Raw genomic sequence first — 57,671 nt, forward strand, 5'->3', positions numbered from 1 at the left:
TTAATGAGGGATTTTATTATTTTTAACTGGTTTACCGACAACTATCTCGTCACCGTTAATAATAACCCGTTATTATTAGCTGATGGACGTTTTTTAGTAGACAACAATGCAACGATAGCCCTATGGAGTATGCTGTTTTTAGCGAATCAACCACACGTGGAGGAGTTTCATTTTTTGCGCATTGCCAATTACAAACAGAATTCTTGATGATGATCATGAACCTTTTAAAATTGATAAACGGCTAATCAAAAGAATTTGTTTAAAACATATGATCAGATATAATTTCAAAAAATGTTCTGGAATATCCAAGAACCTGTCCTTTAACTAAGAACGATTACCACTTATTAACTCCGTAACCTTATGTTTCATATTGCCCTTTACCAACCTGAAATCCCTCCAAATACAGGAAACATCATTCGACTATGTGCCAACACTGGGGCAACATTGCATTTGATACATCCTCTTGGATTTTCATTACAAGAAAAAGCACTGAGACGAGCTGGCTTGGATTATCATGAATGGGCCTCTATTGCCCAATATGAAAATTGGGAACACTTTATTCAACAACACCATCAAAAGACGATCTACACCTTGAGCGCTCGAGCTACACAATGTTACTCAACGGTTCAATATACCGCCGATGACCTGTTTTTATTCGGTCCAGAATCCAGAGGATTGCCTCAAGAAATTTTACTGAAATACACGTCGCTCTCTATCCCTATGCGTGAGAACAATCGAAGTTTAAATCTCTCGAACGCTGTTGCGGTTATTTTATATGAAGCTTGGAGGCAAGTGGGTTTTCACAAATAACAGAAGATTCATTATATACTCTGTTCATTTCAAGCAGTCCTGAAGCCGTTTCGAAAGCGAGTACCGTTTAAATACAGTTACCCGCACCCGTAACTTATTTCACATTTTCATACTTGGGGAAGAAGGATAATTTTTTATCAGATTTTCCTCTCTGGTGTTGAGTTCTTGCTCTTTACAATCCACGCATTTACCACAACAACAACGGATGGTTCGAGAGGCAACTAACGGAGTTGTTCCTCCTGCCCCCATGCCTAAACAATAAGCGAAGTACCAAGGTATCGGCGTGAAACAGGAAACGAGAATCCCACCAATTAAACCGAAAGTACAACCGCATCCGATGGCTAGTCGTTCTTCCTTAGTGATGCATGACTTTTTAAGTGGAACATCCCAGGTTTTTCTTATGTCATTTTTTTGAGCTTTGACAACGTTTTTAAGTTCCGCAATTGCGTTTTCTTCCTGGCGACGCTTTTGGCGAGCAATTTCAGCTTCTTTGTGTTGTAGGTAACCTATAAATTGGGCATGTATTTGTAAGTAGGTTCCTTTATATTCTTTATCGCATATTTTAACGAAGATTTGCTTTGGATAATTTGAAACCAGCTTTTTGAAAGTTGAATTAGTCATAGCGAGATGATTGAGCGACTTAACATCAAGAAAAAAAAATATCAGGTACATTACGTCATTAGGAACCTGAGAAAAGTTTCCTGTATTTGTAGCAATTTTCTGTACTTCTTTTTTTTTAAACACAACTCCTCCAGTAAACGATTAAAAAATGGAATGTCGTACTCCATTTCCGCTGATATTATCCAATACTATCGAATATTCAAGAAGTTATTTCATATCGCTCCTATATCACTTTATTCTTTAATGAAGGCTGGGTTTATTATTCCTGAAAAAAAAACGATTGAACGCATATTCTATAAATTGAAATTAAATTCATTTTCATTGACAATAAAACCAAGGATCGGTATATTCATTATATGGATATTTAATGGATTCAAATTCAAATGAGCCGATTTTCAAACCTATTCTTACTAGTAATATGTATTTTGTTATCTTCCTGCAAAACAAAAGATAACGAGAATAGCCTGCATTTTGCCACATCAGCAGAGTATCCACCTTTTGAATATAGCGACCACGGGGAAATAAAGGGATTTGATATTGATTTGGCAAAACTAATTGCTAAAGAGCTCGGGAAAAAAGCTGTTTTTGACAACATGCAATTCAGTACTGTGCTTCCTGCAATTAGTTCTGGGCAAGATGATATTGCCATAGCTACAATCACGATTACTGATGCGAGAAAAGTCAATTTTGATTTCTCTGCGCCCTATTACTTTGAAGGAATGGCCTCGGTATATCATTCCAGTCACCCCATCACCACACCCAGCCAACTTACAGGAAAAAAAGTAGCAGTACAGCTTGGTAGTACGATGGAGATATGGCTACGGGATAATTACCCTCAGGTGGAACTCACCACATTTGATAATAATAACCAAGCGATTGAAGCATTACTTGCAAATCATGTTGATGTCGTTTTACTGGATGGTGCCCAAGGGAAAATCTATAGCAAAAAACATTCGGAACTCTCTTCTTCGCTAATTGCTAAAGCAGATTATGGATACGCATTAGCACTGAAAAAAGGTTCTCCATTGACGTCAAAGATTAATAAAGCCCTGCAAAAACTGCAAGCCAGTGGAGCAATTCAAAAACTAGAAAAAATCTGGTTCAAGGATTCATTATGAACATTAATTCAAAATCGACAGACACCATGTTCTGATTTATTTAGGAGGCTCAACATGTCCCTTTACACTCCAGTTAAAAACACGCTTGTTGAAGAAACTCATTCTCAACCGATTAGCGAAGTAACCACCAACACCTTCGTGATCAATTTACAACAAGCAATATTTGATCTTGAGGCCGGCACCTATCAAGACAAAAGATCTAACCCAGGACCATCAGAGGTAAAGAAGACATCCTCTCCCCCAAAAATCAAGCACTTTCTTACCGGAACCGAATTAAGTACCGAAGAATTAAAGCATGTCTTGGAGAAAGCAAAGGCCTTGAAGCAAACTCCCTCGTTCTACAGTCAAGCTCTGGCTCATAAAAGCCTTGCCATGATTTTTGAAAAACCTTCTTTTCGAACTCGCCTTAGTTTTGCACTGGCAATTCAAAGTATGGGAGGGATAGCCATTGAAAGTGTAAGCAATACGAGAAAGCAGGAAACCCCAGCGGATATGGCTAGAGTTCTAAATGGTTATGCAAATTTTGTTATGGTAAGAACTCACGCAGATGAAATATTACAAGAAATGGCCACTTATGCAAAAGTTCCTGTAATCAATGGCCTTTCCGCCTTACATCATCCATGTCAGATTTTAGCTGATTTATTAAGTCTATGGGAGCAATTTGGCTCTTTGGAAGGACTGACTGTTGCGTATATTGGTGATGGAAATAATATTTTGCATAGTTTGATGCTGCTGGCACCGCAATTAGGAATAACAATTAATTACTGTTGCCCTGCATCCCATCAACCTAATGCTTCAATTGTCGAACAGGCGCAGGACATGAAGCCAGATAAGATTTATCATTTTTCCAAACCTGAGGATGCGGTTAAGAATGCCCATGCAGTATACACTGACGTTTGGACTAGTATGGGTTTTGAAGATCAGGAAAATCTTGAAGCCTTCCAGGGTTTCCAGGTCAATGAATCCTTAATGTCCTATGCAAAACCAGAAGCCGTATTTATGCATTGTATGCCCATGGAACGAGGAAAAGAAGTATCCGAAACCTTGCCTGACAGTCCAGCTTCGATCATCTTCACTCAAAGTGAAAACAGAATGCATGTTCAGAAAGCGTTACTTTTATTTTTAAATCGATAAAAAATAGTTCTGGATCAGTTATGGCTAAAAACCTGCTGCAGGTGCAGCCTTTGATCCACCTGTTAACGAATTCAATCTGGTCTATCTCTTTTTGTGTTTCTAAAAAAAGAAAGACATTCATACCAACCATGATTCATTCAGCACAGTCCTTCGTTGTAAATCCTTACAGCATTTTATATAGTAATACAGAATTATCAGTGATAGGCTTAGTACTACATTTGCTCGTTTGCTTATCATGTCACCATTGAGTTTGTGCTGAAAAGCCAGATAAGCTCAAAACCAACTCACCTCAAATTGCCTTTTATTTGAAAATAGTTAAAACCAAAGCCATAAATTAATATTCGTTCAATATCCGGAGAATTTAAATGCCTGGCCCTTACAATACCCAAATCATAGTGAATGTGTTGCGCTCCTTGACACAACTTGTATCCCAACACCCAGAATTGTTAAAAACTTCTGGAGTTTTTCGAGTTGCAGGAGCAAAGGAAGAAACAGAAAAGTTACTTGAGCAACTGATTAGCGAACAATTTGATGGAGCTATTCTAAGTAACTATGTGATGAAAGAGAATAAAGTCAATAGTGAGCATCTACATAATAGTTTAGGAATGATACCCGCTGTTCTTAAAAACCGTCTCTTATTAGATTCTAAAGATAATCTCCTGATCAATTTCTCAAAAAATTTAAAGTTATTACTGGGTGTTCAACAGAAAAAAAATATTACAAAAGCAGCAAATCAATTACTTGATGAGTTCATTTGTGACCTTTTACAGTCAAAACGAATCGATCATCAGCGTGCAGGAGAAATTATTTATCATTACTGCTATTTAATGCATCAGGCTGGCACATTCCAGGAGACTAATCGTATGACGTACCATAATCTCGCCATTATTATGGCTCCCCGATTGACTCAAGATTTAGATCTCTTTCCAGCAACAGATCTTTTGGGCTTGAGCGGTTTTTTAAGTCAATTGACTCCCGTATTAGAAAATTACATCAGCGATGACAGCTGGAATAAAGATTTTAAAGAGCGTCATGCTGATAAACTGGAGCATTTAGCAACTACAAGCCATGCAATACGGGAAAAACTGGAACATATGAGAGAGTCCTCTAAAACAGTGGTACTTGTTTCTATGAAAAACTTGGTGACCCAAGCAACGAACATTAAAAACCAAATCAATTCGATTGAAAAACAGTTACAACATGATTCCCTTAAAAGAAAAGAGAAGAAAGCTTTACATAAAGAACTGGAACAGTTAAAAGAAGAGCAGACCGAACTCAACTTGAAAGTTTCTGAATTAGCCCACCAAATTCCTTCCTTAAATCGTGGCTATCAACAAATACAAGAAGAAATTGATCTCATGTCTCTTTCTGAAAATGGGGAAAAGGCAGAGAAAGATCCGTATGGGAAGCAAGAACGTAGTTCCAGTCTAGTCCAATTTGGCATTTTTGAATCAAAAGACACCTCTACTACCCCTACTTCTTTATTTCAAGAGCCTGAAGCGATACAAGCATTTAAAGTTCAAGGGAAAGTTGAAGACGATCAGCAAACTCATAATTTAAGAGGTCCCCATTAGACTCTTCGTCATCTTCTCAAGTGTTGCTTTGGGCATCGCTTGAGAGCGCTTTCTTTCGGCTGAATGCCTCTTTAAGGTGTGCAGTTAGTAATTGCTATCTCCACTGCTTTTTTGTCAAATTTTCGAGCATTTATCACCGTATACTCTCACGTAGTTATTTATTTTGATGAATAATTTAGATGCCTTTTTATTACTTAATAAATTCTTAATAAATTCTTAATAAATTTGCTTTACTATGAGTTTGCCTTCGCAGGAGGTATGTGAAGAATATTGAATTATTTATATTTTTATTTATTCTTCATAGTTGCCAAATTGGCATCTTCAAATATTATTTAACCAAAAGGAAAATCGTATATGCGTAAATTATTGGTGTCATGTTTGTTTGCTCTATTGACAATGTCGTATGCAACTCTTGCTAACAGTTATGGTGTTCATGAAGATCATCCTTATGATTTTGTCGTTACCAAAGATGTTTATAAGTTCTCAGAAGTTTATCAAATTAAATCTCCCCAAAGAGAAACCTATCCTGGGTCAATCAAAAAGAGCGCATTTCGTATCCGTACAAACTATGATTTATCCAATAAAGATGGATGGCAAGCCACCGGTATTACGCGAATCATTTCTTTAGGTTCTCTATACCCTTGGGCTAAAGAAATTGATATTTATGATACTCGTGGTGTACAAATTGGTTTTATTGATGGGAATTTAGCAACGCTTGAATCTGCAAAATTCACCATATATGACTATGATGAGTCTGGAAAAGCTACTGAAATTGGTTATGCTTATGCAAATCCCAGCTTTGACCGATTCGTCATTTTAGCATCAACGAGCAATCCTCATCCTATTGCCGAACTCAATCGCAATTTTGGTGATAAAACCTGGAGTGTTTCAGTTCATTATCCTGAAAAAATAGATGATCGCATTGTTCGTATTTTTGCCGGTTTTGTAATTGATTACGAAGATAAATTTTTAGCAGGTCCAGATGAATCAGATGATGACGAGTTCATTAATCAAGAAAGATCAGAAAACTAAGGTTGCAGTCACTATCTGAGCGAGCCGGAAAACGCTCCTCAGACCTATTGGGGCTTAGTTTAAAAATCGATAAGGATGTCGATTTTTTCATAAGAATTTTGGCAACAAATTAATTAATAATCAGTTGAAGTGAGACTTAATCGGTAGTACACAATTGGTAAAGGATGCCACTCTTTATCTCATTGTTGTTTTTTACTGTGTTTTTCTTGGTGTTTTTCATCATCTTCCTCAGACTCATCTGGTGCAGTACGTTCGTGTTTTTTAGATTGACTTGATACAGGCTCCGGCGTCTTGCTTTTACTCTGAAAAAATTCCATCCAATTAGAATAAAATCCTGGTTTTTGTGGAGAGGTTACTTTTATCCGGACACCTGGGCCCCACATCGATCCTATATAGCTATTATCAGAGAGCATTGCCAATTCATCTAAAGTAAAAGGGCTATTACCGCCCACTTCTCCATAACTTTCGGCTTTGGTAGAAAAATGTTCCATGCACCGCTCATATATCATTTCATTGGGAATATTAACCCGTGAATAATGCGTTTTATTCATTGAGGCTATTTTTTCTTTAGATCGTAAAACCATTTCATACGCAGCTTTGTAATGACTATCCAACAAATAGGTTTGGAGATGAGGTAATCCTAGTTCTTTACCAAAACAAAGCAATAGAGAATTTAAAACAAAAGGAGAACGACAACTAAAACTAAATTGTTTTGAATCTAATGGATCATTGGAAGCGTGCATGGAATCCTCTACAGAATCCAATGTCATTTCCCAAAGACTTTGACCATATTTTGTTTTTACTGAAACCAACACTTCGAGTAATTGCACAAAGTTTAGTTTTTTTCCTGTTTTAAGATTTAAATCGATAACACCTTTTTCGATTGCGTGCGCAAATGCTTCAAGCAACAATCGATGGGAATAAGAACCATGTAACAGTACACGATCAATTTGCTTATTTTCAGTAAAGAGTTGGCCGCTTGAGATAACTCGGTCCGCTATCATGCTACTGACAAAACCAATAAATTTAACCACATAACCATTTTTATTCACATCACGGGAATTCTCATGCTTCAATAATAGCGAATCCAAAATCCTTGCCTTTTTTAAAGGTTGATAGGCATCTGGAGCACCTGGAATGAAGTTGCCTCTTCCTGCAATCAAATAAGGAGGACTATAAGTTGCTTGTGATGGAAAAACTTGACTTTCTTGCATTAATTTTCCCAGTTCACCATCTAAATCTTTGAGATGATCTACCACTTTCAATGGATCATAAGCAAAACCTATTAATTGGTTGGCAATGTTTGCTATCTCCTCAGCAGACATATCTTTTAATAAAGGTTCCGGGATATTTAAATCCTCCACCTTGACCTTTGGCGGTGGGTTTTTCGGTGCTTGAATCGTAATCTTTTCTTGCTCTACCTTAAAATCTGGCTTTACCATACATTTATCAAAAAAATCTGCACTCCTATAATTAGGATCTTGAGTTAATTTTTTTACCGCTATGGTCACAGTAATACCATTTGAATTGATCTCAGGCGAATACTTCCCATCAAAAGACATCATGACCTCGCTTTGTATAATAATCATATTAAGTATAGAATATGGTCATTTAATATGCAGATGCTTTCTCTGAGAGTTAAAAAGAATTTCCACAAGAAGTACTTAAGATGATTAATAAAGAAAAATGGGAGAAATTAGCTGAGTTCATGGCGAAACTTCATATTAATGAATCCGAGCTGATTGAGAAATTTATTATTGGCAGTGGTAAAGGGGGACAGAAACTACATAAAACTGCCTCCACGGTGTATTTGAAGCATACTCCCTCAGGATTGGAGATAAAATGCCAGGATTCAAGAAGTCGTGAAGATAATCGATATTTTGCCAGAATACGGCTTTGTGAAAAATTGCATTCGATATTGAGTGATGAGAAAACAAAAAAACAGCAAAAAATTGAAAAATTAAAACGTCAAAAGAAAAGACGTTCAAGACGAGCGAAACAAAAGATTTTAGATGAAAAATCCAGACAAAGTGCAACAAAAATGCTGAGGAAAAAACCTGATTGCCATGAATAAAGTGGTTATGAAATGAGTAAAACGAAAATAGTAAAGGGACTACCATTTAATTTGATAATATTCCCCTTCTACGAGCTGGGTAGTAGGTTTTTCTATTCTCTTTGAAATTTCATGACTTTTTATTAAAAACTTCACGTTCTCGTCAAGCGCTTGATGTTTTTTTTCAAAATCTTGATATTGCCCTTGATAGCTATCAAGCAGTTCTTTAAGTTTACTGTCATAGATCTCCTTTAATACAGATAAAACTTGATCATGAGCTCGGGTATCTTCTGATTTTCCTTTAAAAAAGGCTAAGCTACTTTGTGGAACAAAATTTTTAGGAGCCTTGATTAGATTCTTTTTAATTTGTAGGTATAAATCATTCAGTTGAGTCATTGCAATTAAAGGATTCTCATCAAGCGTTTTGTCCAATTTTTTCTTAAATGTTTTAGGATGATTTAAAATAGAATTTGCATCAGCCCCCTGAAGGAAGGTGGATGCAGAGGAAATATTCGGTTGAGCCCCTGCCTTTATCAATTTGACGCATAAATGATAAAAATGTTTCGATAGAGCAATATCTAACATGGTTTTTCCATGCATATCTTCTGTATTTAAATCAACTCGTTCCTTTAAAAGATAATTACTTAACGCCATAAAGTTGATTTCAGCATCTTCCGAATATCGAAATACATCAACAAGTGCATGATGCAATGGATTTCTCCCAGCAGGATTTCTTTTATGAAGTAAAGTGGGATCTCTAGATACAATTTCGTGTATCATAGGCACAGGAGAACGACCTATGGTTGCATGCAAAATATTATTTCCATCTCTATCCTCGTAGTCAACCTTTGCTCCCATTTTCAATAATAATTGCATCGATTTAACATCCTTCAATACCATTGCATTGTAGAGAGGAGGACATTGATTATCATTGAGTTGATTCACTAATGTTTTATCGTACTTCAATAGTCTTTTTATCAGTGCTTCTCTGTTTTCTTCTTGAGTATAAAAAACATAGTGTAGCGCTGTATATCCTCGCTCATCGGCTTTACTTGTATCAGCACCTTTTTCTAATAAATAATTAACTAGTCTTATATCCCCTCTTTGAACAGCCAACATTAATGGTGTAGCCTTATCTTTAGTTATCGGAGTATTAATGTCTATTCCAGTACCCTTATTCTGCAAAAATTGTTTGACTATACTTCTACTTCCTATACTAAGAGCAATATTGAAAACTTCTTTACTTGCAAGAAGGTCATGGTTTTTTTTAATAATTTTTTTAAATGTCTCTTTATCATTCCGCACCGATACTTCATCTAAAAGCTCTTTACTGATCTCTGCCCCAGAATCTAATAGTTTCTCAAATACATCCAGTTTGTGATTCTTATAGGCTAAAAATATGGCAGAAGAACCTCTGTTATCGGTTTCATTGATCTGAATCTCATCTGTGGATGTTAAGGCAACAACCAGCTCGGGATTTCCGTACTCCGCAGCATAATGAAATGCCGTTTTTCCCTGATTGTCTTTAGCGTTTAATATAGCAAGAGCATTCTTCTGAGATAGTATAACAGTTAATATTTTCCCCATTATCTGCATATTTCCAGATTCAGCAGCATAATGAAGGGCCGTTTTGCCATCGTAATCTTGTATTGATAAATCGGCTTTATTAGCAATTAACTCATCGACCATTGCCATATTGCCCACCATCACTGCTAAATGGATAGGAGCTTTACCTACATAAATTGGAGGCGCCCCCTGCTTGATGCATTTATTTATCTGAGCTTCATCACAATCACATACCAGCTCTTTGATATCACGTGGATCGCTCAAATAAATTGCCCCTCGATGAAGGGGATATTTCTTTTTTAATGAATCAACATACTCTCGCGAATTGTCGTATAGCCTTCCAATGTCTAAAAATGAAAAATCTATATCTCGAATCTCCTGGTAAGAAGGACTATTAAGCATCGCCATAAACTTCGCCTTATCTTCCAAAGTTTCACTATATCCATATAAAGAAATACCTTTTTTATTCTGCTCAATAATCTCCATTGTATTTAGAATCGCTTCTTTAATAACGACTACTAACTGATCAGCACTATATAAATCAAAGACATTAGGTTCATAAAAGGTAGCTGGGGGCAAACCCTGTTGCATTAAAAGAATATTTAATAAATTGTTTACAAAGGTTCTTCCATTGGCATCCTTAAAAGGATGCAACACTTCATATTGCCGGATATGCTTGGCAATAACGTACAGTTTTTCATCAAGGGTTTTTGCGGCTTTAATTTCCTTGTTATAAGATTGAGTAATTGCTTCCAGAAAAACATCAACTTTTTTTCTTACTGCTAGATAAAAGTGGTTTGTGTTACTGTGACCATGCGCACTCATATCTTCATATATTTTTTTAGCAAGCTCGGGTATTTTTTCAGGGGTCAAATCTTTAAAATAATCCAAATCAAAGCTAGGACCAAATGGGCCTGGATTTCCAGGACCGAATGATGCACCACCCTCAATTAGAAAAAATAGTTGGAGAAACTCTTCTATCCCTTTAATTGAGGCACGACATGCTGGAATACCAAATGATACAGGCTCATCTGTTCTGATTTCACCTGGGCTCTTATCTTCTAACGCCTCTACTTTCCGTCCGCACTTTTTATGTATTTCTTTAATTAAATCGACACTTAATTCAAATTCCTCGCCTTCTTTATAAACTTGCAGTGCAATCGAGCACAAACTCTCTAAAGCAGCATTAATTGAACCTCGCTCTCTTGATTCATAACCATGCCAACCCTTTTCTTTTGACCAAAAGCGTCCATCAACCAATAGTCTCCATATTTGTTCAGGGGGGTAGGATTTTAGAAAAAATAATCCAGGCAAGTTTGGCATAATTTTACTCATAAAGCACAATTATTATTTATAATAATAGCCCATAGTGCTTTAAATATATTCAAAGAATTCATATTTTATGTCATAATCCCTTCCTTCATTTGTTCATTTTTCTAAAGAAAAGTTTTGAAAAATACCTAAATGTAATCTATAGACGCGGGTTGACGAGATGTTGTCATGCTAGTAACCACTATCTCCAAAGATGGTTTATTATGATTTGAGCTACCCATATTGATTAATGAAGAGTAATGCTATGAGAGATAAAATTATCACCAACAAGAAAGTTATTTTTTCATATTCAGTGGCACAAGATCGCTCTAAAAAATTGTCTCGTTTTTTATCAGAAAGATTTTATTCGGTAAATCAAAGTCATAACAGTACAATTCTTATCGGCTCAAGCTTAGCTCATCAGGATCACGATATAGAATGTGATAAGATTCTTGATAGTTCGGGCGCATCCATTACTACTGACAAGAATGGTGTTATTAACGGTGCACGCATTGCAGTCACCGACGGCTTGGGTGGAGGCGCTGGAGATCAACAAGAAGATGAGGAGATACATAGAGTATCTCTGGCAACGTGTGAAGCATTTTTGGATAGTGATGAACATATAGATACAGCTCTCGTTTCAATTGGCAAATTAACTTCTGCAAGGGATAGAACCAATAAAGAGCGTGCTCATGCATCTATGGCAGCGTTTACCTATAAATACGAGCAAGGAAAAAAATACTCTGGTGAATTTGCAAATATTGGCGATGGATTAATTATTGTTCTAGATAAGCAATTTCATATCAAACACACCCTAAATGCACGCCATGTTTATCGGGGATTTAATGCATGGTCTCCATCATCTGTACAAATGTTTGCATCACCTACTAATAAAGATCGCGCTCTAATCCACAAAAAACTTGAGTTAAATGAAGGTGATATTGTCATTTCGATGACGGATGGTATATGGGGAGAGTTGGCCTCCCATTTGACTTCTGAAACAGAACAATACCGTGATATCAATATTGCTGCCCATTCATTCGAAGCCTTATTTGACCAATTAGGTGATTCTCCATACCCTTCTTCATTCGATATAGCTCAAATCATAACCACTCACGCGATGTCCCAAAGCTTACAACGCAGACAAATCTTAGTAGAATTACTTCTTGAACTCGAAGAACAACACTTTCAAGAAAAATCGATAACAACCATCAGTGAAGTATTCGCTTACTTAGATAAAACAAGTAATCCCAAAATAGCTGATACCTTAAAAAGCATTTTGTTTAAGCAAGGTTTAAATGATGGGATAGTTTATTTTGAAAATATCGAGATTCCACTTGCTGTAGTGATGCGCGATTTAAAAAGTCGTACTGTTGGGGACTGTGCCACAATCAATGTCGTTCGAATTCCTTATCATTTAGATGAGCTCATACGATGTTTTATAAATCATCCTGAAAAACGACAAGCCTTATCGCAGCAATTTGAGACGACGATTCAATCCGAGGCAGACTTAGAAGAGGCATTTAAGCGTCTTTCTCTTGAAGTCATACAATCTGAAGTTGATTCCAGGCTTTCTGATGTGCATTTTCAACCGGCATTTAAAAAAGAAACTCTTGATAAAACCCATAGCCTCTTAACTCACTATTTTCGATTATCTAGTCTCATAGACCAGAAAATGGATTATCATAAATTGTTATCTCATTTAAATGCATACCTCACTAAAGAAACATCTCTTGAAAAAAATGATATTGAATTGTTACTATCGATGCTAGACAGCAAAATTAAACCCAAAAAAGGAATTTTTCATACATTACTTGGGGAAAATCACAACAAACTCTATAAATCATTTTATAAACAAATCGAATTACACTTTTTAAGTAATCAATCAGATAATACGCATCAATTGAATTAGTTGTAGTCTTGGTAAAGCGACTCAGTGCCTTTTAAAACTCTTCTTATCAGTAAATTAAAGTATCAATTTCGCCCAAGATGGGCCAAATACACCTTTTCGGTGCATGAGGCCTAAACAAATGCGATACATCTTATGCAACATAAGTCAGGTTAAACATGACCCCATTCGTATAGAAGTGATTTAGGGTTAGACCATCCCCCATTGTTTGATCCGGGGCACGCCCCAGACGACTTTTACCCCAATCAGCAAATTCATACCCCACTCCAACTTGCCAATTCTGATTCAATGCTTTTTGTACTCCCGCTCCCACAGTATATGTAAATGCTGTTTGGGTATGGGATGTAAAATCCGGATTTTCTATAGCCTCAAAAATTTTGGGCTCATTGTTAAATGCATGAGCGTCATTAAAACCCACACCAATACTGCCACTCACCCAAGGCATCACGATGAATCCCATATCTGCCAATAACTTTCCTTTTAATGCAATATGAGAATGCTGGATTTTATAATTGTAAGTGTAGTTGTCAAATTCGGGATCGGCATCATCCCAAATGTCCCCTGAAAGACGAGCATTAGTGGTTGCAGCAACGGCGAAGCCTAATTGTCCCAAAAGTTTAGGAGTGATTGACCGTTGCAAGCCCAAAAACACTTCAAAATCTGCAAGAGCGTTGTTGGTATCGTCAGCATCATAAGTTTTTTCAATATCAGGGGCCAAAAAAAAGGTTTGGGTCTCACCACCAGTCGGCCATACTGGACCAATACTTAATGCAGCAACGTAATTAAAGCGGGAAATAGGTTCACCCATGGTTCCCGCTACTCCACTACTACTTAAAAGGCTCGCTAATAATCCTAATAAATAAGACTGTTTTCTCATCTCAACTCCTTGTATGCTTAAACTGATTGATTCAATGCATAGTACGTTTTTATTTTTTTACGGGAACGAAACAGGTATCAACAGTTACGCCCCCTGGTATATTTGCTGGATTGTAAAGTGCAAGGTTATCCCCTATATCTGCATTGTTGTCAAAAAATTCATTCGAAGCAACACAAGAATGAGCGAGGTTCACAGCGAATGGAGTTCCTACACTACCCCCAACTAATATTGCCCCTCCTCGATTATCTTCTTCCATTGGCTTTTTCAAGGCTGTATTTCCGGTAAAAAGATTATCAAAAATTTGAGTGTTCCCAGAAAACTCCACTGCAATTGCACCACCTCCAGGTGCCATAGCGGTTACCGTAGAACTTCCGGCACTAAAAATATTGGCAACTAAGTTAAAGAAAAATAAAGGTGAAACTGCACCTGCAGGAACTCCTATAATGGCATTATCTAGAAATTTGTTATTAGAAATTTGCGCTTGTGTCTGAATTGAAGAATTAAATATGGCATTCCCATAATTTGAGGCAAAGATTCCCCCACCTTCCAACTGTGCTTTATTATCGAGAAATGTCGATCCGGTTACTGCTGTTGCAATCGAATCCAAGTAAATTGCCCCACCAACACCTCCAGTATTGTTGTTAAATTCAGAGTTCATAATCTTAGCTTGTGAACCTGGATTAGGAAGGATTCCAAAAACATTAATAGCACCTCCCCCAAATGCAGCGGCAACATTACTTGTAAACTTGGAGTTCCCAACATTTAAAAAATAAGGGGTCCCATCATTAAAAGGGATGTGAAAAAAAATAGCTCCACCCCCAAAACCTGTAAGAGTCGTTAAATTTTGCATAAAAGTGCTATCAGAGACTGATAAATTGGTATTGATCACACCAACAGCCCCCCCACTTGCATCTGGAACTGGTCCATTGAGTACGTTATTTTTGAATTGACTTGCTGAAATAATAACATCACCTGCATCTTTACTACGAATCGCGCCACCATTACGAAAAGCAATATTTTGTTCGAATTCGCTTGAAGTGATAGTATAAGCAGCGTCAATTAAATTTTCCAAAGCGCCCCCACTTCCCCCTGGAAATAAGGCACTGTTATTAACAAATCTGGATTTTTTGATATGAATTGCAGTATCCGTATCTATAGCTGCTACAGCACCCCCACCTGAAGCCAGTACGAGAAATTCTCCAGCAAGAATTTCCGATACTGTTGCATTAACGCCATCACTGATATTTTGCTCAAAAACCACATGATTGAGTTCAACTGTTGAGCCATAGCGTGCCAAAAGCCCCCCGCCCGCAGCATGCTCATAGTCTAAACTCTCAAGTATATTATGAGTTCCCAAAACTCCATTATCTGGACCGTTTGCATAGCCACCTCTAATAATGAGGCCGTCAAGCTTAACATTTTTCACTCCTGCGCCAGGAGGAACATCACTTCCGGCCATAAGCACATGCCACACTCTATCATTGCTACTAACAGGTACATAGGGTGTAAGACAGGTTGACGTCATATCCCCACATAAAATTGTAGGATGAAGTGTTGCATTTCTTTGTGCCCGTTCCGTTTCAACCCCGGAAAATCCTCCATATATTGCGGTATCACTCGGTAACTCAAAGGTTCTTAGCTTAGGGGTATTAACGCCATAAGCACCACCAATTATTCCTTGTGGAGCATATACTCGAGAAGGCTTATAAACTCCTTTCGCCAACCAAATTTCGACAGCACCTGGGTCTGCGTCAGCAGCTTCGAGTGCGGACTCTAAATTATTAAATGCATTGGCCCAGTTACTTCCATTCCCATTAGTTGCTTTATTGCCGTTAACATACAATACCGTTGCACTTCCTTTAATAATATTCAAAATCTCTGGAGCATTGGGTTGATAACACTGCAAGCGATTGCCTTGATTACAAACGACTGGACCTCCAGATATGTTGCCGGTTAAGTCACTGCCATTCACTTGCAACGTCAAGGTACATGATTGTTTAGAGCGTAATGTAAAAGGACTGTTGCAATTTCCTGTACCTGAGGTGATCTGGTTGATACCGACAATAGAATTCATGATTAAGGTATGTGTTTTTTTTGATTGATTGGTAATGGTGTATTTCACTAAAGCAGTACCTGTTGGACTCACAGTCAACTTAGGTGGAAAATTTACATCTGATGAAAAGGTCCATAAAGGGCTAACTGTCGATACTGAATTGATAGAATCAGTACCGGCAATGGCACTAAAACTTAGAATATTTAAAGATAAAATGAAAAAAAAAGGATATCTTTTCAATTAATGCTCCTTGCACCAAAAAGTTATCGATTATAATAAAAGAGTGGTTGAAATAAAGAATGGTCGGTAGTTGTTATAACACCCATGATCGTAAGACGGCTTGGAGCATCTAAGCATAAAATTATATAAATATCAATAAACTAACTTGGATACGTTTTTATAAAGTTCATTGCAAAAGTTCCTATTATTTTAAAGTAAGATGAAAATCTTCAGCCACATCACGAGGCGAAAATCCGTCTCTATATTTAAAATGTTCACAAATGTGGATGACAATAATATAGGTTCCTTGTTTGGTTTTTTTTAAAATCCATGTATGCGTTAAATCCGCGATGAGTTGTTGACTGTAAGCTGCCGGTGATTGCCAAATTCGAGCATACCAAACTCCTTTTGTACTCAAAGTAATTTGATCGTCTTGAGCTTCGCTTTTAATGAGTTCACATTCAAATTTTTGATCAAAATAGATGAGTTTGCCTATCTGGTGATCAGCAAAACCCGCAATCCCCTTAAAAACTATATCACTGCCACGCAAAGTAATAATTAAATTTTCTGGATCAACAATCGTTAAAAAATCGGAGATTGGCGCCCGTGAAGCATTTAAATGATTAAACTGTTCAACAACTTTAAACGCCTCTTTTTCATCATGTTTTGCTTTATTCATCAATTCATCACCTCTTTTGGTTTTATTGTAGAACAGTCATATAAAAAATCCATCATCTAATGAACATGAGCTGCAGAAAAACTTTTCTAGAACAAATAATGATATTGAGAAACTATAAATTTATCTTAGGCTATCTTTTTTGAGGACAGTTAAACCTGTCCTCATTTTTTATCATGAATAAGGTATTACATCTTATGTGCGATATCTAAAATCATATAAGCACCTGCTGTCGACAATGACTTGTGAACCAGTCGACAATTAAACCCTTTAAAAAAAGCACTGATGCCATGATTCTTATAGATTTGTGATGCGACCTCCCCAATGGTTTGCTTGGTTTGATTAGTACAAGCCTGTTGGTTGCTCTTAATCACATCAAGGGGTGTGGTTGCAAAAGTTACCGGTGCTGAAGCAGCGGTTGCCCAAAAAATCGTTGATAGGAACGTTTGTTTTTCACGCCTGGTTTTAATTGCATGGTAGGTCATGAATAAATAAAACCAACTTGGAAATGCTTTTGCCTGTGTTGCGCCACTTCCGACAAAAAAACCGGATAATCCTCTTTGCTGATAAATGCTCTTCATCGCTTGAATTGGAGTTACTGGTTTATTCTGACTCGCAATAGTTTTCATTTGTACTGTTTTAATATTCTCAAGCGGACTAACAACTAAGGTATCAAAAGTACTCGCAATGGAGGCTTTGACTAAACTTCCAACCACCATAGGAAATTGCAATTTATCAACCTCCTTTGGCATATGAGTAATCAGGAGAGGTCGGTATATTACTTTTCCTTGTTGACGAACAACGCAAGATAAAAAACCTGTGGAAAAATGGTTTAAATTTGCCCCCAAAAATTGTTTGGTTACTGAATAAGGACTTTGAGAAAGATTGGTTTGAATTGCAACTTTCAATCGTTCCGCTGGATGCCCTATTAACGTAGTAAATCCTGTATAACTCATACTAAAAGCATAAGCATCCCAAAGCGTCTTTTTTTCTTTTTTTTCTTGCCCCATAAAACACCCTTCTGCTAACAAAAAGGCGCAAATAATAACACATAGATCATTTTAGAGGCATTTTATTTTTCGCTTCCCAAATTTAACAGATAAATAGAAACTATTTTATCCCTTTAATTCACTCTTTGAAAAATATAAATGTGGTAAATTCGGATGACATTATTTAGTATTGTTTCCCTGTTGAAAATTAAATTTGTAAGAAACAATCTTTGTAAAAAGAAAAATACGTTTCATAAATAAGAATATTTTCAATGTTATTTCTTATTTTGAGTTTATTACTACTAAAAAAGGACATTAGAGTAAAATGAATCAATTCATAATGGCAAATACTTTATTTTTGATGTTGAATCAGGCCATTGCAGGTAATCCTATTCTTCATTCTTTAGATAAACCGTTCCCAACACAAATTTCCACACTAGGTGGCAGTGTCACGGCGACCTATACTTTTACGAATAATCTTCCCTTTGCATTTAAAAAACCATTTCAGGTGACACCAATGCTTTGCGCCTCTGCAACTCAAGAATGCACTGCTCGTGAAGCCGAATTTAAATACCAGGATCAATGCACAGGTAAAAAATTACAGCCTAAAGAAAGCTGTACCTACAGCATTACTTTAACGCCAAATAGCATTGGCAGGAAAACCGTCATGGTGGCATACGGTGGGTATGACAATAATGTGGTGCACGTTCAACCTGCATTAACAACCCTTGCTACAAGCAGTCCCGCTGGTCTTCTCGGTACCGCCAACTTTCCTTCAGCACAACCTTTGCCAAGCCAAGGATTTGCAAATACGAACTATACAGTAACCTTTACGTTTACCAATTATGATGCATCAACAGTCAGTTTTACTCAGCAAATCACTCAAAATAACAATCCAAACCACCCCAATTTCTTAATAACGAGCAACAGCTGCATTCCCTCAGGCACAACTGGAACTTTGGCAAGCGGCGGGCAATGCAGTATTACGGGTATTTTCAATGCACCAACTAATGGCTCATTTACGTTGGCAGCTCAATTAATTGGTAACCTAAGTTCCAATACGCTCAGTACATCAACCAGCATACAATCCGTTTCATTCAATCAACTCATCGGTGTTGATTATAATCCTAACCACTATACCAATAACTATCCCTTTAATTTTCATGATGTTTTTTATACTGGGACACTCAATAACCCTGCAGCAACTAATGTGTATGCAGAGCTACAACAATTGCAAAATGCAGGGTTTACCACCGTGCGATCCTATCAAACAGAGCCCTATAGTTGGATAGATATTATTAACCAAGCCAATGCTTTAGGGATGAAGGTGATTTATGAGGCGGTGATTCCGCAACTCCCTAGCGACACCAATTATCCAGGGTGTCCATTAGGTGCGCAAAATTATATTCCCTGTGCACAAGCCACATTAAATGCGGTTATTCAAGCAGTTACTCCTGCCGTGTTCAACAATACAGTCATTCTTGTCTTTGCTGGCCATGAAAACTATTGTAATGCGGGCAATACCGTTCCACCATGCACGGGAACTTCCAATGTGACTTATTTAACGACCGCGGTGTCGACTCTGCAAGCGACACTGGCCGCACAGGGAGTGACAACTCCGGTAGGTTCCGCAGTCCTTAGTGGAAGTTTAGTTACCCCGAGCCCGGCAATTTCTGCGGATATGCAAACACTGATTAACTCTTATTCGCCAACTGCTCCATTAGCCTTCGACCCATATCCATTTCAATTCGGGGTATCCCCAGCAACCGCTGCGGTATGGACGCCACCATTAAGTTCAACAGTCCAACCCACTAATTCACTCGCCTGGGATTACATCCAGGTTGTCGGTTCAACAACACCTCCTGCTTTACCGGCAGCTAATCCTCAACCATTTTACACTGCTGGTCGTGTCTTATTATCAGCAGAAACAGGCTGGGCAACAGCAGGAACTACCACGGGGTATGCATGTAATTCCCCAGGCCCATGTGCTCCGTCCGTGGCTAATGCGTCTGCCTATTTCCAAACGCTTTATCAACTCGGTACCAGTAATTTTCTACAAACATCCGGATATAATATAGGAGTTCTTGCATTTGAGGCCTATGATGAACCCGCAAAAGCAGGTCCTACAGCAGAGCAAAATTATGGTCTGTTTGACTCGGGTTGTAATCAAAAAGGCGCAGGACTGGTTCCCAACAATACGATAGTGTCCGCTACGGGATGTCAGGGATTTACTAACGGTACTCTACTCTCCATATTTGGGACTACCCCGCCGACTCAAGCCTCGTTTACGGTGCAAATTACCTATCCATCAGGACAACATCCAACAATAAATGCGACAATACCGGCTAATTCTGGCCTATCGCCCAATATCAGTTCGGTAACTCCATGGCCGCAATTCCTGGTTTATCAAGGGGCTCAAATTACAGTTTCTTCAGCGACAAGTGGACAATCGTGTACCACTACAGCCACCGCCGTTACTGCATCCCCATCTTCAATTACTTTTGGGCCAGTAACCTGTCAAAATCCTCCTCCCAGCAGTATGGGGTGTTTTGGCTTGGGTTGCCAATTATCAAATCCTTTTTAAAATAGGGATTTGAGTAGGATAAAAATTTTAAATTTTTAGATAAGAACATTTCAAAAGTGTCGGGCTAAGGCCCGATACACCCATTATGACGACACCCCGCAAATAAGCTACCAAACGGAATAATTTATTCTATTAATAGGCAGATGACTCAATTCTCGTCGTTGCTCCTTCATCATTTATTACCGAACCAGTATGAGCAAATAAATAACAATTGGGAATAAACTTGACCAATCCACACAAAATGATGTATTATTGATCCACTTGATTAATTTACAAGCATTTATAAGTGAGATAACAACATGCAAATGAAACTTTTTAAACAACAACCTATTCCTAAAACCAGTCAAGAAGCTTTTGATATATTAAGCTGCTCGTATGATCTAGATGATATTCAGAGTATTTTTTTTAATTTTAAGCAATTAGTAAGTATCAGGAAAAGTGTTTTGACTTCTCATGCTCTTCCAAACTCAACTGTACCCGATAATCAAGCATTTATCATCGATTTGGAGGCTCGCATTAATAGACTTCAAACAGCTGTGGCTGAAGGTAAACCTTATCCAACTTTATATGGCGACGTTTGTAAAGTAAAAGAAGGTCTGGGAGTAATTTTAGGATATTATCAATCTCAGATTAAAAAAGATCAACCAATTGCAAGCAGCTTCGTACGAGATGCTCAAAGTCGTTCGAGTCAAATTACAGCTTTAGCATCTGAAGTTGCAGGTGATGAGCACCCCTTCCTTAATAAAATAGATTCAAGGATGTTAACCAAATACACAATTAATTATTGTGCAACGGATATTATGCAAGATGATGTAGCAACAATTGCAGAGATTGTTCAAAAACCTTATTTAGCTGATCATAGTGATGATCCAAAATTTTCCTATATCTCGTAACATGTAATTAGTGAGAAGTATCAAAATATCTTTTTGGTACTTCTTAAACCAAGGAAGAATTTGTTTCTATCCTTAAGTCTTTCGTAACACAGCCAGGTACAAATTGAGTATGCTTAAAAAAAATTTGATATTTTTTCTTTGTTTCACACTCTTCTTTCCCTTAAAGTTTGCCAACGCGAGTCCAGAAGCAGTTAAACAAAAAATTAATCAAACAGTTACTGTTTTTATGCAGCATCACCATGTCCCTGGATTAGCATTAGCAGTACTCAAAGACGGTAAACCATTTCTTATCAAAGGATATGGCTATGCCAATATCGAAACTAAAGATCCGGTTAACACCAAGACCTTATTTGGTATCGGCTCCGTTTCCAAAGTGATCACTGCTTTTGCACTTATGACTTTAGTACAGGAAGGGAAAGTGAATCTAAATCACTCCGTCTTGGACTATGTACCCAAAGCACCACAGAAATGGCGGAATGTCACTATTCGACAATTGCTGTCGCACTCTAGCGGTATTCCCCAGCATCGTGGCCCCCATCTCCCATGGATTAAAGTTTGGAACAACCTGGCTAAAAAGCCCATGCAGTTTCAACCGGGATCGGCAATTACTTATAATAATTTTGCCTTTGCTGTATTAGGGCGAGTCATTGAAAATGTAAGCCATCAAACGTTAATCAATTACTTTTCCAATACCCTTTTTAACCCTTTGGGAATGAACGACACAGGCTTGCCTAATGCACTCTTTCCTGCAAATTTAGCAACCGGATATCGATCAGGAGCTGGCAAAATGATTCCCAGCCCGAATCAAAAACCATGGCAACAAATGGGAGGTTCAGGTGGGATCGTGTCGAACATCAGTGATATGGCAAAATGGGACAATGCGATGTCTGCAGGAAAAATATTAACCCCAGCGGCGTACCAGCAAATGTGGACACCCATTTTTTTGAACGATGGTCAACCTGCAGGTCATAAAAATTGGGCTTGGTCTTTAGGATGGCAAATTGCCTCAATTGATGGCAAACGGATTGCATTTAAAAATGGGGCGATAAGAGGATATAGTAGTTGGATAGAGCGTCATCTTGATGATAAGGTAAGTATTATCATTCTCACCAATACCAATCATGTCCCTTTGAGACGTCTTGCTAAGCGCATTTTCATTCAGGTGATGAATGGTTCAAAATAGGGTCTACCTACATCCTTGATGTCAAGGAGCGCGAGAGCAACTAAAAAGTTTTGCCTCCAAATCCATAGTGCCGATTAGGTGTTTTGATATCATTCATTTTTTTCAATTCAGTCAGTTGTTGTATTGCCTGAGTTCTTTGTAAACTGTAATCAATCGTCGTATAACGTAGATGATGTGCTGCCCCTACTTTCAATATTTGTGCGTCACAAAAATTTAAATTCTGCATAATATCACCATGAAGCGTGATTTTTTTATCTACAGAGGCACTACTCAATTGCTCTTCTGCCATTTTTCTGGTGCATTTAATGGCGCAGATAATCGAGCTGGGCAACACTTGAAAAGCGATTGCTTCATAGGCATGAAGTGGCCAACCCGCACTCAGCGTCATTGAGGACTTAAAAAAATCATTAATATTTCTTGTTTGCACCGTTTGCAGTTCATTTAAATCAACCACAATTTCTTTATTGTCAGTTGGAGTATCTTGCGTTCGTGATAAATGCACTTCTCCATCCCCCGATCCAACATATTCTATTTGGGTAAAATCTGGAAGCGCAATAGCATAGATATAAGTCTCTTCATTATCGAGCGGAAAAATAGCTGCGCTTTCAATTTTGGTGCTCATGCAAATGCATACCGCAGGATCTGCATCAACCGCTTTATCATCAATTCCTCGATCATTAATGTATCCTCGAGACTTAATTGCCTCTTTCCACCAATCCTTACCATAAGCTTTGATTCTTGGAACGAAGCCTTCTTTAAAAATGAGCTCAGGTGGTCTGCTGTCTGAACGAAAGTAAATTCGTCCCTGCACCGCAGAAGGTGCGCTTTTCTTATGCAATAGCTCAGTAAATAACATGATGATCTCTTTGCTAAAATAATTACTTTATCTTTTCATGATTTCAAAATATGTAATGTATTGCTACCCCTATATTGATAGCTGCAATATATATTTACTTATTGAATAAAAAAATCCCTTAGCTACAATAGTCTTTTTTTTCAGGCAATCATCATGGGATTTTATTTTAATACCTTTAGACAACAACAAGGCGATGCAGCTTACAACGAACAAAAATATGAAGAGGCATATAAGCATTATTCAGAAGCATTAAAAACTTTGCAATTTCATGCTGCTTCTAATGGTTCTCGACATAACGATTTTTATGATGCTTTAGTTTATGTACTTTCGGAAATAGTGCATACCAAACTGATGCTCATCCGTCGTGAGGCAGATAATTTGAACTTCGATGCTGTGGCTCATTATTGGGATGATATTCCCAGTATGGTGCATGAAATGGAATTGGTTTATAAAGAACATGTTATAGGACTATCTCAGTCCAATAGTAATAAAGATCAAGTAGTCAGGCGCGTTAATAAATTGCTTGCAACAGTTTGCGAGGAAGTAAGTGATGCGTTAGTCGATCAACTCGATGAAAAGGAGCAAACGACGCTTATTGAATCCCAAGATGCACTATCAAAAGCGGTTCAGTGGATGAATAGAGCGATTGATTTTCAGATAAAAATAGAAGGACATCCTTACCTACCCAGTAGTCTAGGCTATTTAAACTTACTTGAACGTCAATATAAAGAAACCGGAAATAGGGATAGCCTTCAAATGATGTCCGAATATATTGATAAGCAGAAACTCTTGGAGTTGACCATTGAATCAGCCCTGGAGAAACTCGAGCTACTTAGTTACGTTGTAAGAATAGCTCTTGTTAATGGCCAGAATGTCGATGCCCTGACCCACGAGTGTCAAACCCTTTATACCAAACTCGATGAGGAAGAAAAAGAAAATGACATTTTGGATGACTTGCGTGCTTTAATTCAATTAATCCCTCAAGAGGAAGAGGAAAACGAATATGATGATCAATTGAATGCCTCGGAGAATGAAGAGACAAGCATGGATCAATCACTGGTTGATTTAAGCATAGATGGATTTAACACGGGAGATTCTTTTACAGACCTCGCAAGTGATATGCTTGTTGACTCTCAGCCTCATCAGAATCAGGATACCCCTCCTTCTTTATTAACGAACCTGGGACCTTTATATCCATTCATGATGCAAAATGATTCAACAAGCCGGGTCAGAGTGACTCAACCCTATGGTCTCGTCGTACAACAGGGATTTTTTGCTCCCTCTTCATATCCCTCTCAACAATTAGGGGATGAAATGCCTTATAGTCGCGCCCTGCAATTGGCATTAAAAAAAATAGTCACTCACTCGAACCAGCCGAGATTTTTAGCGAACATAGTGTCTCTTATAGCAGATTTCTTTTGTAGATTTAGGGCTGATGGAATTCAAAAACAAAATGCGATTGTATTAGCTTTCGATCTCTATCAACACGTAATTAAAATAGATCCTGAGCATCATAGGGCTATTGAAAAATTAAAGGAGTTATCCTCCAACCACCAACCGTTGATTGGTTCATATCAGCACTTCAGTAAACCTCCAAGCCCTATACCAACATCGATCCAATTATCAGGAGCAAAAAATCGTTTTTATCAGGCAATAGAAGAATTAACCATTCAATTAGAATGTCTTTTAATGGATGATAAAGATAAAATTCAAGAAGCGATAAACAACATAATCGACTTTATCGGAGAAAAATTAACCAGTGGAGCAATAACCAGACTTCCAAGTCCGGAAATAAAAGAGCTTCTTATACAAACTTATTGGGAGGAGCTTCAAGAATCAATACCTAATTCTATGAATATGAAAAGGATTCGCTAATTATTAAAACCTTATGCTCAAAACTGGAAAACATAGAATCATTTATTATGGCTGTAAGCGATTACTCTATCTTTGCCTGCCAGTTTTGCAGCATAAAGTGCAAGATCCGCAGCCTTTATTATTTCATCAATAGAAGCACCATGTTTTAGTGCTTCTGCAACACCGATTGAAATAGTAATGTGATTCAACGGATTGCCTTTAAAGTAAATTGATATATTTTTTATCTTTTCACGAAGCTCTTCCATTTTACTCACAGCATTGTTTAAGGTAGTGTTCAACAAGACGATAACAAACTCTTCTCCACCGAAACGTACAGAAATGTCCGTTTCACGGAGACTGTCTTTTAACAACTTTCCTATGGCTTTGAGTATCTCATCGCCCGCTAAATGACTGTAAGTATCATTAAATTTCTTGAAATTATCGATATCCAACATCGCAACGCATAATGTCTTTTTTTCCCGAGCAATTCGAATTAATTCCCGTGACAAAATGTCATTTAAATAACGTCGATTGTATAAATTGGTTAATGGATCATGTAATGACAACTCGCTCAATGATACGCGCAGGTTAATATTAGCAATGGCAAGCTTGACAATATTTCCAAAGGAATTGGCCATGTCTTGTTGATGGCGTGTTAACTTTCTGTCTTTTGGTGCGATGAGATGGATAACACCTATCAACTCATTTTGTACCAAAAGCGGTAACGCCATATATCCACCTTGAGGGGGGGTATTATAATGGGCACAAGGCACTGATTTATTGGGATCATCCACTACATTAGTGGCGGCCTCACGGATTGAAAAGCAATCCATAGGCAAGAATATATCAGGTAATAATTGTTCTTTTCCCCACTGAACTACTGTTTCCATTTGCATGATCGTTTTATTGTAAATTGATAACCCCCCACTTAAGTCAGCAAATAAATCTTGAGCAATTAAATGGATTCGTGGGTAAGCTTCTTCTGCGGTAATGCAAATTTGTAGTGAGCGGTTCAATTTATTTAATAAACTTTCATCATGTTCTAGCAGCTTCAATTCATTTAACATTTCCATCGTTTTTTCATTCAACTGTCGCATTTTTTCTTCATTTTGTATGCGATCACTTACATCCTTCATTTGCATAATAAAATTGATTGGCTCTCCCTGTTCATCACGGATTAGACTCGAGCTGACCATCCCCCAGATAATACTTCCGTCCTTTCGAATATAACGTTTTTCCATATGTGAAATACGCAATTTGCCTTGGAGAAGTTTATTCATGGCATCTCGAGTCATCGAGACGTCATCAGGATACGTAATTTCCAGCATATTTTTTTTAAGTAATTCTTCATCACTGTAACCCAAGATTTCTTGCAGTGTACGATTGGCATGAATACATTTTCCTTCAGGTGAAACAATGGCCATGCCAATTGGTGCATTTTCAATAGTATTGCGGAAGCTCTCTTCACTGCGTCTTAAATCAGATAAAAGATTTGAGCTGTATATTTCCAGGTAAATTGATTTCGTTAAAAATTGATTTACTTGTGTCGTGGCATAGAGCACTGTAACCACAAAAAGCAATACCGCCATCAGTAAAATCAATGATAGTGAGGGAGCAATAGATACCGATAAAAACATCAAGAACAACGAAATGGGTATCATAAAAGCGATGTAGGCGCTGTGAATAGTCAACAATTTAGGCGCAGGTGCTGAAAGAAGACCAACGAGATAAACAAAAATTGCCATGCGATGCATCGGATCATCGATATAGAGGAACAGCGATCCTCCTAAAGCCCATAAAATACCCGATTGGAAATTATTCGCTATAAAATATTTTTTCCAAAAAGATGGGTGAAATAACCCATCCTGCTTTTTTCGACGATAATAATGAAATAAAAATAAACTTCTCAGTAGATGATTGAATATGAACATCAACAAGACCCATATAACAATTGGAAGCTTATTATTAACCTGAGGCCAAACAAGAGCGGCAAAAATTATAGTTGCAAAAAAATCAGCAATAATTAAAACATAAAATTTTTTATATGCTTCGGTTATAAGCTTATTTTCTATTTGCTCGCTCGTAATGCCCGGGAAATCCATCTCACCCTTAATTATTTATCAATTATTAAGATAATAGTATGTATTTACAAAATATCCAAAATTCCCCCCGAGCATTCTTTACAGTTTTGTTATAAAATTGACGATTATGAAATAATGCCTTACCTTAAAGAGGCGTGGTATCCGTTCTCACACGGGTGCAGCAATCTCTTATCCACTTTACAAGGAGCGTCCAATGTTAATTAAATTGATGCTTGGAGTTCGTCAATTTCAAGATGAATCGTTTAAACAAATGAAGGATATTTTTCAGCGATTGAGTTTAGGACAAGACCCTGAAATTCTATTTATTACTTGTTCGGATTCACGCCTGTTGCCAAATCTTTTGACACAAACGAAACCTGGTGATTTATTTTTCATCCGCAATGTAGGGAATATTATTCCACCCGCTCATGTTCCTTCAAGCGAAGCAGCAGCGCTGATGTTTGCCCTAAGTGAACTTCATAGCATCAAAGACATCATTATTTGTGGCCACTCACATTGTGGCGCGATGAAAGGACTTTTATCTCCTAATCCAGAGGCATATCATCCTGCAGTGGCCTCATGGCTTAATCATTCACATTCTGTCTTGAAAAGAATCAATGACTCGAAAGAATCCTATAACGATAATTTCGCTTTAAAAGTACGACAAGCCACTATGCTTAATGTTTTGGCTCAGATGGACCATTTAAAATCATATCCAATCATTGCTGAAAAACTGAGTCGTAAAGAACTCACAATTCATGGCTGGTTCTATGAGTTTGAGACTGGTGAAGTACTGGTTTACGAACCACAATATAATGAATTCTTGCCACTGGAAAAAGCCTTAACTTTGGCTGTCTCGGCGCGAAGGGATAAAATTATTGAGCAGGTAGTAATGAGCCATCTGGAGCCTTTAACCAAACCTCAGACAGCTGAACAATATAAGAAGTTAATGCACCTCTTTTTACTCCTTGAGAACGATTTAAAACCTATCTGGCAAGCAATAAAAAAAGAACTTACCCCAAAATTATGGGAAGAATTAGGAGGATTATATTCCAGTATTGAGGATCCACGATTCAACGATATGCTAGAACAAGGTTGTCAATTTAAGTTACCTCATCTAAAAGATTTTCAAAAAAATGTAATAGAGTCCGCAGGCTATCAGCACTATATGAGACAGATGATGCGCCATTCATTCTTTATGCAATCAACTCCTTTGATACAATCAATTCCAAAAGAAATTTCAGAATCAATTTGTAATTCGTTTACCTTCAATCATTAAACATTCAGGCCAGAATAACCTGGTCTTTATTGCTGATAGAATTTTTACAGAGTCATCATCCAAATTCTTAATGCCTGTTTCTTAAATGGAACCTATCCATTCATTTTACAAAATAAATTTTTTAGGCTACATAATATTAAAGGGAATTTAAATAGAAAACTTATGAAAAAATGGACTGGTTTCTTTGTATTACTGGTAGTACTTATTCTGGTGGCTTATTATGCCATTGGTCTCACAATTAAAAGTACTTTAAATAAAAATATAAATTCGATACCTAAATCTTCCGCATTTAATGTCCGTCTTCACGACTACCACAACGGCTGGTTTTCATCTCATGCGATTATATCAATCAAGATGCATATTCCTGCGCAAACTACAGCGGATAAAAATGGGGTCGCCAAAACAGAACCACCCGTTGATTTTGATATAGATATACCCATTCTCATCAAGCATGGACCTTTTATAGTTACAAACTATGGCCTACGTTTTGGAATAGGAGTCATTACAACTCAACCTGAAACGCATTATGAAGCATTTATTAATTACCTTAATAGAACCATATTCAGGTACACGCTGCCCTCTTTAGCCATAGAAGGCAAAATTGGTCAAAATGAAGGAGATTTTCAACTCTCTTGGGAGGGATTAACTTCCTTACTTAGCGTTTCTTCTAATCTTGACCGTATTGAGGGTAATTTAGAATTATTAGGATTAAGTGGATCCGCCAATAACCCTGCGAACACACAGAGTAATGTGATCTTTAAAGTCGGTGGAATGACCTATGATTTTAAATTAAAACGTTACCATGACTGGTTGTGGTTAGGCCATTCGCGCTTTGATATTCCTACTATAGCAATCAATCTAGCTGGCACCCCGTTATTTGAACTCACCAGCCTTAACTTTCTAGCGCGCTCCGATGTGAGTCATGAAGCATTGGACATTGATTTTAAACTGTCATTACAAAAATTATTTGCTAATAATCAAAACTACGGACCAGGAATGATACATTTAAGTATTAGAAATCTGGATCCCATTGTTGCGGCAAAAATCAATCAACAAGAATTCAACATGATGCAAAATAATAGTGATCCCAATATGATCTCACTTGCATTCGTGAATGAATTACCTCAGCTCCTTGCTAAAGGAGCCGTCATAGAACTTTCTGAAATGACTTTAAATTTACCGGAAGGGAAAATTGCAGGAAATTTTAAAATAACTCTGCCAAAAAATGAGAACAATGATTTATCTCAGATCATGCAAAAACTACAAGGTGAAGGCTCCTTTAAAGCCCCGATGGCGACGGTAAAAACACTTCTGATCGCTTCACTTAAAAACGAATCGTCACCCAATGATACTCAAGCCAATCCAGTGACTTCGCCAGCATCCACAACGAGCCCGACACAAATTTTAACAAATCCGGATAACGATGCGGATAAAAAAGCAGATAAAATATTGCAGGACTTAGTGAGTCAAGGTTTTTTAAAGATTGAAGGTGCTGATTATGTCTTCACGTTTAAATTAGAAAACCAAAAAATTTTCGTCAATGGCAAGGTTTTTAACCCTGATCTGCTTAAATAATTTAATTTCCTTTATCAAACTGTGAAATCATTTGAACAATATAAAAAAGCCCATATCTCGTATTGATATGGGCTTGGAATTTTTTACATCGATAACGAAAGACTAGTATCTGTAGCTCCTTTATGATAATGGCGCTCCCGCTCCATAAACTTGTCAACAAGCTCGGTCAAAAAACCAATTTTCTCCGACATAGGAAGATCTGTTGACATAACTCCTTGAGTAATACCCTGAAATATTTGACTGAGAGGAGATGCTTTATATTCCTGTTCTGATTTTTTCTTCCTTGCCAGAGATTCATTATAAACAGCAAGGCCAACTCCTGTAGGTAGTGCAGAAGAGGGTTCTTCTCTAGTTCCTTTTGGGAATACACGTTGGAGGGGGCTTTCTTTTCCACTAGAAAGCTCCATCACTAAAACTCCTTCATCTCTGGAGCTCGATAATCTCGAATGATAAACCGAGGATTGAGGAGTAGAGCTATGTTTCCTAGGAGAGAAAAAAGTAACCAGGTCACTTAACTTATCGGTCTTCATCGGTATGACAACCGGCTGAGATATTTCAACGTTCTCAGATTCTTTTTGTGTTGCAACATCCTCAACATCCTCAACTTCATCAACTTCGTCAAGTGCCTCAGCTTTCTCAACCTTTCCTAGATTGATTATTTTCTCAGCATTTTTCGTTTTTTTATCTTTTTTAGGTTTTTCATTTTTTTCAGTTTTTTCACTTGTAACAGTTAAATCATGGCTTCTTTTAAAATTCACTTCCAGCCAATTGACAAGTTTATGGGGTTGTGGAACGTGAATGCTGTGTTTATCATGGTAACACTCTTCTTGAATATTCCGACCCTTTTCAATATGAGGAACATGATTTTCAACAACAAAGAATTCTTTTGTTGCTTTAAATGGAGGTAAAATATTACCTGGGTAAGTAATGAAATTATAACCTAGGGAGGCCGCTAACAACATAATAGAAGGACTTTCTTCAGCAAGATAGTTTCGAGAGCGAACATGCCACAGCTCATCACTTTCTCCTTGTTCGAGATGACGCTTAGCAAAATCGGCCGCAGCTTGCTCAATAGGTATCTTAAGACCATCTAGAGAGTTATAAAGAGGCAGGATTTCTTCTAATGTTTTCTTAAAGTCATTTTGCGATTCCCAGGTCTGCCAACGCATTATCTCAAAATTTTTTCCTTGTGTTACCGCGAGTTGATTGATAATCTCAATTTGTTCATCCATCGATTTATTAGAATATTCGCGTTTAAAAGCTTCTGGAGTAATATTCAAAGGAGCTAAAAAAGCAGCTAAATTTCTTTCGAAATACGACTCACCCAATCCTCGGGCTTGTTGTTTAAGCTCATCCCGCTCATCATCAGATGACTTCTTGAGATTATGCCAGTATATTTCATCAGCAATTAAGAACGTTGTCTTACCCTGTGTTCCCGAGTTATTGTTAGGCGTTTGATGCATCGCTACTGCTTCATTCACAATAGCCGCCAAATACTCCCCTGTACAATACTCATTTCCTCTAATACTTAAAAGAACTAAGTTTTTTGTAGTCTTTAATGTGGGGAAAAAACTTTTACTATTATTTTTTTTATCGATTGAATCAAAACTAGCAGTAACAATCTTACCGTCTTTGGGGCCTCTAACTTTTGTCATCTAAATATTCCTTAGCGCTTATTTCTATCACATCAGTACGCTAACCATTTCATGAACCGACTTATATTTTATATTCGATATTACCGCGTACTATAAATAGTATGGTTTTCTAAACTCTAATAACCTTGAATTATTCGACTAAAATTATAGCCATAGTATAATTCATTTTGAAAAAAAAAATAACCATTTCTTCGGCAAATAGTTTATAATATTCTCATTAACATTTTATTAAGAACAGAATATTTAGAGGACTTTTTTTCAGCGTGTTGTAAATTAGTCCATGAACATCTGTCCAAGCAACTTAGGTAAACAAAATTTTACTTAATAATGACCCTGATTTTCATTGTTAAGTTCATTTTAAAAAGTGGTGAAAAATGGATTCTGAAAAAATACAAGAATTACAAAAGATTATTAATCAAAAGAACGAGGAAATCGCTCGATTAAATCTTTCTCTAGAAGAAGAAAGATTAACATTTAAAAATGAATTACAGGCGGTTCATGATTATTATGAAAATATCATTGCCTTAATGCCAGGACACGTTTATTGGTTAGATAAGAATAATGTATTTTTAGGTTGTAACGATGCACAAGCGGCCAGCGCACGGCTGCAGTCAAGAAAAGATATTGTAGGGAAAACTAATTATGATATGCCATGGAAAGATCAGGCAGAAGAATTAAATAAACTCAATACATTAGTCATGGAAACAGGCATACCCCATACTGCGGAAGAATATGCAGTCATGGCAAATGGAATGGGCATTTACTATTCGCAAAAAGTTCCTTTACGCAATCAAAAAAATGAAATTATTGGCGTTTTAGGTATTTCCCTGGACATCACAGAACGCAAAAAAATGGAAGTTGCCTTACGTCGTGCAAAAGAAAACGCTGAAGTAGCCAATCAAGCTAAAACCGAGTTTATAGAAAATATGAGCCATGATATTCATACTCCATTAAGTGGTATTGTGGGGATGTCAAGACTTTTAGAAGAGAAAGCAGAAGATCCTGAAAGAAAACAATATGCACGTTGGATTCATGAAAGCGGTGAGAAATTATTGGATTTACTTAATGGGGTTATGGAAATCGTTAAAGCAGATAATCTCCGAGAACAAGATGTCCACGAAGAATTATTCGAATTACGTAAGAACATCAAAGATATCGCACATCTCGTTCAACCAACCCTGGAAATGAAAAAGATTCAACTAAACATTGAAATTGATGATACAGTACCCAATGCAGTGATTACGGATGGGACAAAATTACATCGAGTTTTGTTAAATCTTGTTGGAAATGCAATTAGGTTCACAGACACGGGTACAGTCACAATTAAAGTAGAAAACCTTTCCCATGAAAACAGCTACACGCAACTTCGATTTAGTGTGATCGATACAGGAATCGGTATACCGCAAGAACTAAAGAGCAAAATCTTTGATCGGTTCTTTCGTGCCATCCCTTCTTATAAAAGCCAGCACAGCGGTTATGGCGTTGGACTTCATGTGGCACAAAAGTACTTAAGTCTATTGGGTGGCGAAATACATTTAGAAAGCGAAGTTGGAAAAGGCTCTACTTTCTATTTTACCCTGACCATGAAAGTTGGGTACGATGAGTTCAATCCTTCATATGATGGGGCTCAAACGAACGCGCTACAAGGAGCAACTGCAGCGGACTCTCCACTTATTCTTCTCGTAGAAGATAATATTATATCGCTTCATATGATTGAAAATGTTGTAGAACAGGCTGGGTATCAATTTTACTCAGCGATTGATGGCGAGCATGCTCTAGAGTTGTTAGAAACAAATAATTTTGACTTAATCATTACTGATGTAGGGATATCAAGTACTTTAGATAAAAATCTGGTTCAGTGCATTCGCGATCTGGAAAAAACAAACACAGAAAAATCCCATACCGATTATTGGATTAACAACAAGTACCTCAGATGAGGTAGTATCAAAAAATTTAGGTATCGGAATGACTAAAGTGTTGACCAAGCCGATTCATTTAAAAGCGCTACAAGAGGTAGTTAATGGACTTGATTTATCCTCAAAAGAAAAATGATTTTTCCAATGCAATGAAGCGGAACCCAAGGCTGCAGTACTTTTGTTCTCATTTCATATAAGTTCTCCAGGGATACGTCATCCTGTATGAGATAGGATATTATGGAACAGTATGCCCTATTGAGGAGATCCTGCGCCGTAAACTCCTCAGGATGACGTAAAAACCCTGACTAGAACGTTCCTCTGCACTCACTTAACCGAATTACTTCATGGAGTTTCAAAATAATTCTTGTCAAATGGATAACAAACCCAAGTCAAGGTGGAGCCATTGTAATTCACTTCAAGTGTTGAAGTATCTAAGGAAGTTAAGGAAGGTTGTTTTTCTATATAACAGACTCGCTTCGCACCCTCTACGGTTACATAGTAATAAGATGTTGTTGTTTTATAATCAGCAGGGACATAATAAACATTGCCTTGTTTTTCCAAAATAATGGGTTTTCCTGTAATCAAAATTTTATCGGCGTAAGAACTTACATTGAGTATCATCAACGAAAAAAATGCTAATAATAATTTTTTCATAATAGTTTCACTCCCTGAAAAGATGCGAGGTTATGGTTAAGTATAGAACAAAACCCTATTTAATTTATTTTTTCACTACATCCTAATCACTGCACGAAATCGTACTTTATTTGCCATCATATCGGCAAAAGCTGTTTCCGCTTGGGTCAGTGAATATTGTTGAATCATTGGACGAATTCCCGTCAGCGCACAAAACTGCAATGTTTCTTCTATATCGATTGCGCTTCCAGAAGCCCAACCTTTAATCGAGCGATTCGCAGAAATAAGCTGAGTCGATATGACCTCAATTGGATCGTTAGAGGCGCCTACAATAACCAGCTCACCTTTACTACTAAGCCCGTCAATTAAGGGCGAAATTGATTTACCACTTGGTGCTGTTGCTAAAATTACCCGGGCACCACCCAATTTTTTTAATTCAAGCGTAACATCTTGGTTGTCAGAATCTATATAAATGTCAGCGCCTAACTTTTTAGCGAGGGACTCTTTGTCTGCTCCTTTAGAAAGAGCAACGGTTTTAAATCCCATTTTATTAGCAAATTGAATTGCTAAATGACCTAATCCGCCTATACCCTGTATTGCAACTAAATCACCTGCACGAGCAACACTATGTCTTAATGCATTAAAAGTAGTAATGCCTGCACACATTAATGGCGCTGCATCAGCAAAAGAGAGTTCATCAGGAATTGCAGCAAGCGCTTCAACCGGGGCGATCATATATTGCGCATAGCCACCGTCATAATGTAATCCTGTAATTTGATGATTTTCACATAAGATAAAATCCCCGTGACGACATGGAAGGCATTGACCACAACGCGCCCCCGCCCAACCTACGCCAACACGTTGACCCGCTCTCCATCGCGTAACATTAGGTCCAATCTCATCAATTACACCTGCGATTTCATGACCAGGAATTCTTGGGAATTGAAGATTCGGCCATAATTTTTCCTTCACAAATACATCGGAATGACACACTCCGCATGCTTCAACCTTGATACGAACTTGATTTGTTGCAGGCATCATTATGTCTCGTTCAACCGCTTCCCATTCACCGGATTTATTGACCTGTACGACGTTCATTTTGTTCATTGTTCATTTCCTTATGTCATCGATTACTAACCGAATTAAATGATTGATAAAAAAATCCCTATCCTCAATTGTAGACAATCCCCACAAAATTTCATGAATCATTAGGATTATGAAAAAAGATGTTCCCTAATGTTGTTAGGGTGTTTTGTGCTACAAGAAAGATTATAATCGCTTGAAAAGCGTTTGAATTTTGTACTGCATACCATTTAATTTTAAAAGGAATCTTATGAATACTCTGGATTGGTTAAAAAAACTGATTGCATTTGATACCACTTCACGCAATTCCAATTTATCACTAATAGAAACCCTAGCCAATGCATTGAATGATCATCAGATTAATCCTATTTTAATACATGATGACAAAGGAGTTAAAGCAAATTTACTTGCATCCATCCCAAATCGCTATGGTCGACTCGACGGAGGACTTATTTTATCTGGACATACCGATGCAGTACCCGTTGATGGACAAACTTGGGATAGCGACCCCTTTCGGGCAACGGTTAAAGACGAAAAAGTCTATGGCCGGGGGGCTTGTGATATGAAAGGTTTTATTGCAGTAGTCATGAATCTCATCCCGCATTTTAAAGCACTAAATCTTGAATTCCCAATACACTTTGCTTTTTCTTATGATGAAGAAATTGGTTGCCTTGGTGCACCAAGCCTGATTGAGAAAATGACACAGCTCAATTATAAACCGCAAGCATGTATTGTAGGCGAACCGACTTCGATGCAACCGGTAATCGGGCATAAAGGAATACAATGCTATCGTTGTCACATCCATGGTGTAGCAGCTCATTCATCTCTGACGCCTCAGGGTTGTAATGCCATAGAACATGCGGCATCATTAATTACGTATCTTCGCAATATCGCGCATCACCTTAAATCTCAAGGACATCGTGATCCAGCTTATGATGTACCGTATACAACGATATCTACAAATCTCATTCAGGGTGGGAATGCGTATAATACGATACCTAGCTTGTGTGAGTTTATTTTTGAAATTAGAAACTTGGTAGCAGATAATCCCGATGAACTTCATCAACAAATTGTTGAATATATAGAAACTCAGCTGCTTCCTACACTCCGTAAGGAACAATTGAACACCAACATTATTTTAGAAAGGCTTGCGAATGCTCCTGGGTTAGATACTCCCCCATCAGAACCAATTGTTCGCGCTGCTCAATTAATTTGTGACAATGAACAGCTGATTAAAGTGGCTTATGCTACTGAAGCAGGATTATTCCAACATGCGAAAATACCGACGATTGTGTGTGGCCCAGGTAGCATTGAACAAGCTCATCGTGCCAATGAATTTGTTTCACTTGAACAATTGCATCGTTGCGAACAATTCATGATAAAATTTCTACACTCACCATTTCTTAATTCAGTTAATTAGGTTAAAAATCACGATGAGCGAAGAGCATGATTATCCTCTATATCCCATTCTGTGAAGAAAATGATTTAATAGCCAGGGCAATTCATTGGCAAGAAGTGCTCGACACTCAAAATATACTGATCATACAACATGGTAAAAAAATTAATTATCAATCCATGATGCAAGAACGCCTTAAAATCTATGTGCTGGCGCATGGTATTGATAATTTGTTAGAGCAGTTTCATCTGGCAAGCACTTTTCCTAATACCGCTCGGACTACACTTCTTAGCATTGATAAAATAGCTGAGCGTTTTAACTCTGATTTTCTCTATCTGCACCATAGGATAAAAAGAATCAAACTTTATTTTTGTAATAATAAGGGAAATCAGAAATCCATAGCAGAGAAATTTCATCAGAATTTAATCTTATTTAATGCATTCATCGATTATTATGCAGGAACCCTTTTTAGCCCTTCAACAGATAAAAAAAAATATTCCTGTCATAATGGCCAACGGCTCCCCACTTCCAAGGTACGCCAAACCTTATATCATAGCAGAGATGAAGATTCGCCTGGGAGAATGAATATCAAACAGCGAAGCAAGGCCATTTTCATTGATGAAAGAAAAGAAAAGTACATTGAGTTGATGCTTCAACGACAAAAAAAAGTACGTCAGGAATTATTTATGAATAATAGAGATATACGCCTGAAACATACTGTAGATTATGAAAAGACAGAAGCTGATGAGTTATGCAAATCTTCGAGTTTTTTTAGATAAGGTACAGCAAGGCAAAAGAAATAGCTTAAATCAGTATAATGTCCAGCCCTCTCACCTAAAGTTTGTAACGAGGGCTTACCTGAAATTGATCCGTATCCTTCACCGACAATGTAAAGAAAAAACATATAACACCGTTATGGTAGATAATCATGGAGTTGTTTATGATTTATTTTTCCACTATGGGTCAATGGTATCGTGTCGATGAAGTATACTTTTACCGGAATTTTATAGTGTGCAATATATTGAGTGAGGAATTGACTCAGTTCGGGTTCAGTCAACCTCTTTCCATTTTTCAGCACCACAAAAGCTATGGGTACTTCTCCTTCATGTGGATCAGGAATCCCAATTACTGCCGCTGCTTTAATTGCAGGATGCTGATAAATCGCAGCCTCAACTTCACCGGGCATGATATTTGAGGTGTTCCGAATAATGATATCCTTAATCCTCCCAGTAAAATAATAATTTCCCTGAATGTCTTGTTTTCCACTATCCCCCGTTCTAAACCACCCTTCGATAAATGTTTTTTGAGTTTCGTCCGGATTATGCCAATAATTTAGCATGAGTATATTTCCTTTTACCAAGATTTCACCCTCTTCACCTGGTGGCACTTCCTTACCTGATTGATCCACTAAACGTAATGTTACTCCTTTAACCGGCTTGCCAATGCAACCGCTTGAGGGATTTTTTTCCCTACAGACTGTCATCCAAATGCCCTCTGTCATACCATAACCAACGTGGATAGACATCCCGGAACAGGCAATAAATCGCTGTTGAACTGCCTCAGGCAATACATCACCGCCTGTATAAACACCGCGAAGTGAAGCGAAAGTATCGGCGGTACAACGTCCTGAGTCCAAAAGTTTCATTAGTGTATCAATGTGCGGGACTGCTAAAGTCGGTTTATGCTTCATTAAGCCATCTAAATATTCATTTAGGTTAAAACCATCATATACCAAAACCGTACCGCCTCGTGACAAAGTAGAAAAAGTTTCCATAAAACCACTTATATGACATTGTGGTTCACACACGATCATCTTATCTTGAGAAGTAATTGTATCCAAAGCATCTGAAGTTGAATCTAATATTGCCTCAATTGAGCGCAGAGTATGCACAACACCCTTGGGCTTTCCAATAGACCCTGAAGTATAAAAAATTACTGCGGGACTGTCATAAGAGAGCGCTGATACCTCAAATTCAGTAGGCGTATTTATGACATCATCAAACAAAGGGTAGCCATTAGTTTTCCCCTTTTTACTTACAACAAAGACTTGCTTAATACTGGTTTGAGTTAAATCAATTTTATCCAGTAAAAATAATTTTTCCTCTTCAATAATTAAAAAATAGGGCTCTGCATCCTGAATTACACGTTCCAATTCAGGAGGAGCATAACGACGATTTATAGGCATCGCAATACAACCTGCTTTAAAACAACCCAGATAAATAGAGATTATTTCAACACAATTAGGCAGCATAAACGCAATACGTTCGCCCTTAAGTCCCATCTCAGTTAAAAAATGAGCAAAACCATTTGCAACGTTTTCCAACTCCTCGTAGGAAACACTTTTATTTGCCAATATAAGAGCGGTTTTTTGTACACTATCTTCCCTAGTTGAATAAATTAAGTTTTTAGTGAACATAAAGATACCCACTATTCTTCAAGCAATTATTGTTATACTATAGGATAAATTTATTTACTCTATGTATGAATTTGCAACAGAGTGAATCTAGAAAACTTAATAAAAACTTCTTTACAATGTCTCATTGTGGAATTCAGTTATAGGGTTCATTATGCCTACCATTCGATTCAGAGAAACCCCACTAATCCGTGAAATTTTAACAATTTATAAAGACTTGCGAACGAAAGTCATGGAAGACATGAAAAATAGCATTATTGAAGTTCCTGTAGAACAGCAAGGTTGGGGATATACATTTGGTCTGACCTATAAAGAAGGTGTTATAGAGGGATTGGAATATCCTCAGCCTGGTGGGTTATCAAACATAGCCAGAAAAATACAAGAACAAAATCATTCAAAAAAAACTAAAAAAAACTGTGATTTTTTTAACTTTGTGTACAATACGTGTTATCAGTACATTGCGGATAATCAAAACCGTTATTTTGGTCGCGCCAATTTAAATGATATTTCACATGGCAAAGTGATAGCGATGATTTTACTTGCCCACCTTTGCCGTCAAGCTTTGGAAAGACCCCTTGATGAACAAGAAAGGTACAAAGATAGAATTCAGCGTTTTACTGTTGAATTACTGAAACATAAAGACATTCAAAGTACAAATAGCCAAGATGACCAAATGCTTTCCTGTAAGTCGGCTCTTGAGCGCATATTTTCTGCATCACAACAAGACGACTCTTCTGATCAAGAAAATAAAATTGATGCTTATTATCATCATATTGAAGAAGCAACCCAAAAAATAAATGAATTACTTGTAGGCGTTGATAACTACTTGCTGCCATTGTTTAGTGGGCAAAATCAAATTGATGTGATGCATTTGCAGGCTCTGTATGAAAGAGAAAATCAAACTACTCTTACTGCTATAGAACAAAGAGTGATGCATGACCCCTTTATCGCGGAGCTATTTGGCCAACCTACAGCAGCTTTGCAAAAAGACAACTTTCTAACACTTTATAAAGGACTGGATTATCAATTCCCTAAAGAAGGAAATTTTTTATGGGAAGAGTTTGGGGAAGAACAACAAAAAAACTTCATTAATTTATTAAAATTGCGAGATAAATTACACGTATTGCAAAATGAGCTTAAAAAACTGCATCAGTTTGCTAGTGGCAATAAAATCAGTTATTTCAATGATTTTATTAAATTGTCTGAACCTTACTTAAAGGACATTCATCATGTCAAAAGTGAGTTAAATGTTCGTTTAGAAAAATTCGAAGCAGATTGCGGTAGCGTTTATCGAAAACGAAGCAAATCTCAAAGCGCAACACGAAACTTATGGGAACCTTTTTACTTAAATAAACTTCCATTAGTTGGGGTAAGAAATCATTTTATCACTACATCCCAACAAATTAGCGCAGCATTTGCGAACATTCCATTTGATTGCTTTGATGCACTAAAAGAATTCAGTAAAGAAGCAAATGAGATTTTAAAACGAGGGTATGCGCTATTTGGCAACGAATTTGAGGTGGTAGGTAGTGATTTTCAATCGGATATATCACGGGCACAAGCAAAAGAATTAAGTCGACAAGCCGAGCTTATTTTAGTAAAACAAAAAAATATCTTGGCAGAATATGATGAACTTCTTCTGCAAGCACGACTATCTTCTGATGAAACCACAAAAAAACTGGTCGAAATTCTTGAACGTCGTCGAGCTATTATTGCGCAAATTATCGAAGCCATTGAATCACAATCCACTGATATTGCTGAAGAAGAAGGTTTTGTTCTTGTTGAAAGCAATAGCCATGAAACTAAAATACTGGAAGAAGAACAAACTACTGGTTTTTTACAAATTATCAGAAACTATTTATCTCGCCCATCAGTGAGCTCGCTTGAATACAATGCATTACGAGAACAGCTGGAAAAGCAAGGCATTGAATTAAGCGAAGCCCGAAAAAGAAATGAGAGTGTCCAACAAGACAATCAAAGAAAAGATGAGTTGATTGTACAACGAGACCTAGAAATTAAAGCATTGGGTGGCGAAATTCAAAAAAGAGAGGGACAATTAAAGCTGCTCGCAGGTATTGCAAATATCCCCATGCTTGATGCGCATAATTCGCAATTACTCATTAAGCGCATTACCAACAACCAAACTGCGCAAGTAAACGAATTATTAACTTTAGTAAAAAACATGGAGGCCATCATCCAACAAGGAAGAAATTATGAAATAGCTTATGAGTCAAAAGCAAGCCAGTACGATAACTCACTCTTTTTTAGTCATAATAATAATGGAAAAAATCATGCACGCAAGGTTATGAATGAGTGGATAAATCATCTGTACGCCGTTACGAATCAAGTCATTACCGAAGCATTAGAAAATAAAAATCCTATGAATGCAGAGAAAATGATTGAGATCAGGAAATTTCTCTCAGACACCATAGTTGCTTCAATGAATGATCTAATCACTACTGAAAATTACAGCAGCTATAAGCAACATTCGTTTCGAAATTATCTTCGTTATTTTCATCAACAGTTAATTGTTGATGGACAATTACAAGAGAGATTAGATGATGAACAAGCGCTAATAAAAGACGTTAATGCAATTTTTGCAACGGTGAATAATTCGTTCAATAAAGAGGAATTAGAAGAATTCGAAATGTCGCTACAGAATCAAGGTGAATCATTCTGTATCTAGGCCGATGTTTCTTGATAGGCCGTATAGGGTTCGAACCTATGACCAAGAGATTAAGAGTCTCCTGCTCTACCAGCTGAGCTAACGGCCCGTTTTAAAATGAATGGTAATCACATCCACAATATATTGATTACACATAAAATAGTAGCTGATAAAAATAAATTTTGCTATATGACAATTCATTATCATAAAAGTTGTTACTACAGGTTATTTTAAGTGCCTCAATCTCGTCCTGTTCAATAACAAAAAGCCTAGTCCCGGATACGGCAAAGTATTACCATTCCGAGACTTTTTTTAACTAGGAGACTCTACAGGATAAAGTTTTGCAGTTCGATAATTCTCTCGATACGTCAGAAACAGAAACCCGATAACCCCCATTGCCAGGGTAACAGGAATAACGCCTACTCCATAAACAAAAGCATTTGCTTCACGAATACCGCCATTTGCATTGATTACAAAACCAATCACTGAATGAAAGGCATAGCCAAAAATCATGATGATCATATTGGCAATCGCCGTAGTCAAACCTGCAAGGTGCTCTGGCACAAAAGTTGAAACTTTATAAATCGCCAAGATTTGATAAGCGCAGCACATTCCAACCAATATAAAGGATATCGTAATACTGGATACCGTTAACATCCCAGCAATAAGTAAGGTAAAGACCACGAACATGGTTATTCCTGCGGCAATAATCGTTCCCAGGTAATACCCTGTTTTTTCCGCGATTAAACTTAAAATCGGCGAGCCAAAACACATTCCTATGAAAATCATTGAAGGCAAATAATTTGCTGTCGATGTATTCAAACCGTAGACCTGTTTTAAAAAGCCCGATCCCCATACATCAGAAAAACCTTCAAGTGGACCTAGCATCAATCCTGCAAACAAACACAGCAAAATTACTTTTTTGTTGGTAAACACCGTTTTAATATTTGTAAGGGCTGAGGCCTGATAAGTAGGCTTCTCGTCAGGTACAATAAAATAAGTGATGCAGGCAAGAATGAGTCCAACAGCAATAAATACTTCGACTACCATTTTATAACCCACTGCATGGCACATATAACTAACAGGACCACCACCATAAACAGCCCCTATCAGCCCTATCATCACAGAAAAACTGAGCATTCTAGAAAAATGCTGCTCTTTGAACGTCATTCGTATTATTTTAAATGTTCCCAAAATTGCAGCTGAAGAGCCAATACCAATGAGCGCTCTTCCTACAAGAGGATATGCCCAATGGTCTGCAAAAATAAGGGGTAACAATCCGACAACTGGAAGCAAAATGCATAAAGTCATCACTTTTCTTGGACCATAACGATCCAGCATAATCCCGATTGGCAAATGCATTAAGGAATAACCAAGATAATAAACACCAGAAAACTGCCCAAATACTGTGGCATCAATGTGAAATTGCGATGTAATATCATCCATCATGATATTGGGCATTACTCTTAGAACATATTGGTACGCATAAAATATGGATGCAACAATCCAAACAAACCAGGCAACAATTCGTGATGTAGACATAAAAATCCTCGAAAAAACAAGCAGCCAATTGATGCACAATGACTATAACCTGCGCATCAATATATTCTAATTCATTTCTTTTGAAATTTTATTGCAAATATAGGCGTTTAATGACTAAATTTGAATTTTAATTTCATCATATTATGATTTATTAGAATAAAATGCTAAAATAAAAAATATTTATGTAATTTTTAAAAAGTTATGGACCGTACAGATAAAAAAATTCTTGAAATCCTGCAAGCCAATTGCCAAATTAACAACCAAGAACTCGCTGACATGGTGGCTTTATCTCCTTCCCCTTGTCTTCGCCGAGTTAAGTTGTTAGAAGATCAGGGTTACATCAAAAAAAAGGTTGCCCTTCTTGAACCTGAAAAAATCGGTTTAAAATTATCCGTGATTGTTTTGGTTGGATTAAACAGTCATCAGCCTTCCGTGATGAGTCAGTTTGAAGAAGCGGTGCGTTTTCTTCCTGAAATAGTTCAGTGTTATTTAATCACCGGCCAATCTGCAGATTACGTATTGAAAGTGATTGTACCTGATCTCAATGCCTATCAATCTTTTTTATTAGATAAACTAACACGTATCAATGGGGTAACCAGCGTACAATCCAGTTTTATATTGAGAACAATTTGCGAGACAACGACGCTGCCATTAGATCATCTCGATTAGTGATACTTCCGGTGTATTTAATGAAACGAATAACTTTTCCTGGCTACATCCAGGATTGTCCTCTCTTAAAGCACCTCTTTTTCTATTCTCTCCATAATCACCTCAAATTAAAATTTCTGGAATTTGCTTTCTTCATATACCCAAGGTATACAATTTAAGGTAATACTTAAAGTGCCTCATTGAATAATATCGATAAATTGCGGAGCGCAGATGCTTTGGCTGAACCGCATATATGTCATTGAATAAAAGGGAAATAATAGATGACAAAAACAGTTGACTTTTTACTTATTGGCGCAGGACTTTCCTGCGCATTTAGTGCTGACACTTTGAGAAAAGAAGGTGCTAATGGCAAAATCACCATTCTATCGGAAGAAAGTTTTCTCCCCTACCTCCGTCCTCAACTCGCTAGAGGATTTTTGATTGGAGCACGAGAAAAAGAACAGCTGGTTTTATTCGATGAAGACTATTATAAAAAAAATGATATTGAGGTTCTACTCAATACCAAAGCACTATCTGTTGATACAGAAAAAAAGAGAGTCAAAACCGATCATGCTGGAAACCTATACTTTAACCAATTGCTTATTGCCACAGGTTGCAGCCCCAGAAGGTTTTATCTACCAGGAAGTCAATTAGATAAGATCTACTACCTTAAAACAATTCTCGACGCCCAACCAATCATTCATGAAATAAAAAATGCAAAAAAAGTAGTCATTTTGGGAGGAAGCTATATTAGCGTTGAGATCGCTTCTTTATTGGTGAAAAAAAAGATAAAGGTCACAATTGTTACCGAAGAATTTCATTTATTCAATGTCAGTTCTTCTGCTGAGGTTGCTGCTTTTATAACTCAAAATGGCGTTGAAGTACTCCTCAATGAAACAGTAAAAAAATTTAACGGTAAAAATCAGGTTCACTCAGTCGAGACCAGCACAGGAAAAATTTTATCATGTGACTTTGTACTCATTAGCGATAAATATTTTCCGGATACTGATTTTCTCCAAGGCAGTGGCATTGAAGTCAATGACGGCATCATTGTAGATCAATACCTACAAACGAATAAAAAAGATATCTACGCCTCGGGTGATGTTGCTAATTTCTTTGATCCCGTATTTAGAAGATGTCATCGAAATGGAGGAGTGGATAATGCGATTAAACAAGGAAAAATTGCCGCTTATAACATGATGGGAATGAGAAAAAGCTACCACAGTGCATCCTATTTCAATCTCCATGCCTTTGATACATATATTGTCATTATTGGTGATACAACGGATGCTACAGAGCAAATTATCAGAGGATCGATTAAGGAAAAAAATTGCTCAATATTGTATTTAAAAGATGGATTGTTGCAAGGTGCCTTTTTTTCTGGGCGCCCTATAGAAGAAATTAAAGCTGCAGAATCACTCATTATCAATCGAGTCAATATAAAGACCCATAAAAAAAAGCTTTTTGATATAAACTTCCCCCTGGAGAAAATTGCACTCCAAACAATTCTTACCCTACAGGGAGGCGGTGCTTTAGGGGCTTTTGAATGTGGCGTGGTCAAGGCGATGGAAGAGCATGGAGTTTATCCAGATATTGTTTCCGGAATTTCTATAGGTGCATTTAACTCCGCAATTATTGCTGGAAATCCAAAACATGCTACTGAGGCTTTAGAAAGTTTTTGGAATGATCTTGCTTTAGATACATTGCAGGTTTCCGATGAACAAACTCGGCGTATTCTCTCTTCTTGGCAGGCTATGATTTGGGGCTCCCCCAACTTCTTTCATCCCAAATGGACAATGCCAATATTTAGTGCAGCTCAATCTCCAATACACTGGACAAGTTTTTACGATACTTTTTACGTTAAGGATCTTTTACGCAAATACATTAATTGTGATACGTTAAAGGACAGCCCCATTCGTCTGCTTGTCATGGCAGTTAATGTTGAAACATCTGAATTTGAAACGTTTGATAGTTATACTGATAACATCACTCTAGACCATATTCTTGCCAGTGGCAGTTTGCCTCCAGGCTTTCCATGGACAACCATTCATGATAAACATTACTGGGATGGGGGAATCATAAGCAATACCCCAATTGATTCAACACTTGATGTCTGCGGCCAATCAAACAAAAAAATTTATACCGTTGAGCTCTATTCAAGGCATCGAGCTCTTCCTAAAAATATGATTGAGGTTCTCTCAAGAAAAGATGAGATCTTATACTCAGAAAAGATAAGAAAAGACATACGAACTACAGATCTCATCAACAACTATAAAAAGCTAATTGAACAAATTTTGCGTTTATGTGAACCTAAAGTGGCTGAAGAAATCAGACAATTCCCTGCTTACATTCAAGCAATGGGTGATGCGGGCATCCAATCCATCACGCGAATTATCCGCGAAGTAGGAAAAAATGAACCCTATTCATGGGACTCTGATTTTTCAAGAGAGACTATAGAGCAGCATAAGAAAAATGGTTATAAAACGGCGAAGAAAATCCTGGAAAAAGAAGCATTGAAAAAGAAATCGGTCAAATAAATCAGATTGACCCTAATGGGACTAAGTGAAGGAAAAATAACTCCTCGCTACATCCCCAGGCTTGTCCGCGAGAGGTGGAAATGGACTAAATTGAGTCAAAAATTCATTACATAATGCCATACAGATATGGTGTAACCTACAATTTGACTAAAATTCATGTTATATCAGTTGTATTGTTTCTCAGTAAGCATTATTGAAAATAAGGTACGTCATTCTCTACGAAGGCGGGAATTACTTGGATGCAGTTTGGCAATTAGCGTATCATTCCAAACTATTTTTTTAACAAAGCTTTCTCAGTATGAAAAGGACCATCATGCTCTGGGCACTGATTTCTCTATTTTTCTTCTGGTTAGTTTTTCGAGAGCTCACGGGTAATTTACCCATATCCAAAGGATATCTTATCACCGTTCTGAGCTTGGCTTTGTTATTTGCATGGCCTCCATATCATCACTGGCACTTTGAACGTTTTTTAACAGCTATAGCTGGCCAACTTGCTGAGAATCACCCGGCAAAAGTACATTGCAATACTTTATTTGACACACTGTTTGATGAAGAACCCAGAGTTTATGGTCATGCTGATCCTAAAACTGGATATATTGTCATCCAATATCCGAGATGCTCTCTATTAATGGATTATCTTAAGCATCCTGAACTTGCAAACATGCAAGAATTGATTAGTTTGGATATCCTGACCCATGAAAGCATGCATGCACGGGGTGAATACAATGAAGCGAAAACTGAATGTGAGGCAGTACAAAGAAACTATCGCACAGCAAAACTGCTTGGGGTTCCAGACAATATTGCGAAACAAAATGCTCTTGACTACTACAATGGCTTTTACATGAAGCGTCACGATGGTTATTTCTCAAAAGAATGTGCTCCAGGTAAAACCCTGGATGAACATTTAAATGATTCAACGTGGGATGAATAATTAGGTCTGCTTATGGCGAACGAAGATAACCTTCAGCAAGTAAACGGGGCAAAATCTGTTGCCCCAAAATTGACGCAAATTGATATCCGCTAGTCTTAAAATGAGCATCTAACCATACAAAATGATCAATCTCACTGCCAGCAACTGGAACGCTTTCAATACGCACAAAATAGGTGCGCATCACCAATAATGCATCTTCATATATAGCCTTTGCTTGGAACTCATCATAAGGAATAACGGATAGGACACCGACATTCAATTCTTCAAATAATTCCCTTCTTAATGCGTCTTCATCCGTTTCTCCACATTCAATCTTACCTCCAGGGACAATATACTCATTGGGTGGTTTCCCACGTTTATGTACTGCCAATACTCGATGCTGTGCATCAAAAATTAATGCACCTGCTTTAAAAATAGTTTTCACCAATTGATTCATTTTCCAATACCTTATCTGTTAAGTCAGTTAATTGGTTTAAAATGGCTATAGATGGATTACTAATACTCTTGGAAGTAGTAAAAACTGTATTACATTGTTCGCATCGGTGTTGCTGATGAGGAACTACCGCCAGAACTTCTGTATCAAAATGAGCATGATAGCAACTAGGACAGCTAAGGCTAGTTAAATAGAGTTTGAGTTGAGGAATTGCTTTTTGAATTTGCAATACACGTACCATTTCAATATCCAGAAGAATTCCATTGACCCAAACTTCGCTATACGTGTTATCGATGACGCGCTTTTTTTCACTATTGTACGCATGTACATGAATTGCACTTTCTTCCAAACGTTGTGCCGTCCAAATGATTGAAGGATTTGAACCCCAAATCTGAAATCCACCTGGATATCGTGTGCTATCTAAAGATATTTTACGTTCCGGCATTATCGAGGGTCGCTTTACTAATTTATCATCAAGTATCTCTTTGAATCGAATCACCGGGTTTGCAACACAACGCTTGTTGGTTAAGGTTAAACCGCCACAAAAGGTACAATAATGTTCAAAAGAAGGGAGAACCGAGGCCAAGTCCTTATCAAGTAGTTCTGCGCCACAATGACTGCAATTCAAGCTTACGATATCAAAATCAAAAATTGAGCTCATGGTGTAACTTAGAGCACACTCTTCAGTAAGTGTCATCTTTTTTTCTTGCCAGATTAGCTCAACTTCCGGGAACGATTGGTCTATTATTTTTTTGCGCGAATGAGCCATTCTTGCATGAATATGAACACCGCGATCAAATTTATTATCGTGGCTATCAAACACTGCAGGTAAAGCACCCCATGCAGCTACTCCCCCAGGAAAATCATCCAGATTGATTGAAATGGATTCACGTTTCAACATTGGAATGTCATTGAGCATAGAGATACCTTAAAAATAATTAAAGTATCCCTCGCCCTACAAGTTGAATAAGACATTACAAATCGGGAGGGACTCGAGAATAGATGTAATCATCAACTTGCGTGGATGCAAATGAATATAGAGAAAACTTTTTTGGATGTCAATGTAAAGGTTGACTAAAGCGAATCATTTCAAGGAATATAAGAATATCTAAATGCTATAAATATTTAAATTACAATGATAAAAATACTCCTATACCACACGATGATTGGTTCATGTTAAAAAAAATAACTCTTTTGATATTATTGTTAATGGGATTGTTAAGCTGCACTAAACGGGTTGAACAGCCAATCTTCTCACCACCTGATCAATTTCCTTCCAGTACTAAGAATTATAAGCCGGTAAATGATTTACCCTATGTTGCCTGGTGGCAGCAGTTTCACGATGACGAGTTAAATCAATTGATTGAGACTGGCTTGAGGAACAATATGGACATTCATATTGCTCTAGGAAACTTACAACAAGCACAAGGTGAATTACAGCAAGTTAAGCTGAGTTGGATACCTCTAGTACAAATATTTGCTGGTTATTCGACAAACCCCGCACTTGGGGCGCCTGGGGCATTTTTTGGGGTATGGCCCTATTATTTTTTAAATATTATGAAGCTTTATACGCAACAAAAACAAGTGACGTACAATGTTCAATATCGTCTCGCTGCAATTGAAGCAACACGTCTGACATTAATCGCTCAAATAGCATCCGCCTATTTCACATTAATCGCTCAATTAGAACAATTGAGATTATTACAACAATTAGATGATGACTTAAAATCACTCGTTAAATTGAGCGAAGGAGAAATTAAGATTGGATTGGAAAATGAAATCACTCTGAGCCAATTGCAAACCGATGAACAACTTGTTGCCGCTCAGATTAAACCTGTTTTGCATAATATCGTATTCAGTGAAAATGCACTTCGATATTTGATTAATGCAAATCCGGGGAAAGTTAAAACGAAGCATAACTTCTCAAAAATTGATTTTTCTCGCTTTAAACCTGGCAGCTTACCTGCTACGGTATTAAATAATCGTCCTGATTTGAAAATGGCTCAATATGCATTAAAAGCTTCTCATGAAGGAGTTAAAGTGGCTTACAGCGATTTTTTCCCTGGATTGCAACTCGATGACTTTCTTGGTGACGTACATCAACCCGATGGTCATTTTGCTCAGGCATCTGATGCCTACGTTAATTGGACTATTCCACCAAGTTCTCTTGGTAAAATTGCAGCAAGCAAAGGAGCTTATAATGCTCGAGTTTCCGAATTTAATAAAACAGTGAAACGAATTTTAAGAGAAGTTGATAGCGATTATTCTGCCAATAGACGCATGAATGAAAAATTTGTGGCTTATTTGCGCGCTGAAAAAAATTATCGCCATAAATATAAATTGCAACAAGGCCTGCTCAATACAGGGCTTCTTTCTTACAAAGAATTATTACAAAGCAAAATCTATTTAGATAACTTGGCACTCTCAACAAATCAAGCTAAATTGGAACTTGCTATGTCATTGGTTATTTTGTATCAAGACTTGGCTGGAGGATATGCTCACAGTAAATAGTTATTGGGAATAGTCGAAGCTTCACTGCAGTTTTGGGGCTCGCATCTCGAGAGGCACGAGGGATCTTCATGGTGTAGTACCGTGTTACGATGGGAGATCACTTGTGCCACTCGGGATGACGGATGTTTCGCTGTGCTGTATCCCGGGCTACATACTCATTTTAAGGCTAACCGTATATTTTATGATAAAATTTACTCGAACTCGTATACACATTAAGCAAGGTTTTGCTCGATTAAAACGCTGGCTCACTATAGCCAATGTCATCATTTTTATTGGCTTTTTAACGACAATTATCTATCTTTTTTCTTTTTTATTTCCTTTTACCGATAATGCATTTGTCGTCAATAATGTGCGTCCTGTCGCAGCCCTTGCTAATGGTTATATTACAAATCTTTATATAAACAATGGTGATTTTGTCAAAAAAGGCCAAAAACTCTTCACTGTTTTTCAAAAACCCTATATCTATGCCCTAGAGCAACTCAGCGCAGACTTAGCAGGCGCAGAAGCAAGACTTGCTGCTTTAAAAGCAACCTATGAACGCCATCTCAAGCTCAGTCAAAATGAGCAAAGGAATTACATTAAACTCAAATTGGATGACCAAAAATTTCATAAAGGTTATTTATTAAAATCGGTCTCGCTTATTACCTTACAAAATTCGCAGCAAGAAACAAAAGCAGCTAAAGACAGATGGGATGCGGCTTTAAAACAACTAGAAGTTGATCAGCATCAGATAAGAGCCCAAGAAAATGAAATTAAATCCCTGCATGCCCGTTTAAAAAATGCCAAGGTCAACTTGGAACAAACAGATGTATATGCGCAAAGTAATGGCATTATTCAAAATTTGTTTTTTAGTGTCGGAACACCGGTAAATATGAACCAACCACTTTTTTCTTTAGTTGATACGGATAATATTTACATTCAAGCAAACTTTAACGAAACCGATTTAGGTCAGGTGCGTAAAGGTTCCAAAGTATTGGTATTTCCTAGAATGTATTTGGGAAGAAAAATGTTTCATGGTGTCATTGATTCCGATTATTGGTCGGCCAATAGGCAGTTGGTGGATAACCGCACTCAGTTACAAAATGTCATCAATGAAAATCAATGGATCTTATTACCACAAAGACTGCCGGTAATTATCCGAATCACTGATCCCGATCCCGATTACCCACTACGTCTTGGAACAAGTGCTTATGTCTATATCAAAGTTTGAGCAATGGCTTGATAAGGTTGATCCATATGCCTTACAAAGAATCACTCTTTATAAGTCTCTTGTGGTTGCGACAGTACAAGTATATGTTTATTGGTTATTTCAACCCGTCAGTTTTCTGGCTTTTTTTTCACCTTTTCTTTTGTTATCCCTCTATGAAGCGCCAGTGCTTCCGACCTTTAAAGAAAAGGAATGGTTACTGATTTTCATCGGAATTGCAGTGATCCTCATTAGCGTGTCTTTTTATCTTGTTTACCCATTCCGTGGCGTCTTTTTCTTTTTTTCAATATTTGTCTTCGCAGTAACCTATTTTTGCGTATTAAAATATTTCTATGCGTTAAAAAGTTTATCCATGCTGCTTATCGCTACTGGAGCCGTTGTTCTAAGCACTGAACCACCTGCCAATCTTGAAGTGGCGTATGGTTTTATTTCATCCACTGCGTTATCAATAACCACGACCTTAATTTGTTTGAGATTTTTTCCCAATATGTATTTGATCATATGGAATAAGGCGCTGCAAAAATTCATTTTATACCTCGAAGAGGATATTGATTCGGCCCTCAATCAAGATCGTAAGAGCCCTATAGGAGAAGAGATTCAACATTTGGGAATGGTTCGAAATTATCGGCGGCTGCTTCCCAAGAAGTACGTCATGCAAACTTATCGGGTTTCAGTATATATCCGAAATATTCAACATGCCTTGGACAATTTATATTATGAGACCAAAAATGAATTATTTTGGCATGGCGTCAAAAATAATCTCTCTCGCCTCAGACATAATATGAAAACGTATACTCCATGCGGTACACCGACCCTATATGTAGCGCCTAAAACCCAATTGCAGTTTTATATTACCCGCTGTCTGCAACTGGCCTTTCTCCGTTGGAATAGATTATGCTCACTGCGGAAAAACTAAAAAAGAAGCTTGATTACGCGCGGTTTACTCAATTGGCAATTATGTTTATGGTTGCCATGTGGGTTTATTTATTTACGACTATTCCTCACAAGTGGTGGGTTTTGCTGACCTTAATTATGGTCAGTGCGGGAATTGAACCCGGGTTAATTATTAGAAGAGCAATCCATCGTGTTGGGGGTACTTTTGCCGCATTGTTAGTTTTAATTCCCTTGATTTATCTCATGCAGGTAAATTACCGATTAATCCCCATTGTATTTATTGTCGCAATCATTGGATTAGCTGTCACGGCATTAAATACAAGACGGTACGATATCAGTGTTTTTTTCATTACTCTTGTCGTTTTTTTGCTTTTAGCACAAACAACGGACGCAAATTCCCCCGAGGGGCCATTTGAAATGGTACTGAATCGAGGGATATGTACTTTGATTGGCGTCTTTATTGTTTTGGTTGGCGATTATTTTTTATTTCAAGCCTATCGTTATTCACAAAAACTTTATTTATTTCACCAAATGATGGTATACAATTTTTTTAACGATACCATGCAGCAAATCGTCAAATGCCGATCTAAAAAAATTAATACCTTTATTTTTGTTGAACAATTGCGTGGCCAAGTCATTAAACATTGTGCGCCTATCACAATTAGTTCTGAAAACTTGAAACTTGAAGTAAAAATCAGCGCCGAAACCAAAAAAAGGGTCGACATTTTTCAAGAAACAATTTGGGATCTACGAAGGCTTATCTTTGCGTTATGCGTTTCAGAGTTTGTTTTACATTCCTCGACAACAACTGAGAAATATTTACAACAGTTTAAGATATTAATGAAGAAAGCAAAGGACAATTTTATATATACTGAAGATATTTTAGGATAGATTCTCCAGAAACATAAAATGTCACAGTCCTACGCCCCAGGATGACGGGGTTCGTGACACGTCATCCCGAACTTAGTGAGGGATCTCTAACCCGTGGCTCGTCATTACTCAAGATGAGGGAGTTGGGTAGTATCTACATTCTGTTAGTCAGTTGAGATCTATATTCACTCGGCTCTGCGGTAACCTGATTTAAAATTACTGCTCTTTTTTCGGTAATAACTCGATTCAAAATTCTTAATTCAGAAATTGCATCCGTTTTCTTTTGCTCCAAGCCAGTCACCAGCTGATTCAAATGATCAATTTTTTCAGATGTATTTGAAATTTCGGTGTCTAAATGCAACTTTTGATAATCATACTGCTCCATAGGTGAAGCACCTGCCGCTTGTCTTCCAAGAAAACGATTAGTCCTGCTGTAATCGGCAAGTACGCTATTTAATTGCGCGCGATATGCTGCTTCTAAGGTTTCTACTGTGCCATAATTATTTTGATGCACTTGTTTTCTGTTCTTAAGCCCATCCAGACGTTCTTGCGCATTTGCTAAGTCTTTATTGCAGCGATCGATTCGCTCTTCCAACTGCTCAAAATGAGGTCCGTATGAGTGGTTAATATCGAGTAATTGCTCCAAGGTCAGTTGTCTAAAATATTGTCGCAGTTCAAAAGCAGTTTTATTTGGAAATTTTGACATGGTTTACTCCATAAGGTGCAAAAAATCAAATAATATCCTTTTGTTATCCAAATAAAAAGTTCTTTTACCATTTTGGTTATTTATAAGTCTTTTCTTGATCGGAAATTATGAAAACCTGGAGTAAGTAAGGTGTTTTACAAAAAAAGGTTATTTTATTGTCTCTCGCCTAGAGTATTAGAATTATCACCATGAAGCGTGTGAATTAGATTTATTTTAATGAGCTCAGCCAAGGTCTTAGCCTTCATTTTCCGCATTACATTGGCACGATGAACTTCTACAGTGGATATGGATATATCAAGCTCATGAGCAATTTGCTTATTTAATTTTCCATCAATCACAAAATCCATCACTTGCCGCTCACGTTTGGTTAATCGTTGAAGACGTTCAAAAAAATCAGATTGAGATTGGAGGCGATAATTATACGTTTTTTTAAGCAATTTTTGCGTCACTTCAAGTAAATGCTGATGATTCACTGGTTTAAGAATAAAATCGGATGCTCCGGCTTTCATTGCACGAACAACCATTGGAATGTCACCATAACCCGTGATCATAATGACTAAAAGTTGAGTTTTTGATACATTGAGATGTTGCTCTAGTAACTCTAAGCCACTTATGACTGGCATACGCACATCAATAATCAAGCACCCTCTTTGCTTCAGATCATAATTTTCAAGAAACTCCTTCGCATTACTATAGGTGTATACGGGGATATTTACTGATTCAAATAACCAACGAAGGGCTTGGCAAAGCTCAGGATCATCATCTACGATAAAAACTGCACCATCGGTGAAATCCATCTCTATTTCCTTAGTGAATGAGTACTAAGTTGAATGCAAGTAATTCATACAACAGGATATTGCCATTCCCAAACAGAATCCAATTACAATGGATTCGTTGTCTTGATAAATCCGGTTCCTTCATCACAAAATTCACTCTTATTATAATTTTAGCAGTTTTTTTTATCTATTGTGACGCACTGAGGTTATTGCGTTTATTAGGGTTTACCTCAGCTGTGTAAACCCCATGAGTCATATTACGATAACGTTTTGAATAATAACAAAACAATTTAATTGAGCAAATAGAAAAAAACATCCATTTTTTTAGCAGGAGATTTATTTATGGAAAAAAAAGTAGCCGTTGTTACCGGTGGCACTGGAGGGATAGGCACTGCAATCTGCAGACGCCTTTCTGAGAATTATAAGGTCGTTGCCTGTTACTTTAAGAATGGCAAACCTGATGAAGTATTACAATGGCAAACCCTACAAAAAAAAGCAGGTTATAATGTTGAAATTCTCTTTGCAAATCTAGTCAATTTTTCTGATTGTGAAGCCATTACAAATTCAATTATAGAACGCTTTGGTCGTATTGATATTTTAGTAAATAACGCCGGATCTACCTGCGATGTCAGTCTAAAAAACATGGAACCACATCATTGGCAACAAGTTATTGATGCCAATTTAACCAGCACATTCAATATCACCCGTAATGTACTTCCTTTCATGATTGAAAAAAAATTCGGCCGTATCGTGAGTATTTCATCCGTTAATGGCCGAAAAGGACAATTGGGGCAATGCAATTATGCTGCTACAAAATCCGCTTTATTTGGATTCACCAAGAGTTTAGCCCTGGAAGTTGCAAATAAGGGGATCACCGTGAATACTATTTCTCCCGGTTATATTGAAACATCAATGCTGGCCACTATGAAAAAAGAAGTCATTAGCAAGATTACCAAGAGCATTCCTGTAGGACGCCTTGGAAAACCTGAAGAAATTGCCAACGCCGTATCTTTTTTAGTAAGGGAGGATGCAGGATTTATCACAGGTTCTAACCTGGATATCAATGGGGGCCAATATATGTAGCGCGGGGCATATTCGTCTATTCTTCCAACTACGGTTCCTAAAAATTCGCTCTAGTGTTTGGGTGCTTCTAAACTCATTAAGAAACATTTTATTTTTTACACTCGATTTGCTCCCTATCCCTGGACATAGCCAAGCTAAAATAGTGCCTTTTTCATTCTTTCTGTAATAAGATGAAAATAATAAAGCATTTTTTATTCAACGATAACTTTAGTATGAAATAAATAATCAACAACAATAAGGGCTGTTTTCAATTCGCTGGCTTGAGCCAAAATGCTTTGACTTTAGAGCACCGAAACGCAGCGTACAACGAATTAGTGGGTATCGGCGCACATAAAATTAAAGCATTTTGGCCAAGACAATAGAATGGTACACAGCCCCTACGTTCATTACGGTTTTTGTAGGAGATAATCATGCCAAAGCTTCATCATGATATTGAGCTCAAAGAAGTAAAAAAAGATAAGCTGCCTGATAAAGTTGCTTCCTCATTATCAAAGGGAGTCACTGAAAAAAGAATATTAAGTGATCAATTTGGGACCTATTATCTGATTAAAAAGCCAGATGTCTTAACGATAGAAGACGTATTTAAAGGATATCTTTCTGATGAGGAACTGCAAAAACCCTCCTTTGACACCATGGAGCATATTTTTTCAATTAAACTTGAAAGTGCCTTTCTGGAGATTTTAATTCCTCGAATGGCAAAAAAAATGTTTGAGGGGATTTTAGAAGTCCCTGAAAATTACCTCCATGTCGATAAAGACAAATCCATTGGTGTCATTTCAAAATTCATCAATAGTTTTTCTGAATTTTTATCGCAAAAAGAAACAGTCAAAACGGAGCCATTATTCGAACGGGAACAATTACCTAAACGTGATGATTTATCACTTACCTCTGAAGAAGCACGATTTCTAGGTCAATTGTACGCAGTAGCACTCGTTTTTAATTTATGGGATTTATTGAATTCGAAATTACTCAATTCGGGCTATTGTGTGGATAAAAATCATCAAAAGCGAGCTGCTATTGTTGATTTTGGTTGTGGAGGTACTCTAAGTTATAAAGGAAGACATGCAGATACACTGGCTTTTGATGATCCTGATTTTTCTCCAACTAAAAAAGTAGCTTATTCATTTTTTGGACAAAAATATCGTGATCATTATCGTCATGGCTATGCCTTACCCTTTGATAAATTAGTTGCCCCTCTTTTGCCTCATACGATAATTGCTGATTTATTCGATATGTCTAAAGAAGATAAAATTAGCCGCTCCATGCTTGAAGGTTTTTGTGAAGCAATTACCACAGCGGAGAAAAACATGGCTCAAGATCCTCATTTATTAGAAGACGCCTTATTCCAATCATTGAGCGCAATTACTTTAGATTCCTCGATACAAACACACGATTTGAAATCCCATTTAAATGCTGAGTTTTATGGGAAGCCAGAAAAAAACTCACATGCTTTAGTGACTATTCTTCAGCAACGTCTTCATAGCGTTAAAATGCTTCTCATGCAATTTAAAGTCGGAATATCAGC

45 protein-coding genes and 1 tRNA gene (2 of these 46 cut by a window edge) are annotated in these 57,671 nt (G+C 37.4%); 27 read left to right on the forward strand and 19 right to left on the reverse strand.

From position 1 onward, the window contains the following. Positions 1–207, forward strand: the end of a protein-coding gene (locus EL022_RS13795; protein WP_028380021.1) for a metal-dependent hydrolase. 762 nt of this gene lie to the left of the window's left edge; 207 of the gene's 969 nt are visible here — the last part of the coding sequence; its start codon lies off the left edge, out of view; it ends in the stop codon at positions 205–207. Positions 208–360: 153 nt separating this feature from the next. After that, positions 361–810 (forward strand): tRNA (cytidine(34)-2'-O)-methyltransferase, encoded by a 450-nt coding sequence (locus tag EL022_RS13800; RefSeq protein ID WP_028380020.1) that lies wholly within the window; start codon positions 361–363, stop codon positions 808–810. 99 nt (positions 811–909) lie between these two features. Here EL022_RS13800 and EL022_RS13805 read toward each other — a convergent pair whose 3' ends face one another. Beyond that, entirely contained in the window at positions 910–1,554 is a 645-nt protein-coding gene (locus EL022_RS13805) for an F-box protein (protein WP_028380019.1), read from the reverse strand. 260 nt (positions 1,555–1,814) lie between these two features. Here EL022_RS13805 and EL022_RS13810 point away from each other — a divergent pair, with 260 nt between their 5' ends. The 4 genes from EL022_RS13810 to EL022_RS13825 all read left to right on the forward strand — a co-directional run bounded on the left by EL022_RS13810 (position 1,815) and on the right by EL022_RS13825 (position 6,289). Beyond that, positions 1,815–2,549: a substrate-binding periplasmic protein gene (locus EL022_RS13810; RefSeq protein ID WP_028380018.1), complete on the forward strand. Its 735-nt coding sequence runs from the start codon at positions 1,815–1,817 to the stop codon at positions 2,547–2,549. Positions 2,550–2,603: 54 nt separating this feature from the next. Continuing rightward, positions 2,604–3,683, forward strand: coding sequence for an ornithine carbamoyltransferase (gene argF / locus EL022_RS13815; RefSeq protein ID WP_028380017.1), 1,080 nt, complete (start codon positions 2,604–2,606; stop codon positions 3,681–3,683). Positions 3,684–4,048: 365 nt separating this feature from the next. Then, on the forward strand, positions 4,049–5,257 hold the full coding sequence (locus tag EL022_RS13820; protein ID WP_051544397.1) for a RhoGAP domain-containing protein: 1,209 nt from the start codon (positions 4,049–4,051) through the stop codon (positions 5,255–5,257). A 354-nt stretch (positions 5,258–5,611) separates the two neighbouring features. Then, complete coding sequence (locus EL022_RS13825) at positions 5,612–6,289, forward strand: hypothetical protein (RefSeq protein WP_028380016.1); 678 nt, start codon at positions 5,612–5,614, stop codon at positions 6,287–6,289. Between the two features lie 179 nt (positions 6,290–6,468). On the opposite strand, the gene EL022_RS13830 is transcribed toward EL022_RS13825, so the two are convergent. Continuing rightward, the gene (locus EL022_RS13830; protein ID WP_126325225.1) at positions 6,469–7,854 is read right to left on the reverse strand and encodes a hypothetical protein; all 1,386 of its coding nucleotides are present in this window, start codon (positions 7,852–7,854) and stop codon (positions 6,469–6,471) included. A 104-nt stretch (positions 7,855–7,958) separates the two neighbouring features. Here EL022_RS13830 and EL022_RS13835 point away from each other — a divergent pair, with 104 nt between their 5' ends. Then, positions 7,959–8,363, forward strand: a complete 405-nt coding sequence (locus tag EL022_RS13835) for a peptide chain release factor family protein (RefSeq protein WP_028380014.1) — start codon at positions 7,959–7,961, stop codon at positions 8,361–8,363. Between the two features lie 39 nt (positions 8,364–8,402). On the opposite strand, the gene ankX is transcribed toward EL022_RS13835, so the two are convergent. Continuing rightward, a complete protein-coding gene (gene ankX / locus EL022_RS13840) occupies positions 8,403–11,231 on the reverse strand; it encodes a Dot/Icm T4SS effector AnkN/AnkX/LegA8 (RefSeq protein ID WP_028380013.1) in 2,829 nt (942 codons plus the stop codon). A gap of 253 nt (positions 11,232–11,484) precedes the next feature. Between ankX and EL022_RS13845 the strand changes: the two genes are divergently transcribed. After that, positions 11,485–13,131: a hypothetical protein gene (locus EL022_RS13845; RefSeq protein WP_028380012.1), complete on the forward strand. Its 1,647-nt coding sequence runs from the start codon at positions 11,485–11,487 to the stop codon at positions 13,129–13,131. Positions 13,132–13,261: 130 nt separating this feature from the next. Here the strand turns inward: EL022_RS13845 and EL022_RS13850 are convergent, their stop codons facing one another. The 4 genes from EL022_RS13850 to EL022_RS13865 all read right to left on the reverse strand — a co-directional run bounded on the left by EL022_RS13850 (position 13,262) and on the right by EL022_RS13865 (position 17,963). Then, positions 13,262–14,005, reverse strand: coding sequence for an outer membrane protein (locus tag EL022_RS13850; protein WP_028380011.1), 744 nt, complete (start codon positions 14,003–14,005; stop codon positions 13,262–13,264). A 49-nt stretch (positions 14,006–14,054) separates the two neighbouring features. Next, complete coding sequence (locus tag EL022_RS13855) at positions 14,055–16,298, reverse strand: hypothetical protein (RefSeq protein WP_028380010.1); 2,244 nt, start codon at positions 16,296–16,298, stop codon at positions 14,055–14,057. 184 nt (positions 16,299–16,482) lie between these two features. Further along, complete coding sequence (locus EL022_RS13860; protein ID WP_028380009.1) at positions 16,483–16,956, reverse strand: hypothetical protein; 474 nt, start codon at positions 16,954–16,956, stop codon at positions 16,483–16,485. Positions 16,957–17,141: 185 nt separating this feature from the next. Continuing rightward, the gene (locus EL022_RS13865) at positions 17,142–17,963 is read right to left on the reverse strand and encodes an MC/SLC25 family protein (protein WP_028380008.1); all 822 of its coding nucleotides are present in this window, start codon (positions 17,961–17,963) and stop codon (positions 17,142–17,144) included. A 304-nt stretch (positions 17,964–18,267) separates the two neighbouring features. Here EL022_RS13865 and EL022_RS13870 point away from each other — a divergent pair, with 304 nt between their 5' ends. The 3 genes from EL022_RS13870 to EL022_RS13880 all read left to right on the forward strand — a co-directional run bounded on the left by EL022_RS13870 (position 18,268) and on the right by EL022_RS13880 (position 22,602). After that, the gene (locus tag EL022_RS13870; protein ID WP_028380007.1) at positions 18,268–20,526 is read left to right on the forward strand and encodes a hypothetical protein; all 2,259 of its coding nucleotides are present in this window, start codon (positions 18,268–18,270) and stop codon (positions 20,524–20,526) included. Between the two features lie 299 nt (positions 20,527–20,825). Further along, positions 20,826–21,419, forward strand: coding sequence for a hypothetical protein (locus EL022_RS13875; protein WP_028380006.1), 594 nt, complete (start codon positions 20,826–20,828; stop codon positions 21,417–21,419). A gap of 109 nt (positions 21,420–21,528) precedes the next feature. Further along, entirely contained in the window at positions 21,529–22,602 is a 1,074-nt protein-coding gene (locus tag EL022_RS13880; RefSeq protein WP_028380005.1) for a serine hydrolase domain-containing protein, read from the forward strand. Positions 22,603–22,642: 40 nt separating this feature from the next. On the opposite strand, the gene EL022_RS13885 is transcribed toward EL022_RS13880, so the two are convergent. Continuing rightward, positions 22,643–23,458 carry a hypothetical protein gene (locus EL022_RS13885; RefSeq protein ID WP_028380004.1) on the reverse strand — a complete coding sequence of 272 codons (816 nt, stop codon included), beginning with the start codon at positions 23,456–23,458 and terminating at the stop codon, positions 22,643–22,645. Positions 23,459–23,611: 153 nt separating this feature from the next. On the opposite strand from EL022_RS13885, the gene EL022_RS13890 reads away from it, so the two are divergent. Beyond that, positions 23,612–25,333: a hypothetical protein gene (locus EL022_RS13890; RefSeq protein WP_028380003.1), complete on the forward strand. Its 1,722-nt coding sequence runs from the start codon at positions 23,612–23,614 to the stop codon at positions 25,331–25,333. 38 nt (positions 25,334–25,371) lie between these two features. Here the strand turns inward: EL022_RS13890 and EL022_RS13895 are convergent, their stop codons facing one another. Beyond that, complete coding sequence (locus EL022_RS13895) at positions 25,372–27,414, reverse strand: GGDEF domain-containing protein (RefSeq protein WP_028380002.1); 2,043 nt, start codon at positions 27,412–27,414, stop codon at positions 25,372–25,374. 193 nt (positions 27,415–27,607) lie between these two features. Here EL022_RS13895 and EL022_RS13900 point away from each other — a divergent pair, with 193 nt between their 5' ends. Then, positions 27,608–28,672, forward strand: coding sequence for a carbonic anhydrase (locus tag EL022_RS13900; protein ID WP_028380001.1), 1,065 nt, complete (start codon positions 27,608–27,610; stop codon positions 28,670–28,672). Positions 28,673–28,834: 162 nt separating this feature from the next. Next, on the forward strand, positions 28,835–30,247 hold the full coding sequence (locus EL022_RS13905) for a YdgA family protein (protein WP_028380000.1): 1,413 nt from the start codon (positions 28,835–28,837) through the stop codon (positions 30,245–30,247). Positions 30,248–30,330: 83 nt separating this feature from the next. Here the strand turns inward: EL022_RS13905 and EL022_RS13910 are convergent, their stop codons facing one another. After that, complete coding sequence (locus EL022_RS13910) at positions 30,331–31,902, reverse strand: hypothetical protein (protein WP_051544396.1); 1,572 nt, start codon at positions 31,900–31,902, stop codon at positions 30,331–30,333. Between the two features lie 374 nt (positions 31,903–32,276). Between EL022_RS13910 and EL022_RS13915 the strand changes: the two genes are divergently transcribed. Beyond that, positions 32,277–33,839 carry an ATP-binding protein gene (locus EL022_RS13915; RefSeq protein ID WP_241972189.1) on the forward strand — a complete coding sequence of 521 codons (1,563 nt, stop codon included), beginning with the start codon at positions 32,277–32,279 and terminating at the stop codon, positions 33,837–33,839. Between the two features lie 321 nt (positions 33,840–34,160). On the opposite strand, the gene EL022_RS13920 is transcribed toward EL022_RS13915, so the two are convergent. Both EL022_RS13920 and EL022_RS13925 read right to left on the reverse strand, forming a co-directional pair. After that, the gene (locus EL022_RS13920; RefSeq protein ID WP_028379998.1) at positions 34,161–34,472 is read right to left on the reverse strand and encodes a hypothetical protein; all 312 of its coding nucleotides are present in this window, start codon (positions 34,470–34,472) and stop codon (positions 34,161–34,163) included. A 75-nt stretch (positions 34,473–34,547) separates the two neighbouring features. Then, a complete protein-coding gene (locus EL022_RS13925) occupies positions 34,548–35,558 on the reverse strand; it encodes an alcohol dehydrogenase (protein WP_028379997.1) in 1,011 nt (336 codons plus the stop codon). A gap of 226 nt (positions 35,559–35,784) precedes the next feature. On the opposite strand from EL022_RS13925, the gene argE reads away from it, so the two are divergent. Together argE and EL022_RS13935 are read left to right on the forward strand one after the other, a co-directional pair. Next, complete coding sequence (argE, locus tag EL022_RS13930; protein WP_028379996.1) at positions 35,785–36,954, forward strand: acetylornithine deacetylase; 1,170 nt, start codon at positions 35,785–35,787, stop codon at positions 36,952–36,954. A gap of 26 nt (positions 36,955–36,980) precedes the next feature. Then, a complete protein-coding gene (locus EL022_RS13935; RefSeq protein WP_028379995.1) occupies positions 36,981–37,709 on the forward strand; it encodes a hypothetical protein in 729 nt (242 codons plus the stop codon). A gap of 134 nt (positions 37,710–37,843) precedes the next feature. On the opposite strand, the gene EL022_RS13940 is transcribed toward EL022_RS13935, so the two are convergent. Further along, positions 37,844–39,346, reverse strand: coding sequence for a class I adenylate-forming enzyme family protein (locus tag EL022_RS13940; protein ID WP_028379994.1), 1,503 nt, complete (start codon positions 39,344–39,346; stop codon positions 37,844–37,846). 151 nt (positions 39,347–39,497) lie between these two features. On the opposite strand from EL022_RS13940, the gene EL022_RS13945 reads away from it, so the two are divergent. After that, positions 39,498–42,029, forward strand: coding sequence for a hypothetical protein (locus EL022_RS13945; protein WP_028379993.1), 2,532 nt, complete (start codon positions 39,498–39,500; stop codon positions 42,027–42,029). A 15-nt stretch (positions 42,030–42,044) separates the two neighbouring features. Here the strand turns inward: EL022_RS13945 and EL022_RS13950 are convergent. Next, a tRNA-Lys gene (locus tag EL022_RS13950) sits at positions 42,045–42,117 on the reverse strand. A 203-nt stretch (positions 42,118–42,320) separates the two neighbouring features. Further along, positions 42,321–43,550: an MFS transporter gene (locus EL022_RS13955; RefSeq protein WP_028379992.1), complete on the reverse strand. Its 1,230-nt coding sequence runs from the start codon at positions 43,548–43,550 to the stop codon at positions 42,321–42,323. Between the two features lie 201 nt (positions 43,551–43,751). Between EL022_RS13955 and EL022_RS13960 the strand changes: the two genes are divergently transcribed. From EL022_RS13960 to EL022_RS13970, 3 genes are all read left to right on the forward strand, one after another. Next, positions 43,752–44,219, forward strand: coding sequence for an Lrp/AsnC family transcriptional regulator (locus EL022_RS13960; protein ID WP_028379991.1), 468 nt, complete (start codon positions 43,752–43,754; stop codon positions 44,217–44,219). Positions 44,220–44,479: 260 nt separating this feature from the next. Continuing rightward, the gene (locus EL022_RS13965) at positions 44,480–46,735 is read left to right on the forward strand and encodes an FAD-dependent oxidoreductase (protein WP_051544395.1); all 2,256 of its coding nucleotides are present in this window, start codon (positions 44,480–44,482) and stop codon (positions 46,733–46,735) included. Positions 46,736–47,048: 313 nt separating this feature from the next. Further along, positions 47,049–47,666, forward strand: coding sequence for a hypothetical protein (locus tag EL022_RS13970; RefSeq protein ID WP_028379990.1), 618 nt, complete (start codon positions 47,049–47,051; stop codon positions 47,664–47,666). Positions 47,667–47,676: 10 nt separating this feature from the next. On the opposite strand, the gene EL022_RS13975 is transcribed toward EL022_RS13970, so the two are convergent. Both EL022_RS13975 and EL022_RS13980 read right to left on the reverse strand, forming a co-directional pair. After that, positions 47,677–48,102: an NUDIX hydrolase gene (locus EL022_RS13975; protein WP_051544394.1), complete on the reverse strand. Its 426-nt coding sequence runs from the start codon at positions 48,100–48,102 to the stop codon at positions 47,677–47,679. After that, positions 48,074–49,000 (reverse strand): hypothetical protein, encoded by a 927-nt coding sequence (locus tag EL022_RS13980; RefSeq protein ID WP_126325229.1) that lies wholly within the window; start codon positions 48,998–49,000, stop codon positions 48,074–48,076. Before EL022_RS13980 ends, EL022_RS13975 begins: the two co-directional genes overlap by 29 nt. Positions 49,001–49,272: 272 nt before the next feature. Between EL022_RS13980 and EL022_RS13985 the strand changes: the two genes are divergently transcribed. The 4 genes from EL022_RS13985 (at position 49,273) to EL022_RS14000 (ending at position 53,602) form a co-directional block, all read left to right on the forward strand. Further along, entirely contained in the window at positions 49,273–50,610 is a 1,338-nt protein-coding gene (locus EL022_RS13985; protein ID WP_028379989.1) for a TolC family protein, read from the forward strand. A gap of 181 nt (positions 50,611–50,791) precedes the next feature. Then, entirely contained in the window at positions 50,792–51,820 is a 1,029-nt protein-coding gene (locus tag EL022_RS13990) for an HlyD family secretion protein (RefSeq protein ID WP_028379988.1), read from the forward strand. Further along, on the forward strand, positions 51,801–52,733 hold the full coding sequence (locus EL022_RS13995) for a hypothetical protein (protein ID WP_028379987.1): 933 nt from the start codon (positions 51,801–51,803) through the stop codon (positions 52,731–52,733). The genes EL022_RS13990 and EL022_RS13995 overlap by 20 nt, the downstream gene beginning before the upstream one ends. Beyond that, positions 52,712–53,602 carry an FUSC family protein gene (locus EL022_RS14000; RefSeq protein WP_028379986.1) on the forward strand — a complete coding sequence of 297 codons (891 nt, stop codon included), beginning with the start codon at positions 52,712–52,714 and terminating at the stop codon, positions 53,600–53,602. Before EL022_RS13995 ends, EL022_RS14000 begins: the two co-directional genes overlap by 22 nt. Positions 53,603–53,735: 133 nt before the next feature. On the opposite strand, the gene EL022_RS14005 is transcribed toward EL022_RS14000, so the two are convergent. Next, a complete protein-coding gene (locus EL022_RS14005) occupies positions 53,736–54,287 on the reverse strand; it encodes a hypothetical protein (RefSeq protein WP_051544392.1) in 552 nt (183 codons plus the stop codon). 152 nt (positions 54,288–54,439) lie between these two features. Beyond that, positions 54,440–55,084, reverse strand: a complete 645-nt coding sequence (locus EL022_RS14010; RefSeq protein WP_028379985.1) for a response regulator transcription factor — start codon at positions 55,082–55,084, stop codon at positions 54,440–54,442. 321 nt (positions 55,085–55,405) lie between these two features. On the opposite strand from EL022_RS14010, the gene phbB reads away from it, so the two are divergent. Continuing rightward, positions 55,406–56,146: an acetoacetyl-CoA reductase gene (gene phbB / locus EL022_RS14015; RefSeq protein WP_028379984.1), complete on the forward strand. Its 741-nt coding sequence runs from the start codon at positions 55,406–55,408 to the stop codon at positions 56,144–56,146. A gap of 410 nt (positions 56,147–56,556) precedes the next feature. Continuing rightward, positions 56,557–57,671 carry the 5' portion of a hypothetical protein gene (locus tag EL022_RS14020; protein WP_028379983.1) on the forward strand. Its footprint extends 64 nt past the window's final position, so only the first 1,115 of its 1,179 coding nucleotides appear in the window; the start codon lies at positions 56,557–56,559; its stop codon lies off the right edge, out of view.

Origin of the sequence: Legionella cherrii (assembly GCF_900635815.1) — a bacterium.
In the GTDB taxonomy this organism is placed as follows: domain Bacteria; phylum Pseudomonadota; class Gammaproteobacteria; order Legionellales; family Legionellaceae; genus Legionella; species Legionella cherrii.

What these genes read in the sequence shown, in the direction of transcription:
- EL022_RS13800 (WP_028380020.1), top strand. Translation starts at nt 361, where the DNA reads ATGTTTCATATTGCCCTTTACCAACCTGAAATCCCTCCAAATACAGGA.
- EL022_RS13810 (WP_028380018.1), top strand. Translation starts at nt 1,815, where the DNA reads ATGAGCCGATTTTCAAACCTATTCTTACTAGTAATATGTATTTTGTTA.
- argF (WP_028380017.1), top strand. Translation starts at nt 2,604, where the DNA reads ATGTCCCTTTACACTCCAGTTAAAAACACGCTTGTTGAAGAAACTCAT.
- EL022_RS13820 (WP_051544397.1), top strand. Translation starts at nt 4,049, where the DNA reads ATGCCTGGCCCTTACAATACCCAAATCATAGTGAATGTGTTGCGCTCC.
- EL022_RS13825 (WP_028380016.1), top strand. Translation starts at nt 5,612, where the DNA reads ATGCGTAAATTATTGGTGTCATGTTTGTTTGCTCTATTGACAATGTCG.
- EL022_RS13830 (WP_126325225.1), bottom strand. Translation starts at nt 7,854, where the DNA reads ATGATGTCTTTTGATGGGAAGTATTCGCCTGAGATCAATTCAAATGGT.
- EL022_RS13835 (WP_028380014.1), top strand. Translation starts at nt 7,959, where the DNA reads ATGATTAATAAAGAAAAATGGGAGAAATTAGCTGAGTTCATGGCGAAA.
- ankX (WP_028380013.1), bottom strand. Translation starts at nt 11,231, where the DNA reads ATGCCAAACTTGCCTGGATTATTTTTTCTAAAATCCTACCCCCCTGAA.
- EL022_RS13845 (WP_028380012.1), top strand. Translation starts at nt 11,485, where the DNA reads ATGAGAGATAAAATTATCACCAACAAGAAAGTTATTTTTTCATATTCA.
- EL022_RS13850 (WP_028380011.1), bottom strand. Translation starts at nt 14,005, where the DNA reads ATGAGAAAACAGTCTTATTTATTAGGATTATTAGCGAGCCTTTTAAGT.
- EL022_RS13860 (WP_028380009.1), bottom strand. Translation starts at nt 16,956, where the DNA reads ATGAATAAAGCAAAACATGATGAAAAAGAGGCGTTTAAAGTTGTTGAA.
- EL022_RS13865 (WP_028380008.1), bottom strand. Translation starts at nt 17,963, where the DNA reads ATGGGGCAAGAAAAAAAAGAAAAAAAGACGCTTTGGGATGCTTATGCT.
- EL022_RS13870 (WP_028380007.1), top strand. Translation starts at nt 18,268, where the DNA reads ATGAATCAATTCATAATGGCAAATACTTTATTTTTGATGTTGAATCAG.
- EL022_RS13875 (WP_028380006.1), top strand. Translation starts at nt 20,826, where the DNA reads ATGCAAATGAAACTTTTTAAACAACAACCTATTCCTAAAACCAGTCAA.
- EL022_RS13880 (WP_028380005.1), top strand. Translation starts at nt 21,529, where the DNA reads ATGCTTAAAAAAAATTTGATATTTTTTCTTTGTTTCACACTCTTCTTT.
- EL022_RS13885 (WP_028380004.1), bottom strand. Translation starts at nt 23,458, where the DNA reads ATGTTATTTACTGAGCTATTGCATAAGAAAAGCGCACCTTCTGCGGTG.
- EL022_RS13890 (WP_028380003.1), top strand. Translation starts at nt 23,612, where the DNA reads ATGGGATTTTATTTTAATACCTTTAGACAACAACAAGGCGATGCAGCT.
- EL022_RS13895 (WP_028380002.1), bottom strand. Translation starts at nt 27,414, where the DNA reads ATGGATTTCCCGGGCATTACGAGCGAGCAAATAGAAAATAAGCTTATA.
- EL022_RS13900 (WP_028380001.1), top strand. Translation starts at nt 27,608, where the DNA reads ATGTTAATTAAATTGATGCTTGGAGTTCGTCAATTTCAAGATGAATCG.
- EL022_RS13905 (WP_028380000.1), top strand. Translation starts at nt 28,835, where the DNA reads ATGAAAAAATGGACTGGTTTCTTTGTATTACTGGTAGTACTTATTCTG.
- EL022_RS13910 (WP_051544396.1), bottom strand. Translation starts at nt 31,902, where the DNA reads ATGACAAAAGTTAGAGGCCCCAAAGACGGTAAGATTGTTACTGCTAGT.
- EL022_RS13915 (WP_241972189.1), top strand. Translation starts at nt 32,277, where the DNA reads ATGGATTCTGAAAAAATACAAGAATTACAAAAGATTATTAATCAAAAG.
- EL022_RS13920 (WP_028379998.1), bottom strand. Translation starts at nt 34,472, where the DNA reads ATGAAAAAATTATTATTAGCATTTTTTTCGTTGATGATACTCAATGTA.
- EL022_RS13925 (WP_028379997.1), bottom strand. Translation starts at nt 35,558, where the DNA reads ATGAACAAAATGAACGTCGTACAGGTCAATAAATCCGGTGAATGGGAA.
- argE (WP_028379996.1), top strand. Translation starts at nt 35,785, where the DNA reads ATGAATACTCTGGATTGGTTAAAAAAACTGATTGCATTTGATACCACT.
- EL022_RS13935 (WP_028379995.1), top strand. Translation starts at nt 36,981, where the DNA reads ATGATTATCCTCTATATCCCATTCTGTGAAGAAAATGATTTAATAGCC.
- EL022_RS13940 (WP_028379994.1), bottom strand. Translation starts at nt 39,346, where the DNA reads ATGTTCACTAAAAACTTAATTTATTCAACTAGGGAAGATAGTGTACAA.
- EL022_RS13945 (WP_028379993.1), top strand. Translation starts at nt 39,498, where the DNA reads ATGCCTACCATTCGATTCAGAGAAACCCCACTAATCCGTGAAATTTTA.
- EL022_RS13955 (WP_028379992.1), bottom strand. Translation starts at nt 43,550, where the DNA reads ATGTCTACATCACGAATTGTTGCCTGGTTTGTTTGGATTGTTGCATCC.
- EL022_RS13960 (WP_028379991.1), top strand. Translation starts at nt 43,752, where the DNA reads ATGGACCGTACAGATAAAAAAATTCTTGAAATCCTGCAAGCCAATTGC.
- EL022_RS13965 (WP_051544395.1), top strand. Translation starts at nt 44,480, where the DNA reads ATGACAAAAACAGTTGACTTTTTACTTATTGGCGCAGGACTTTCCTGC.
- EL022_RS13970 (WP_028379990.1), top strand. Translation starts at nt 47,049, where the DNA reads ATGCTCTGGGCACTGATTTCTCTATTTTTCTTCTGGTTAGTTTTTCGA.
- EL022_RS13975 (WP_051544394.1), bottom strand. Translation starts at nt 48,102, where the DNA reads ATGAATCAATTGGTGAAAACTATTTTTAAAGCAGGTGCATTAATTTTT.
- EL022_RS13980 (WP_126325229.1), bottom strand. Translation starts at nt 49,000, where the DNA reads ATGTTGAAACGTGAATCCATTTCAATCAATCTGGATGATTTTCCTGGG.
- EL022_RS13985 (WP_028379989.1), top strand. Translation starts at nt 49,273, where the DNA reads ATGTTAAAAAAAATAACTCTTTTGATATTATTGTTAATGGGATTGTTA.
- EL022_RS13990 (WP_028379988.1), top strand. Translation starts at nt 50,792, where the DNA reads ATGATAAAATTTACTCGAACTCGTATACACATTAAGCAAGGTTTTGCT.
- EL022_RS13995 (WP_028379987.1), top strand. Translation starts at nt 51,801, where the DNA reads ATGTCTATATCAAAGTTTGAGCAATGGCTTGATAAGGTTGATCCATAT.
- EL022_RS14000 (WP_028379986.1), top strand. Translation starts at nt 52,712, where the DNA reads ATGCTCACTGCGGAAAAACTAAAAAAGAAGCTTGATTACGCGCGGTTT.
- EL022_RS14005 (WP_051544392.1), bottom strand. Translation starts at nt 54,287, where the DNA reads ATGTCAAAATTTCCAAATAAAACTGCTTTTGAACTGCGACAATATTTT.
- EL022_RS14010 (WP_028379985.1), bottom strand. Translation starts at nt 55,084, where the DNA reads ATGGATTTCACCGATGGTGCAGTTTTTATCGTAGATGATGATCCTGAG.
- phbB (WP_028379984.1), top strand. Translation starts at nt 55,406, where the DNA reads ATGGAAAAAAAAGTAGCCGTTGTTACCGGTGGCACTGGAGGGATAGGC.